This is a genomic window from Fibrobacter sp. UWB13 (assembly GCF_900177805.1).
GTDB lineage: Bacteria > Fibrobacterota > Fibrobacteria > Fibrobacterales > Fibrobacteraceae > Fibrobacter.
In genome coordinates this window covers 576,715-634,385 of record NZ_FXAX01000002.1, presented here as the reverse complement: position 1 = coordinate 634,385, position 57,671 = coordinate 576,715, and the positions used below count along the sequence as shown (strand labels likewise).

Below are 57,671 nucleotides of genomic sequence, written 5' to 3'. Positions count from 1 at the left end.
CCGTCAATGCCTTCGAGACTGAAAAATTTCTTCGCAGTTTTCATAAGAACAAATATGCAAAAATTTTTGGGTGGTCCGCACGCTTTAAAAAGGAGATGCCCGACCAAGTCGGGCATGACAACATAAATAAAAAATCCTCGGCGGGGAAGCCGAGGATTTTTCAATTGCATTTTGTGCGGGAGTGCTCGCGATTCTTAGTCGAATTATTCGACGTCCTTGCCGTGGCACTTCTTGTACTTGAGGCCAGAACCGCACCAGCAGAGGTCATTGCGGCCGAGCTTTGCACCAGCCTGCTGCTGGGCACGTTTCACGGCGGCAGCAAGGGCGGCGTTAGCAGCAGCGGAGCGGTTCGGGCGAGTACCCGGGAGAGCGCTCTGCGGCATCGGCTGAGCATCCTGCTGATCTTCGGAAAGGGCATTCGTTTCAGAAGAAGCGGCCTGACCGGCGAGACCTGCGGCCTTTGCGCCTTCGGCACTCAACTGTTCGGAAGAACCTTCACTGGATCCTTCGCTTTGCTCAGGATGACTTTCTGCATTAGTTTCGCCAGCGTTACCTGCGGCAGCGGCGGCTTCTTCAGCAGCCTTGCGTTCGGCATCGATCTGTTCCTGGCTCTTGAGCTGGAGCTGGTCCGGAGAGACCGTCACACCGTTCGGGAGTGTGATGCGGATGTTCAAAATGCGGAGAGCCGTAAGCGTTGCAATCTTTTCCATGCAGCTTTCGAACATCTTGAAGCCGTCATTCTTGTAGACCATCAGCGGATCCTTCTGGGCGTATCCGTGGAAGCGGATAGCATCCTTCAGCTGGTCCATAGCATACAAGTGTTCCTTCCACACCTGGTCAATCGTCATGAGGAGGAAGCGGCGTTCGATATTGCGGAAGTCGGCATCCGGAATAATCTTCGTGAGCTTGTCGTAACGCACCTTGCAAAGTTCGATGATTTCTTCGAGCACCTGTTCCGGCGTCTTCGATACAGCTTCATCAAGCGTGAGGCTGTATTCCATGCCGAGCGTACGCTGCAAGTCTTCGTGCAAGCCTTCGAGATTCCACTGTTCCGCATAGCTCTTTGCCGGGATGTAGTTAGAAACCTTGATATCGCAAGCATCTTCGATGCGGTTCATGATTTCGTCACGGATATCTTCACCGTTCAAGATGCGGCGACGAAGCCCGTAAATCACCTTGCGCTGTTCGTTCATCACGTTATCGTAGTCGAGCAAGTGCTTACGGATATCGAAGCTCTGGCTTTCGACGCGACGCTGGGCACCACGGATGGAGCGGGAAACGATCGGGTGGGTAATCACTTCGTCTTCGCCCACACCAAAACGGTTCATGAGGTTCTTGACGTTGTCGCCACCGAAGATACGCATCAGGTTATCGTCGAGGGAGAGGAAGTACTGGCTAGAACCCGGGTCACCCTGACGGCCGGAACGACCGCGCAACTGGTTATCGATACGGCGGGATTCATGGCGTTCCGTACCGAGCACATGCAAACCGCCGAGTTCAGTCACTCCCGGTCCAAGAGCAATGTCAGTACCACGACCAGCCATGTTCGTTGCAATCGTCACCTTGTCCTTGTGGCCTGCATACTGGATGATTTCAGCTTCGCGGCCATGGTTCTTGGCGTTCAAGACTTCGTGCGGGATGCCTTCCTTTTCGAGCATGCCGTGGAGGATTTCGGACTTTTCAATGGAAGCCGTACCCACGAGGAGCGGCTGGCCCTTCGCATGGCGTTCCTTGATTTCTGCAACAATGGCACGCCACTTGGCATCTTCGGACTTATAAACGAGGTCCTGCAAGTCCTTGCGGATGCACGGCTTGTTCGTCGGAATGACCCACGTGTTCATGTTGTAAATCTTGATGAATTCCGTTGCTTCGGTTTCAGCCGTACCAGTCATACCGGAGAGCTTCTTGTACATACGGAAGTAGTTCTGGAACGTAATTGTCGCAAGCGTCTGGTTTTCGCGGCGGATCTGCACGCCTTCCTTAGCTTCGATAGCCTGGTGAATACCGTTAGAATAGCGGCGGCCTTCCATCAAACGACCCGTGTTTTCGTCAACGATGATGACTTCGCCATCACGGACGATATAGTCGACATCCTTTTCAAAGAGGTACCAAGCGCGGAGAGCGTTATCGAGGAAGTGAACCCAGTCGGCATGTTCGCCATAGAGGTTCGTAATGTGCATCAAGTCCTGGATGTGGAGCACGCCCTTTTCGGTAAACTGGATGTTCTTGTCCTTTTCATCAACAGAGAAGTCCTTGTTGCGGACGAGCTGCTTCGAAATTTCGTTTGCCTTGGCGTACTTTTCAGTAGCGTCTTCAGCAGGACCACTAATGATGAGCGGCGTACGGGCTTCGTCGATCAAGATGGAGTCGACTTCGTCAACGATACAGAAGTTGAGTTCACGCTGCACGAGCTGGTTCGGTTCTACCGCCATGTTGTCGCGGAGGTAGTCGAAACCGAATTCGTTGTTGGTACCGTAAGTCACGTCGGAGTTGTAGCTTTGACGGCGCTGTTCTGCATCGAGACCGTTCACAATAAGACCGACCGTAAGGCCGAGGAACTTATAAACCATGCCCATCTGCTTAGCGTCACGACCAGCGAGGTAATCGTTCACCGTCACCACATGCACGCCATGACCAGAAAGACCGTTCAAGTAAACCGGGAGAGCAGCGGCAAGCGTCTTACCTTCACCGGTCGCCATTTCAGCAATAGCACCTTCGTGGAGCACGAGACCACCGATCATCTGCACATCGAAAGGCAACATGCGGAACGGCTTCACGGATTCCGGATAGAGTTCACGAACCTTGGCGTAGAGAGCTGCCGGGAGGTAGACTTCCCATTCGTTCTTTCCGCTTTCGAGTTCAGCCTTAGCCTTGTTCACGGCTTCCTGGAGTTCCGGGCCGAGGCGGCTAAAGTCAAAGCCAAATTCCGGCTTGAAGATATTGAAGATACCGAGACGGCGGTCGCAAGCTTCGCGGCAAACGGCAAAGGCATCAACCTTGATATCATCGAGGGTAGCTCCATTATTCAGTTTTTCGCGGAATTCGGCGCTCTTTGCAGCAAGTTCCGCGTCATCGAGCGTTGCGAGAGCCTTGCAGGCTTCGTGAATCTTCGCAATCACCGGGCGGAGCTGTTTCACCTTACGTTCATGAGGTGTACCAAAAATCTTATGGAGTACTGTATCTACAATGCTCATGGTTGTCCTTGATTAAAAATTAAACGTGGTTAAAAGTAGCAAAAGATGTGCCAAATATATTTTCGTTTCAAGTTGAAATAGCGGCTAATCGCCTAAAATTTAGGTTTTATTCTATAAAGTACGTCATGCGGGCGGGGCCCCAGCTCGGAGTTGCGAAGGCCGCACGGGCCCCTCCCTGCACCCTCCCCATCCTTGGCCGACGCTTCCAATCTCACAACGTCAACCTTTCATTTCTTTATAACAACCTAACATTCCACTTAATACTAAATAATTATAGTCTTGATACTCATTTTTATTATTACATGAATAAACCAAAACATCAATAATATTATATTAGCAATATGAAAAAATTGGATTTTGCAAAAGGGATTTTTGTACTTGCTGCGGGATTTTTCCTTGCCGCACCCGTGAACGCACAGACTAGCGATGATGAACTCGCCAAACATCCCGAATTCACTTCAAGTGGCTATTTAGTGTACCCGGAACCCGTAAATATTAAATATACGAAGGCACCAGCCGGCTACAAGCCATTCTATATCAGCCATTACGGGCGCCACGGCAGCCGCTACCACCACAACGACGAAGAATACAAATACCTTTTTGAAACTCTCGCCAAGGCAGATTCCGCCCAGAAACTCACCGAACTCGGCAAACAGACGCTCGCCTATACGAAAGTCCTCGTAGACAAGGCAGCCCCCCGCAAAGGCGACCTCACGCAAGTGGGCGTCAAGCAACATGAAGGGATTGCAAACCGCATGTCCAAAAATTTTGGCGATGTTTTCAAGGACTGGAATATCGGCGGGAAAAAGATTACGCCGTACGTCAGGTCGTATGCGAGCACGAGCGGTCGCTGCATCGTGAGCATGGCAGCCTTCATCGGAGAGCTCCGTTCGCTGAACCCGAAAATCCATTCCGAGCTCATCTCCGGCAAAAGCTACATGAAGTTCATCAGCGCCTTTGACTGGGGCAAACTCGACTATTCCAAAGTCAAGGCCTACACGGACGAAAGCGATAAGCTCTGGAAAAACGTCAATCCGCAACAGTTCCTAGAAAAGCTATTCAACGACTACAATTATGTTGTAAATAACGTAGACACCAACGGGTTCTACAATCACTTCTTTGAAATTGCAACATCGCTCCAGGGGATGGACAAGCCGCTCCTCGACGAAATCGCAGCTAACGCCAAAGTGCCCGCTGACACCTTTGTAAACCTGTTCACCACTGAAGAAAAGATTGCACGCTGGAAAGCGCAAAATGCCTGGTGGTACAGCCTCGAAGGTACAAGCCCGCTCATCAACCGCCCCGATGGTCTTAACTTCGCCAAGCCCACGCTCCAGAACATTCTGGAAGAAGCCGACGAAGCGATTGCCATTGATACATCGATAAATGCGCGCGCAGCACAGGCGCCAATTGCCGCCACACTCCGCTTTGGCCACGACGCCACACTTCTCCCGCTTACGGCACTCATGCAGTTGCCCGTCGCAAACGCCAAGGTTTCGGACCTCTCCAAATTGCACGAACAATGGAACGACTTTAGAATCATCCCGATGGCGGCAAACCTGCAAATGGTATTCTACAAATCAAAAAACAAGCCCATCCTCGTCAAAATTTTGTACAATGAAATTGAACAGACCCTGCCCATCGAATGCAAGGCTCAAGACAATGCGAAAAATGCGCAATGCCCCGCCGCCCCGTACTACCGCTGGGAAGATGTTCGCAATTTCTATAGCGCCCTTCTCAAGAACTAACTTACCATGAAAAAATCCATCGCTCTCATTTTAGCTCTAGCCGTCACACTTTTTGCTGCGCCAAATGCAACCTCTAAGGCATCGTCAAAAGCTTCCAAAGCCGAAGCCGTCAAAAAGCTCGTTGATCAAGGTGTACAATTCCATGAACAAGGGCAGTACGACGAAGCTCTAGCCAAGTACAAGGAAGCCGAGAAAAAAGACCCGAAGAGCGCTCTCGTCAAATACGAGATGGCTTTTACGTACCACGCCAAGCGCGACTTGGACAAAGCGCTCACTTACGCCAGAGCCGCTACAAAGCTAAAGGGCGAGGGACTCGAAGAAAATCTCTACAGCCTGATCGGAACCATCTACGATGACAAGGGCATGCCGGATTCTGCAATCGCCATCTACCGCGAAGCATTCGCCAAAGTACCAAACTCGTTCAACATTCCATACAATGCGACCATCACGTACATGCGCATGAACAATGCCGACAGCGCTTACGCTTGGATCAGACGGAGCATCAACAATTCCCGCACGCATGAAGGCAGCTACTATTACACCGGATTTTTGTCGAGTCAAATGGGCAAGTGGCCGCAATTCTATGCGTACACCATGTACTCCACGTTCATCAGCAAAAAAAGCGAAATCATCCGCGACAACCTTTCGAGACTTTACGGTCGAACAAAATATTTTGTTATAAAGAAAGACAGTACCGTCGAAATGTACAAGCCGACGATCAAGCAAACCGGTAGCGATTCTACAGTCAATAACGAATTTTTGCTTGCTATCCAGACCATGCTCGTCACGGATACGCTCGGCAATCGCAAGCTCTACGATCAAGATTCCACTTCTTCACAGCAAATGGAATTTTTGATCCACATTCTTGAAAAAATAATCAAGCTCGTCGCCTTCACCGATGAAATTGACGATCCGATCCAGAGATTTTACCAAGGACTCATCCGCGAAGGTCTCGTGGAAGCATTTATTTACTCCATTTGCGAACCGATTGACCGCCCGACATTTGCACAGTGGCTCATCAAGAACCGCAATGAACAAGGTCGACTTTACCACTGGTTCAACAAAGAATGGCTGATGCTGTAAGGAGACTCCATGCGATTTTATGTACCTACGGATATTTACGTTGAAAAGGACTGCGTGAAGAACCACGCGAAAGAAATGCTTGCCGTCGGGAAGCGCGCACTCATTGTCACTGGACACAGCTCTGCTAAGGCTAACGGTTCCCTAAACGACGTGACCGAAGTGTTAAACGATGGGGGAGTCGCCTACCAGATTTTTGATGAAGTCGAAGAAAATCCATCAACCGATACCGTGGGGAAGGGTGCACAAATCGCCCGAAATTTTAATGCTGATTTTATCATCGGCATTGGGGGAGGTTCCGCTATCGATGCCGCTAAAGCTATGGCATTGTTAATTGTGAACCCGGGCCTAAACGCAGACGATTTGCACAAAACGCCGAGTCATCCGCTTAACCACGCGCCCGTTGTCGCCGTCCCGACCACTTGCGGAACAGGCTCCGAAGCAACACCGGTCGCCATCATCACAAACCACAAAATCAATTTAAAGAAGAGCATCCCGCACCGAATTTTCCCGATGCTTGCGCTCGTTGACGGAAAATATCTAGCCTCTGCCAAAAAGCAGCTGATCGTGAACACCGCTGTCGATGCGCTCGCGCACATGGTCGAAAGCATCTTGAACGTCCACTCGAACATACTCAACCGCATGTGCCCCGAATACGGTCTCAAGCTCTGGGGAGAGTGTAAAGAAGCGCTCCTTGCCTCGGGAAATGCCGCAAAAAATGCCGCGCCCATCGATGCAAGTATGTACGAAAAACTGATGTACACCTCTACAATTGCAGGCATGTCCATCGCCATGACAAGCACCACCGTACCACATGGCATGAGCTACGATCTCACGCTCAGCAAAGGCACGCCGCACGGCCCTGCCGTCGGATATTTCCTCGCCGCATATGTCGAAATTTGTCACAAAAAAGTTTCGAATGATGTTAAAAAAGTCCTCTCGCTTTTAGGTCTGCAAAGTGTTGAAGAATTTGCTGAAATGCTCCACAAGCTCATCGGCACATGCTCCGTCACTCGCGAATTGCGCGACAAGTTCGTCGCCGCGATGAAAACAAATCACTCCAAACTTGACCTCGTTCCCGGCGGCATCACCCCCGAAGAAGTCGAGTACATCTACGATAAATCGTTAGTCGTAGAATAGTTTTTTATATTAGCCAAAAACCGGAGATCTTATGAAAAAAGCTTTAATCGCCGTTATAGTTGTCGTCGTCATCCTGCTCATCATCGTAGGGAAGGGTATCGGCACCTACAATAACATCATCGCCCTCGAAGAAGGCGTAAAGACCCAATGGGCACAAGTCGAAAATACCTACCAGCGCCGCTTTGACCTCATTCCGAATCTCGTCAGCACTGTCCAGGGCGAAGCCAACTTCGAAAAGAGCACCCTTACCGAAGTCATGGACATGCGCAGCCGCATGGGCGGAACTGTCAAACTCGACGAAAGCCTTATGAACGACGAAGCCGCCCTCAAGCGCTTTCAGGAAATGCAAGGCAGCTTGAGCGGAGCCCTCCAGCGCCTCATGGCAGTCTCCGAAAACTACCCGGATCTCAAGAGCAACAAGAGCTTCCAGGAACTCCGCGTGCAACTCGAAGGCGCCGAAAACCGCATCGCCGTCGAACGCAAGCGCTACAACGAAACCGTTCAGGCATACAACACTACCATTCGCCAGTTCCCGACAAACCTTATCGCAGGTTTCGCAGGCGCCTCCCCGAAAGCCCTCTTCTCTGCTGACGCTGGCGCAAGCGTAGCCCCAAAAGTTCAGTTTGACATAAAGTAAGAAACACTACTTTTCCAACTATGAATAGAACGCAAGTTATCGTGCATCCTTATGATATGGCGCAATCCGACTGGGTTCGCTGCATTTTGCCCTGCACCCAATTCATGGGACCTAACGATTTCCAGATCGTGCCGTCTGTCACCCAAATCGTCTGCACAAACAAAGACGCGCTCAAGCAGACACGGGCTGTGATTTTGCAGAAGCCGACGGCACCGGGACGTGCACAGCTTGCGTTGTTCTATGCAAAGCTCAAAAAGGAATGCGGGTTCAAGCTCGTAACCGACCTAGATGACTTGCAGTGGGATTTGTCACCGGTGATCGCTTCGTACGCAAAACAGATTCCGAATCACGACCAGATGATGCTCACGAGTCTCAAGCAGGTCTTGCCACTGTTCGACGTGGTGGTCTGCTCGACGCGCTACCTCGCGAGCCGCATCAAGTCCGACCTTGGCGTAAACGCGGTCGTGATGCCGAATGGAATTTCCAAATCGCTGTTCGGAATGTCGCAGAGGACGTCCACCTTCACAGGAAAACCGAAGGTGATGTATGCCGGCAGTCTCGGGCATTTCACCGCTGAAATTCCGGGCGACCTCGAAGGTGCATGGATCCCCTGGATCCGTAAGCACATTGAAGACGGGAGCATTGACTTCCAGATTTTTGGCGAGCCGGATTTTCTGAAGGACCTCGACGGAAAATACACAAAGATTCCGTACACATGCTTTTTTCCGTTTGCGCAGACAGTCGCAAGCTACAAACCAGACTTTTTCTTGGCTCCACTCGCCGCCAACAATTTCAACCGTGCAAAGAGCGATTTGAAACTCAAGGAAGCGGCAGCACTCGGTGCAGTCTTCATCGGGAGTGATTTCGCAAGTTCTCCGTACAGCTACATCCCGAAGGAACAACTGGTCAGCTCAAGCGCAACAGTCGACAATCTCGATGCGATTTTCAAGAATCTCTGCGAGCCGGAAAAATTTATGCAGGCGCTCAACTGGCAATACCAGGCGATGGAAGAAAAGCACTGGGCGCACGAAGACCCGGAATTCCAGAAAAAGTACGTCGCGACGTATTTTGGTTAATTAGTCCAATCTAGTTAAGTCACGACTTAAAAAATAATTGGATCCTTCCCCTTACAGGGTCAGGATGACGGTCAGCGATTTCAAAAAAAATTTACTGTTTGTCGCGGAGCTGATCGGCAGCACGTTCTATTTCGCGCTCGCGGATAATTTCATCAACACGCTTGCGGAAAAGTGTTTCTGTGTGGACATTGTAAAGTTCACGTTCTTGCGCAATGTAGAACATGAAGCATTTGATGTACAGCCCAATGCTCACGACGGTTAAAATGTTTTCAGCCAAGCCACGAATTTCTTCACCGGTAGGATTACTGAAACCCATAAACATCAGCGCCAAACATCCAATTGAAGTCAGGAGCCATCCGATCAAAAATTTTCTCGGAAAACGTTCTTTAAAAATTCCACGTTCCTGCATGCAATCCTGCTGACGTTCTACCATGTCATTGAAAATCCAAAAATGCAAAATGAATCCGACAAACGGAATGCAGGTAAGGAGGACTGCGCCCATAGGAGAAAAATCCGTCACAGAAATAATTCGCAGGTTTGCAATCGATCTATGCAGCCACGACAAAAAACTGACCAAAAACGCAATCAAGGAAAAAAGCATTCCCAAACTGACCACAGCTCCGAAGGCAATGCGAATCAAAACTGAAGCAGTCACAGTATTATCATTCGCACCAGGCAACATTGCATTAATAGGCGTGCTCCAAAAGAAATACAGGATGAAAATTCCAAAGATAGCCTTCATCCAAAAAAGAGCTCGTTCGCCACGTTTCGTATTGTCCTGCATATAGCCTCCACAATGAAATATAATATATGTAAACCAAATAAATGAACACTCACGTACTTTTTTCGGTATATATCGGTAAACGCAATTGTTGACATAACGTGATTACTTTTAAAGAATGAAGACTCATTTATCGAACGTTTTTACATATTATCCACAAAAATTGGTTATGTTTCACGTGAAACACTACTAATGTGGTAAAACCTGTTCATTATTTATAAACAGTTATAACAGATTAAAGGGAAATTTTAAAAATCAAATCTCAATAGTTAATAATATTGAGTCGATTTATCAACTATATAATATACGTTGTATTAAAATTTAGGGTCATGACGCATGTCCAGGTGAAACCTTTTTCGGATTTTATAATGTGAGCAACAAAAAGCCGAGCTCACAGGGAACTCGGCGTCTAAAAAATCCCGGAACAGAGTCCGGGATGACAAGGAAACTAGAATTTCACAGTGCGCGGCGGTTCTGTAAAGCTGCAGAACGTGGCGGTCGCATCCTTGAAGTAGAGGACTTCGGTATTCTCATCATCTGGGGAATACATACGCTTGAGTTCGGGGTAGGCCTCAAGCATGTGAACCTTGGGTTCACGGCGGTCATCACGAACGAGTGTTCCGCTCAAACGGAGCCACTTATTGCAGGTCTTGTTCATAGCGCAAAGCTGCACCTTGCCGTTTTTCTGGATCTGCTTCGAAACATTCTTGGACTTACCGGTCTGGATGTAGAGCTTGCCTTCGAAAATCTCGACGGTCCCGAACGGGCGCACTTTCGGTTCGTCACCGTCAACTGTTGCGAGGAAATAGGCGCCACATTCCTTAATAAAGTTTTTGACTTCTTCCATTATATACTCCTTAATGAAATTACAGTAGATAATATATAAAAAGAATAGGGTATTAAAGGGAGGATATTTGGATTTGCCGACGAAGTGTTGTTTTTACCGCACTTTTGACGCACGGTTTTTCACTACTAAATACGCTGCGATACATCTTGGTAGATTTTTTCCATTTGCGCGCTGAAGCAACAGAAGATGACCTTCTTGACATTGCGTGCGGAATATTCGCGAACCGTTTTCATGGCAATTTCGGTTGCCTCTTTCCAGGGGTAGCCATAAACGCCGGTAGAGATTGCGGGGAAGGCGACAGTTTCGCAGTTGTTTTCTTCGGCAAGAGCGAGGCAATTCTTGTAGCAAGATTCCAAAAGCTCAGGTTCACCATGTAAACCGTCCTGATAAACCGGACCCGGAGTATGGATTACGAACTTCGCCGGAAGCTTAAATCCGGGAGTGATTTTAGCCTGCCCCGTCTCACAACCTTTCAGGGGAATACACGCCTGCAAAAGTTTCGGACCCGCCGCACGATGGATTGCCCCATCAACACCGCCACCACCCAACAGAGAGCAGTTTGCCGCATTCACGATGGCATCGACTTTAAGCTTGGTAATATCTCCCTGGATAATCTCAATATCGATCATGAAAACCTCCATTTAAACCCAGATTCCGAGACCCGAAGGCAGGTTAAGAATGATGTTCATATAGGTGCGTTTTGAATTTACCAGATATCCCATTTCAAAATTCAATAAATCCATAAATGCACCTACGCGGGCAGACCCACCATATTCAAATCCGGTTTTTCTTTTATAACCGATTTCCGGCCCGACCGAAACCTTGAACATTGTCAAAGGTCCACCAAAAAACATATACTGTATCGTGGGCTGCAAATAAGCACCAAATGTAGGCGCCCAAAGAGCCTGGGTTCTGAGAGTCCACACCCACGAATGTTTCGGGACCTCATTTACTTGGGAGGTCGAAGCATAAAGAATATTGAAATTGCCAAATATCCAGTCGGCACCTACGGTAAAACTATTCATTCCGCCAATAAACAGATCCCAGGGAATCAGTGCAAGGCCGGATCCGTTCGAGTTAACTACAGCATTTTCTATTTTTTGGGATTCATTGGCAAAGGATGCGCTCGCCATGAAAAAGACTATTAAATAGGGGAGAAAGAATCAATAAAGTTTCATGCGATAAATATACTATATATAATAGGATTCTGCGACTCTCGGCTCATGTGTTGGAACTCTTCGAGTCCAACCTTAATCGGCTCGGAAATAGAAACAAATATATTTGTTTCTGCTTCACTCGCCTCATATTACGTTGGGACTACGATTACATCGTAGTCCTACACTCTTCGGTTTCCAAATAAAATATGCAAGCACATTTTTGCTTGGAAACCTCGGCTATGTTTCACGTGAAACAGTCGATAGCGAGTGTCGCGACGGGGTGCTCGCACACCGGCATGACCGAGTATGAGACTGTAGGACACGAAGTGTCCAAACATGTTCATGGTTTAGAGGGTCTTTTTTATTTGAATTAGGTATATTGTTTATAGAGGTTTTATGAAGATTGAACATATTGCCATTTGGGTCAGGGATATCGATAAGGTTTGTGAGTTCTACCGGAAATACTTCGGTGGGGTAGTCCACCCGATTTACCACAACCCAGCAAAACAATTTACCAGCCGATTTGTCACCTTCGACGACGGTGCCCGCCTAGAAATCATGCATCGTCCTGATATACGTGTTGAACGAAATGTTGGGACTGTCGAGATGTTTCACGTGGAACATCTTGGCTTCACCCATCTTTCCTTTTCCGTTGGTTCAAAAGAAGAGGTAGACCACCTGACCCAACAAATGTCTTCCGAAGGCGTACCTGTTGTAGGTCAACCTCGAACTACCGGCGACGGGTATTACGAAAGCGTCGTCCTCGACCCCGAAGGCAACAGAATAGAGATTACTATATGATCAAAAAGATACTTTTCATATTCCTTATATCCATATCTTTTGCTTTTGCAAACATATCCGCATTGGAAGATCCAGTGCAGGATTCTGCTTTTTCTGTAGAACTCAGCAACATCTACGAAAACAAATACAACCCCTTCAATGTATTATTCTTGGGAGGGATAGGATATACATCCACCAAACGAATTGAAGTGGATGTAATTTGCATGAGCGCACAAAACTTGGGGAGCAAGCTTTTTGGTATTGATAGGCTACTTGCAGACTATACATTTTTACGATTCGACCGCAGGTTCGAAAGGACTGAAGGCGAAAAGAAAATCAACGATTTATCAATCGGAAGCGCTGTATCATTTTTAGGATTTGGCATTCTCGGAATGGCAGCCCCAAATGAAAGCACTTTACAGAAAATAGCAATGGGAGGCATGTGGCTTGCATCCGGAACAACAAAGTACATATTATATGGAAACAATCTCTCTGGAGTTGCAATAGCCGAAAGTCATGCTATAGAATGGTTCCTCAGATCCGAAGAAAAAGAAAACAAATCTCATTATTCAATCAAAGAATTCGGTTTCATCGAAGAAGTGGGGATACAATTTGGAATTTTCTTAGCTCATGTAACAGCAGGTGTATCTTTTGAAATTACCAACAAGCAACACAACATCGGATGGTTCTTAAAGATGATTACGCTTCCGATACCTATGGAAAGATTTCCTCATACAAGAGAACAAACCATATCTCACTAATATATTGTTTGGACTATGATTTCATCATAGTCCTACACTCTGCGGATACCAAATAAGAACATACAAGTATGTTTTTGCTTGGTATCCTTGATTGTGTTTGGACTCTTCGAGTCCTACATGCTCATGCTCGGTCATAAAAATATGCAAGCATATTTTTGCGACACTCACTATCGCATGTTTCACGTGAAACCTTTACACGGCGAATGCAGCGTCCATACTTGTATAGGCGAGCATGTTAGACTGCAATAAAGTTACGGTCCAAACACTTGCATATCCCCTTCTATTTGATTAGATTTACACACAACTTAACTATTTTATTCATTACCACATTTTTCTTGGGGGAGTCATGAAATCTAAAATACTTCTTTTAGCGGCAGCACTTTTCATTGCCTGTAGCGACGATTCTAGCAGTACATCCGCTAATAACATTACTACCAATAATGGTCAAAATATAGCTGATCCATCTTACACCAACTGTATCCGAACAATCCTCGAACTCCAAAGTGCAGAATTTTCTTTCTTCAGCGAAGACGGTTTATTTATAGACAGCGCATATTGGGATAAGGGTACAGCAAATAACAGAGGCAATTCCATCTATATTTATAAAGCCTACTGGACCGATACTCATCTCGACAGCACCTACGAGGCAAATCTCCGAGATGGCGAATGGACATACCAAACCACCATCAACACCACAGAAACCAAATTCATTCGCGAAGGCAACATCAGTACACTCATTTCAACGAAAGACGGAATCAGCGACACCACCATTATCTACTTTGATGGAGATTCCCTAGCCAGCACATACACCGATGAAGGGAGAAAATACACCAGCATTTACGTTTTGAAAAATGATACTATATTTAGACCTAATCAAAACCAGATTATAGTCATGGATGAGAACGACAGCAATACCTGTTACCAGAAAGATATTTACTACGATGGAGAATGGGTTGCCTGGAATCGTTACGAAGTAGGGATTAAGAATGGAATGCTCACGATGACCAGAACATATATCGAAGACGGGCTAGATCATAAGACCGTGACTTTCTTCATGCACCGTCGCAAACAATAATACTTCAGACTTTTATAGATTCACCTCCTCCCTAAATAGGGAGGATTTTTTTATGTTTGGACTATAGCAAAGCCACAGTCCAACACCCATCGGTCAGCAAATAAAAAAATGCAAGCATTTTTTCGCTTTCTGACCTCGGCTGTGTTTCACGTGAAACCTCTACAGGGCGAATGTAGCGCCCATACTTGTATGGGCATTACTGAGCCCCAAGAGGTAGGACAAAGTGTCCAAACAATCGCAAACCGAGGAAGCGGCGGGAAACTTGTTTACCGACATTTCCGAGGTGCAGCAAGTTGGCTCCGAAGGAGCAAACTCGATAGCGGGAGTCGTGACGGGGTGCTTGCACACCGGCATGACCGAGCATGAGATTGTAAGACTATAACGAAGTTATAGTTTCAACAAAAGGGAAATTCCCGCTCGATGGCGGGAATGACAATAAGAAAAATTTCAGTTTTTGCGCAAGCGCGAACTCAGCGGCTCGGTCATGAAAACAAGCAAGCTTTTTTCGCGACGCTCGCTTTAACAGTTTTTCAACATTTATCAAAATGTTATCAACATATATTTTATGATTTTTATAGGGCAGGGGAGTTTGTGAATTGTTTTCTAAAAAAGTTATACTAAATTTCAATTCGGAACAGAAATGTTTGGACACTTCGTGTCCTACCTTAATCGCCTCGGTCATAGAACATACAAGTATGTTCTGCGACTCTCGGCTCATAAGGTTTCACGTGGAACATTTTTGTTTCACTACGCAAAAGTTCTAGCAAAACTTAACTGGATCCTTCCCCTTGCGGGTCAGGATAACGTCAAAAAAATTTGAATTACAAAACTAACAAAGCGCAGCAAGATCTTTTGAACCAGTTCCTTTCGGGACATGGTGTGCAGCTGTCCGAAGAGACTCTCGACAAGCTTTACCAGTTTGCAGACTTGGTAGTGGACACCAAGGAATATGGTAACTTGATTTCGGCAAAGGATTCTGAAAAGTTTTTAAGCAGGCACATTGCCGACTCTCTCGTTCCCTTTGTGTTTTTAGGAAAGGAAATTTCCACTCAAGGTGACAAACTCCGTTGGGCCGATATGGGTGCTGGTGCAGGTTGCCCAGTTTTCCCGCTTGCGATTGCCATGCCGAACGTTCAGTTCTATGCTGTCGAACCACGCCACATGCGCGTAAACTTTATGCAGATGGTCAAGGAAAAACTCCACTTGGATAACTTGACCATCGTCGGCAAGCGCTTTGAAACTTCCGGCCTGACCGACCTTGACTTTATCAGTTGCCGCGCCCTCTCGACTTTTGAAAACGACTGGGAACGAGCCCAGGCAGGTCTCAAGCACGGCGGAACTTTTGTCACGCTGAAGAGCTTCAACAATATTGCCCATTTGGAAAACGATCCGAAAGTGCATATCCAGAAGTATGAACTTCCAGAAGAAGAACAGGTGTACGCTTTAGTCACCCGAGGTAATAATGAGTAAAATTATCGCCATATGCAACCAAAAAGGTGGCGTCGGTAAAACTACAACGGCTGTGAACTTGGCCGCTAGTTTTGCAGCCCTTGAAAAGAAGACCCTTCTTTTAGACATGGACCCTCAGGGTAATGCCTCTCAAGGTCTTGGTTTCATGGAATCCCAGGATATGGATATCCACGAAATTCTGGACATGGCTGGTAATCCGGACAATCTCACGCTCGAAAATATCAAGCCAGCCATTTTGGACACGTCGCTTGAATACCTCAAGGTCATCACTTCTGGACCTGACCTTGCCGTCATGGAAATTGAACTTGTCAACGTCATGAGTCGCGAACGCAGACTCGAACGCGTGATGAACGTTCTCAAGCAGGAGTTCGATTTCATTATCATCGACGCTCCTCCGAGCCTGAACTTGCTCACAATTAATACACTGACAGCCGCAACGAGCGTGCTCATTCCGGTGCAGTGTGAATATTATGCATTACAGGGTATGACTGAACTTTTCAAGACAATTCGTGAAGTCCAAAAGAATCTGAACTCCAACTTGAAAATCGAAGGTGCCCTCCTCACGATGTACGATTCCCGTCTAAGCCTTTCGAAGCAGGTCGCTGAAGAAGTTCGTGAAAACTTAAGCGATACCGTTTTCCAGACGATGATTCCGCGCAACGTGAAACTCTCCGAAGCTCCGTCCCACGGCAAGCCGGTCATCCTTTACGATGTGCAGAGCACAGGTTCGCAGTCGTACATGAAGCTCGCCGAAGAAATACTGAATAAGGAAAAGTAGACCCTGTCAATAGTCATTGGTCTTTAGTCATTAGTTTTAACAGCTACATAGATGCATAACTTTTAACTAACAACCATTGACTAGTAACTAACAACTACTAACTTTTAACTAATAACCATTGACTAACAACTAGAAACTATTATGGGTAAACAAGCACTTGGTCGCGGTCTCTCTGCAATTTTTAAGGCACACGATGTTCTCGGCAACTCTGTCGATAACGCTATCAACAATACCGCTACAAACGAAAACGTAAATCCGGACAATCAGAAAATCGTCGAAATCAATATCGACTTGATTGACCCGAACCCGTTCCAGCCGCGTAAGTTCTTCGACGACGATGAACTTGTCGAACTTGCTGAAACTATCGAAAAGCACGGCCTTATCCAGCCGATTGCTGTCCGCAAGGTGGGCGACCGCTACCAGATCATCAGCGGTGAACGCCGTACCCGTGCATCGAAACTTGCCAACTGCAGAACCATCAAGGCTCAGGTTTACGACAATCTCGACGACAAGACCATGAGCGAATGGGCACTCATCGAGAACATCCAGCGCGTGGACTTGAACCCGATCGAAGTAGCACAGTCCTACCAGCAGTTGATTGACAACCACAATTACACGCACGACGATTTGGCAAAGACGGTCGGCAAGTCCCGTTCCGCCATCACGAACGCACTCCGTCTTTTGAAGCTCCCGAACCAAGTGCAGGCCTGGATTCAGGAAGGCAAACTCGCAGGCGGTGCCGCCCGTGCTCTCTGCAGTGAAAAAATTGCAGACCCGGAAGCTCTCGCAAAGCGCGTCATCGAAGAAGGCTTGAACGTCCGTCAGATCGAAGCTATTGCTCGCGGCGAAGATCCGTTCGCCCAGGCAAAAGACGAAGTAGAGGCAAGAGAAGGCGAACCTGAAAATGGCGCAGCCGCTCCCGAAGAAGATGAAATGCCGGAAGTCCACGGTAGCGAACCGAGACCGAAGCCGGAACTCAGCGCTGATCTCAAGAATTTCGAAAACAGGCTCGAAACATTTTTCGGTACAAAGGTTGCACTCAACCCGAACGCCAAGGACCAGACCAAAGGCACCATCGTCATCAACTATTATTCCATGGATGACCTGACAAGAATTCAGGAAATAATGGACAACCGCTAACGGTAAAGAATCGTGAGTCGTAAGTATTACACTATCCAGATTATTCCGGAAAACACGACCGGTGCAAGGAAGTACCGCATATCGAGCAAGCAGTTTTGGTTGTTCCATATCGGGCTTGTCCTAGTCGCTATCATTCTTATTTTGTTCATTGTCCATATCGCAAAAATCAACAAGACTCTTGCGAACTATGAAAAGATGCGCGTGCATAACGCCCAGCTGATCAAGCAAAACGCAAACTATGAAGAGCTCTTCTCGAGACTTGATTCGCTATGGATCATGGAAAATAGAATCCAGAATATCTTCGAGACGTTCCTCGAAAACGACTCCAACAAAATCAACAGCATCATTGAGCGCAACCGCTTTGCGCATGTGCCTTCTGCGAAAAACCAAATCGATTTTGAAGGTATCCACAACTGGCTTACGACTGACGAAAAAATCCGCCTGGAACGAATTCCGAACGTAATCCCGGCAGTTGGCATCATCAGCAAGAAGTTCTCGTACGAAAACAAGCACCTGGGAATTGACATTTCTGCACGCAAGGGGAACCCGGTCTTTGCATCGGGAAGCGGCAAGGTCACATTTGCAGGTAATAGTGGCGACCTTGGAAACACAGTTGTCATTGATCACCAAAACGGATACAAGTCATCCTACTCGCACCTCAAGAGTATCAGAACCCGAAGAGGAGCGAACGTCACAAAAGGCGATGTCATTGGCTACGTAGGCGATACCGGCAATACGAGTGGTCCACACTTGCATTACTCTGTAACCAAGAACAACTTACCGCAAGATCCAGAAACAATATTTACATACTAGAGGCAAATTATGGGGAGCAAAAACGAACAGGAATTTACTCAAGTTGGAAGAAATGTCCAAGTTAATGGCGACATTATCGGAAAGACAGATATACGAATTGCGGGTAAGGTCAAGGGAAAGGTTTTAGTCGAAGGAGAACTAATTCTCGAAAAACTTGCAAGTATTGAAGGCGACGTTAAATGTAACGCCGCTATTCTTGCTGGTAATATAAAAGGAAATGTTGACTGCAAGAGCAAGCTCATCCTTGAAGACAATGCAAAAATTATTGGAAACGTAAAAGCAGAACAGCTCGTCATCAACGAAGGTGCCATCTTACAAGGCAATTGCGACATGAACGAAACGCCTGCAAGCAAGAAGGAAAAGTAATCAACCACCTATATTAAATAATACTAGATATATTTATATATAGTAATTAGTATTTAATATAGTGAATAGTGGATAGAAATTTCAAATCAAAACTCTAAGTCTATGATAATCAACGAGTTACGAGAATAAAGAAAATGTGGATTAATGTTGAAAATTTAAAATCTATTCACTTTTTTCAATGTTGATAGATGTTGAACCTGAATTTTCAATGTTAATTCACTAAATGGTCACGAAAGTATGTTGAAGATTGTGTGACAAAGTTCACAAAACTATGGACTTTATTACAAAAAGCACAAAAAAACATGTAAAGTTTTCATTTTCTAGTCTCAAAAGCTATATTCTACGTAGTTGTATGGAAAAACAAGTTCTTAAGATAGGTCAGATATCTGATACTCACATTGGTGATGGTGCGAGCCTTGTTCAAGATATTGATGTCTGCAAGAACTTCCTTACGGCATATAATTCACCAACCATGAAAGATTTGGATCTTTTGGTGATTTCCGGAGATTTAGCCGATAACGCAACGCCGGGTGCCTATTCTTATATTGCTGATATTATAAAAGACTGCAAAGTTCCAGTTTGCATCATTCCGGGAAACCATGATAATCTTGAAATCATGGGGAAGTATTTTGACTTGAACGGAAAAATTCACAACGGCAAGTGCTATTACCGTTATGATATCGATGGCCGTTCCATTTTCTTCTTGGACAGTGCGGACGGTACAGTTTCGAGTGAACAGCTTTCGTGGCTTGAGCAGGAAACGTCAAAGATTGATGACGAGGTTTTGCTGTTCCTCCATCATCCGCCTTGCCTTTGTGGACACAAGTTCATGGATTTAAGATATTCCATGAAGAATATCGTGGAAGTCCAGGCGACGCTTTCGAAGATTAAGAATCTCAAGCATATTTTTGTGGGACATTACCACAGCGAAATGACGGTCCAGCTTGAAGACAAGACTGTGTATGTAACTCCGTCGACGCAGATGCAGATTAACCCGAATATTTCGGTATTTAGTTTGAGTTCTGCCGCACCGGCATGGCGCGTGATTGAATGGGGCGAAAATTTTATGGAAACTAGGGTTTATTTTTCAAATACCCCTTGAAATTCTAAAAGTGATTTACTAAATTTGCAATCAATGGCGGTTTAGCTCAGCGGTAGAGCACTGGAATCATAATCCATTGGTCCGGGGTTCAAATCCCTGAACCGCTATTACAAAAAAAAGAGGCGAGCATGTCAAAAAAAATTCTAGTAATTTCCCTTTTGGCTATCGCCTCTTTTTTTGTTTCTTGCTCTGACAAGAAGCCAGAAGCAAAAGCTTCAAGCCAGGTCGTGTTGCCGCAGTCGCAGCCGATTGTTCCTGTGCTTCCGTTCACGGCTCCTGCAAAATCCCTTATCACTGTTGAAAAGGCAACTGTCTACGCAAAGGCAAGCAATGGTCTTGTGGAACTTGGCGTGATGTGGTCTGCGAAAATTGACAATGCCAAGGATTTTGAAAAGATCCAGATTCTTAATGCTTACAATGTGGCTCGTGATCAGCTTTGTGCACGTGCCGGTTTGCAGGGTGGCATTGCTGAATTCGACTGGATTACGAATGTAGCCATGAAGAATCCAGACAACAGGCTCGCTTTCGAGAAAGCTGGATTTAAGGTTCAGTAATTATTAAGCTTTAGGTGTTAAATGCACCACAATGAATGCCGCGAAAACTCGCGGTTTTTTTTGTTTATTGCTGAAGACGTTTATAGACTTCCATCTGGCGTTCGATGATGCCGTCCCAGGTGAAGCATTCGTCGATGCGTTTGCGGGCGCCGGCGAGAAGTTTTTGAATCAATGTAGGGTCTACTTCGAGACGCTTGAAGGCGTCGGCAAGAGCGACAGGGTCTTTTTCAGGAACGAGAATTCCGGATTCTCCGTCGACAACGACATCTGGGATGCCACCGACATTGCTTGCGACAATCGGCAGTCCAAGTTCCATAGCTTCGATGAGCACGACTCCGAGTCCTTCGGTGTCGCCTTTGTGATCGACGATAGCCGGGAGCGTGAAGACGTTTGCAGTCCTGTATTCGTTTGCGAGATCTTCAGGCGAGAGCTTGCCTGTGAAAATTATATCTGCTGGTTGATTTCCTTGACTGGATCCTTCGACTCCGCCCCGATGGGCTTCGCTCAGGATGACACCTCTCTCGTCTAATAAAGTCGCTTGTTGCTTAAGCTGTTCGGTCAAGTCACCGACACCGACGATGCGGATTTCAAACTTGTCTCTGGGCAAGTATTTTGCAGCTTCGATGAGGTAGCAGATTCCCTTGCGTTCGATGTGTCGCCCGACAAAGAGAATTTTGAACTTGCCGTTCACAGCATGAGGAATAATCGTGACTGGATCCTTCGACTCCACTACGTTTCGCTCAGGATGACACGAAGCGTTATTTTCGTTTCTAGTCTGTAAGGCTTCGTCCGTTCTCGTCTCAAGTGTGGTTCCGTACGGACTCCATTCGACATCCACGTTGCGGAGCGCCTTGATTTTACCGGCGGTGAAACTCGAGTTTGCAAAGATTGCCTGTGCCTGTCCGATGGCAAATTTCAAGAGAGGCTTGACCCACTTCTTTTTGCGGATGAGCAGAAGTTCTGCACCGTGAAAGTTCAGCACGAGCGGAATTTTAAAAAGCTTGGCGGCGCCGAGCGCAATGTAAGCATGCGGGAACGGCCAGTGTGCGTGGATTACGTCAGGGTGCCACTTGCGGCAAATCCTGATGCACTGGAAAAATCCGTTGATGATGTAGGGAATGGCAAGCAGCTGCAACCACGGCTTGGATGCCATCTTGCTTGGGGCGCCTTCCTCATGCGTGAGGATTTCCCAATTTGCAAATGCGTAGCGGAAACGGTTTACGTGCGTTCCGTCGATGTCATGGCTCTTGAGTCCTTTGTAGGCAGGGGCGAGCACCTGGATTTCGGCACCCGCTTTTTTCAGGTGCGCGATAGAAGTGCGCAGCCAAGGGACTTCGGCGTCTTCTTGAAATCTTGGATAGACGGAGCCTATGACGAGAACTTTCATTGTTCCTGCTTTGCGGCTTGCTGTGCCTGAATATCCTGAATGCAACTCGGATAGACGATTGGCTTTACGTTGTTCTCAAGCACGAGGTTCATGATCTCGAAATTGTGCTTGCTTGCGGTACGAATAAAGCGACCTGCAAGGCGCATCCAGCCATCAATTTTAGAATCGAGGAGCAGAAGCCCTATTCCGCTTTCGTGTTCGAGGAATCCGAGAACGTCGTTTCCGCGTTTGTTCTTGGAAAGCGCTTCTAGGAAGATGTTCCAGAATTGCTGGGAGTTGGTCTCATTCCCGAGAACACTGTCTATGGTTTCGAAGTCGAATTCGACATACACGAAGGAACTGTTGTCCTCGTCGCTGCGGATAATTTCTTCCTGACAACGTCTCTCAAAAATATCTTCCGTATAGATGGAGATATTATATTGATGTTTTTTTATTAGGTTGAAGAGGTAGTCCTTCATCATCGCCCCTAATTTAGTCTATTTTTTAGCCATGCAGCGATTGTTGAAATTGAAAAAAGCGCTGAAGAGCAGTGTTTTGGCTACTTCGGTCGAGAATTTTAAGGTAATTAGGTCCGCAACTGGCAAGTACCGTCCGATGACGGCATTTGAAATCCAGATTTTGGAAAAAAACGGGAACAGTTGTGATGACTGGTCGAAGGTGCTGGTCGAGCCCGACTTCGACCCGAACCGCATTTTCCGCTCGAGTTTCATGGGCGATGTGCGCCTCCCAAAGTTTTTTGGCACACTCCTCTTGCCGGGCGATGTTTCGGTCGCTACAGGTATTTATGATTGCATGGTGCATAACTGCATTATCGAGAATGCCTTGATTTACAAGGTCTCGACGTTGAGCAACGTGCTTGTGCGCAGTAGCGCGGTTGTGCAGAATGTGGGCACGCTCGTCAGCAGTGGCAAGATCAATTACATGGTCGGTTCGTCGATTAACGTGGGTAACGAGATGGGCGGCCGTGAGGTGCTGGTGTTCCCGGAACTCACGACGGAGCTTGTCGACTTGCAGCTTTTCCACAAGGCTGAACAGAGCGTCCAGGATTCTTTTGCTGAAATGCTCAGCACGTACAGGTCTGAACTTGCACTCCCGTTTGGAATTGTGGGGAAGGGCGCAGTTGTTTCGAATACGAACATTATCCGCAATAGCTGGATTGGTGCGCATGCCCGCATCGAAGGTGCTGCAAAGATTCGCAATTCCATCATCATGAGTTCGCTTGAAGAATCGAGCCATGTCTACGATTCCGTGATTCTCGAAAATACGAATGTGCAGATGGGCGTTAAGGTGCATACGGGCGCCGAGGTCCAGAGTTCCGTGCTGATGAGCCGTTGCAAGGTGGGGAGCAAGGCTATTGTGAAGTCATCTATCATTGCGCCGTGCTGCCATATCGAAGAAGGTGAAGTCAATAGTTCTTACATGGGACCGATGACGCAGATGCACCACCACTCGCTTTTGATTGCGGCGCTTTGGCCGGAAGGCTGTGGCAACTTGGGCTATGGTGCAAACGTCGGTAGTAACCACACAGGTCGTATGCCGGACCAGGAAGTGATGCCGGGTCAGGGCATGTTCTTTGGTCTTGGCGTGAACATCAAGTTCCCGTCGAATTTCCGCGAGTCTCCGTTTACTTTGATTGCAAGCGGCCTCACGACTTTGCCACAACGACTCAAGTTCCCGTTCTCGCTGATCCATGCGGGCGACCCGCAGCTGGTGGGTGTGGCTCCACGCCTTAACGAAATTGTGCCGGGCTGGAACTATTCGAAGAATACGTATGCGCTCGACCGCAATGCGTACAAGTATGCTATCCGCGGCAAGGGCATTGTGCCTTCTACGTTCTACTCGATTTACAATCCTGAAACAGCTCGATTGGTGTTTGATGCTTACAACCGCTTGCAGGTGGTGAAGGTCAAGGACGTTTATACGAAATCTGATATTGACGGTCTTGGTGAAAACTTCTTGCGCGAACGCGTACGACAAAATGCCATCAAGACGTATGGTGAATATCTGGAACGTTACGTGCTCGATTTGATGCTTACGCTTGTGGAAGGCGACGAATCGCTCTCGAAGCAGTCTCCACGCGAATTGCGTAAATTGCTTGGCGAAACGAACAAGGAACTTGCACGAGTCGTGACGCTCCCAGAGACAATGGACGAATTGGTCAAGCGTTACAGACAGCTCGACAAGGAATGGTTTGATAGCGTAAGTCATGGCTTGGATCGCGACAACGAACGCGGTCGAAAGATTTTTGACGATTACGATAGCGCCCATCCGGTGGACAAGGGATTCGTGGAGTGGGAAAAGACCCGCTTTGAAGAATCGATCAAGCGCTTGAATGCTATTGTGAAAATTATCGCTTAGGCATTGATTGAACTGCGCAAATATTTCTGTTATGTTGTTATATATTTTACTTTGTCTTGAAATTGCGTTGCGTGTTGCGATTGAAGTTCGAGAACGCAGGTTGACGCAGTTGCGTGGTGGCGTTTTTGCCGTATTGCGATTGATTCCGCTAATAAACGATATTGTGCCGCTTCCGGAAAACCGCAGGGAACCGCAGAAAAGCCAGTTCGTGGAAAAGCACGAAGAAGGTCATCGCGTTTTGCGCCATTCGATTTTGCGTAATCTGATGAAGGTGGCGTTCTTGATGGTTGCCGTGTGGTTCTTGGCGGCAATGGTCACCCGTTGGAACGTGAGCTTTTTTGAATCGATTTTGTGGCTGCATTTAGTAGCGATTCCGTTCCGTTATCTTTTCAATTGGTATTGCTGGACTCAGGAATTCGAAGCGGATGCGTATGCGTTTAAGGAATTGGGTAAGCAGAAAGCAAAAGCTGCCATGCAGGAACTTGCCGAATGCGAAATTCCGTACACGAAGCTTTTTGCATCGATTTACAGGGAACACCCGACCGTCGCATTGCGCAGCCAAAGAATGCTGAAGAAAGTGATAAATAGTAGGCAGTAGAAAGTAGGCGGTAGGAAGGAGTGCCGCAATCTAGAGCGGTGTGCGGTTTGTTTACGATTTGAATTTTTTGTATATTCCCTTTTGAGGTTTAAGATGTCTCGTTTTACTTCATTGAAAAGTTTCAAATTCCTTTTTTCGCTTGCGTTACTTTTAGTTGTTTCTGCTAATGCTTTTGACTTGACGGTCAAGGCGAATGTCGATAACGCACAGGTCTTTATCGGCGATAAGTTCAATTACGAAATCCAGGTCACGGCGCCTGAAAATGCGATTGTCGATTTACCGAGCTTTGTCGGTAACCTTGGCAGCTTTGAAGTCAAGGAAATGAAGAATGAAAAAATTACCGAAGGCATGCCCAAAGGCACGGCGAAGTTCACATGGCTTGCAACGCTCAATACATTTGTGAGCGGTGACTTTTTGATTGCTCCGCAAGAAGTGAATGCTGTTGTCGGGACCGATACGGTCAAGACGCATACGGACCCGGTCGCGGTCAAGGTTTCTAACCGTACGACTGGCGAAGAAGCAGATATCCTCGAAGTGGAAAATCCGCTGAGCGACCCGAGACTCCCGCAGTGGCTTTATGTAATGCTCGCTGTGCTTGGCGTTGCATTGCTCGTATTCCTTGGCTGGTTCTTGCACAAGAAATTTGCAAAGCGCGGTGAAGCTCCGCAGCTCCCGCCGTACGAAGAGGCTGTGCTTGCTCTCAAGAATTTGCGCAACAAGAATTACCTTGCCGAAGGCAATCAAGGCGATTACTTCATGTCGCTTGGGTTTATTACACGTCGTTACATTGAGCGCCGTTTTGAAGTCGATATTCTTGATGCGACTGTCGCGGAACTCAAGAAGCGCATGGCACATGTCGCAGGGCTCCCGCAGGCATACAAGGAATCCGTGGTAACGCTTGCCGTTGAAACGGAACCGGTGAAGTTTGCGAAGATGAAGCTCGAAGGCGAACGCTGCAAGTTCTGGGACGAATGGGCTGATCGACTGCTCGAAGATACGAAACCTGATCCTGAAGCCGTTCGCGCCCAAAGTAAATAGAAAGTGTAAGAGGCACTCACTCTCGCGACCATGCTTCATTAATATGAAGCACTTGTCGCTCACGGCCGGAAGAAGAAAAAAAGTAGAACTTAGTTGTTACTTTGTTCTTCTGGGATAGATTCCAAAAGATCATCAAGCATGTTCATGTATTTGTCAATTTCTTGAGCCGTCTTTTCGATATCTTCAGCAGCTGCTTCTAGTTCTTTTATTTCTGTTTCGAGTTCGTTCAAGGCGATATCGAGTTCGGTGTCGTTGGTTTTTGTTGTGGTAGCCATAGTGGTCTCCATTTTGATGTTTTTATCTCTTTTGCCATTAATTTAACTGATTTTTCTATGTGCTCAAATAGGCAATATTTTTGCGTTCTGAAAGTTGGAACTTTTGGAAAGTGCAATATTGCGGAAATTGGTTGAAAATGCGCAAAATCTTTGGTGCAAGCCAAAAAAAATGGAACTTTTAAATTTTGAACGTGAACGTACAAAAGTAACGCTATTAAAATTATCTTTAAGGTATGATTAGCGTTTCTCAAAAAATTAAGGTGGCTTCGTCGCATTTGTTGCGTAGCCAGATGGAGCTCGATGTCGAAGATTATGGGCTCAAGGGAATTGGCGACTTGTGTAATCGCATTCTTGCACGCTATGCGGAATTCCCCGTGCCGGATGCCACCCAGCTAGCGATAGATGATATTTTGTACAAAAATATTCCGCCGCTCCAGTTTTCGCTTTCCAAGACTGGCGAAAGTTTTGCAAATTATGCGAATAATTTGGGGACTGCCCGTAATGTCAAGGTGGCGGCTCTTTGCCGATACTATTTTGAAAGTTATGTCAATCTCCCGCGAGGGAAACGCGAGTGTTTTATCTTTCATGATGATTTGAATAAACTATTAAATGCCATTGAAAAGCGCGTCAATGTGACGCTGAATTATCGTGGGGAAGTGAAAAACGTTTCGCCCTGCTTTTTGGCATTTTCGCCATCGCAAGTCCGCGCGTATGTTGTTGTATGCGGTGGTGATACTAATAAGCCTATACCAAATCGTTTCTATTCGCTTCGACTTTGCCACATCAGGGGAGTCGCTGCCGACTTAGAAAGCAGTGCGTATCATTGCGAAAATTTTGATCTCTCGCATCAGGCAGACCTTTACCGCGAGCATTTTGACCCGTTCCTCTGTTACGGACAAAATGTCAAAGTGCGTTTTACGGAGAAAGGTGCCGAACGCTACAACAAGCTCGTCACAAATCGCCCTAAAGTTATTGCGATGGATAATGCGTGCGACAAGACACCCGCGAAAATGGATTGTGCAGAAGTCCGTGGTGCTGGTGATTACACTTTCGAATGCTCCGAGAAACTCGCAAAAATCTATTTCCCGCAGTTCCTTGCTGAAGCAGAAATCCTTGAACCGCGAGAACTGCGTCTCTGGTTCAAGGAAGAGTTTGAAAAAGCAGGGAAGGTGTATTGTGGGTAAAGTAAAAAACTCCTCCACAGGGGAAGAGTGATGAATATGGTTTTGCTGTTAAGATTAATCTCTAGGATTCTTGAGGAATACTTTTAAGAATTTTTTCAGATTCCTTAGTGAGAGCACCGTTTTCCATTAGAATTGGTGTGTCCAGGATGCTCTTGACTGTTTTGGCTAGGGAGCATGCGGCGGTGATGGACTTCTTTTCTGCATCGCAGAAGTTGTTGAAGTCTGCGCTGCCATATTTTTCTGTATAGCGTTTGACGATGTCATTTACAGTGCGCACAGCTCCATCGAGTTGTTTCATGAGTTTGTTCAGAGCGCTATTGAATAGTTCACACCTATCCTTGATGGCGTCGCATAATGTTGAGGCAGTGTCGCATTGCTCGATAACTTTTTCGGCTTCAGCGATGTTTGCTCTTGCTTTTTCTAGGTTCTCTTGTGCTTTGGCGTTCATGACGAACCCTATGACGGCAAGGGCGGGACCGATAGCTACGCTACCTAAGACAGCCATTCCACCGACCATTCCAAAGCCACCTGCGGCAAGGGAGCCTCCACCGAGAAATGCCAATGTTGCATTTGTAGCAGCTACTCCAGAAAGCGTTCCAATCGCGGTTCCAGTACCGGCGACGACTCCAAATGTAGTAGCGGCCCCATAAGCACCGATAGCTACTAGCGCACCGGCTGCAACACCGCCAATAGCTCCATTTTTGATGCCTTCGGCAAGGGTTCCCATTTTTTCCATTTCGGCAAGTTCTTGCTTGGTAATATGGAATTTGGAGAGTTCTTCTAGACCTGAGCTGTTGCGCAAATCGACATTGTGGATTTTTTTGAAGGAATGAACGAACGGTAAAATGCCATTGTTTAAAACATTGAGCTTGGTGGAACCAAGGGTTTCTAGCGACTTTTGGCATTCGCTTCTCTTGGCTTCGAGGCCTGTTTTTGCTTTGTTGATGTAGTATTCAGCGCGTCGGTTCAGGCTAGAGGCACGTGTATTTGTCTTGCTGGCATCGTGAGCTTTTTTGGTGCCCAAAAGACCTGCACCTGCTGCTGCAATTCCAAGAAGTATAGGTATTGGCATATTGGATTCCTCTTCTTAAAGGACGAAGGCTTCATCTGAATTCATCAGACGGTTGAACTGTTCGCAGTTTTCGAATTGTGTTTTGGCACCCATGGCGTGGGTAATTTGATTGGCGCCAGAAATGTAAGCATCGACATCGCCGATTTGCAGTGCAGTGTCCATTGTATTGAACGCAGTGACAAATGTGTCTGTTGTTTTCTTGAGCCAGGTCTTTGCTTGTTGTTCGTATTCTTCGCGGAACTGTTTTAGCGCTTTAATTTGTTCTGCACATTCCTGTTCGATTTGGATGCGGCGTTCTCTTGCAATTCGTGGGGCGTTTATGGCTTCTTTGATTACAGAGACACTTATCGAGACGAGTGTGTAGACGGTTCGTGCTATAAAGACGGCTTGACCTATAGGCGTCAAGTTTATTAATACTTGCGATGCATTACAGGCAATTTGCTTCATGCAATCGACACCGGAAATGCTGCCATTGTAGTAGTTATAGAATGCCGCTGCAGAATCCATGACGAACCCTGCAATTTCTGTGGGTGCTTTGGCGTTTTTCAGGAGCTTGGGTAATTCGTTTTTGTAATGTTTTAAACCCGCATCAATGACAGTGGCTCCGCTAGCGACAGCATAAGAACGTGCGGCAGATTTTGCCGATTGTATAGCGACATCCTTTATCGCTTCGTCGATGGGTTTGCCTTTTAAGACAGCACCTATATTGCAGGCGATAGCAATGCCTCCGCCGTAAGCAGCCCCGTATTTGGCACCTTCCAGACCGGCTTGGTTTGCGGTGGAAAGTACGGCTTTGGCGGTATAGAGCTTTGGACTTGTGCGGGCGAGAAAAGCGTCGTTGCTAGTTGTTTCGCTGCTGTATGTGTTTTTGCGGATGGATTCGTATTTTTTGAGGCGCTCTTGTTTTTTGGCGATAACAGAAGGATCGCCGCCGTTTGCTTTTAGTGTTTTGATTTGCTGCTTGACTTGATCTATTTTGGCGTCTGCCTGAGTGCAGAAATCAGCGTAAAAATCCTTGGGTATTTTAACAGGCGTACCGCTTTCGTAATACTTGTCGTGTTTTGAATTGCATAGCTTATCAAAAGTTTCGCTGCCGTTTTTCCCGAGAAATTTCATCTGATAGCCTGTCCCGGAAATTTCTTTCCAGGTGCCATCTGACATTTGTTCAGCATCGACAACATCGATGAGCTGGTCGTTTGTATTGCCAAGATCGTCGTAACGGAAACTGCGCGTGTTTTTGCCATCGATGATTCGCTGTTTATTGATTGTGGTTGTTTCGATGACTTCTGCTGAGAAGCCCGCTTGTTGGTGTATATTGCGGCTTGCTTCTTCTGCGGTTTTGCCGAGCCTACTTTCTGCGATACTTTTTAGACTTCTTGTGGCTTGTTCTGTCAAGCTTGATTTGCCATCGTATGCGGATAAGTCAAGAGAAGCCGCCTCCCCATAACGGGAGACGAGTTCTTGCAGGGAGCGTTTTGCAGCAGCATTCGACAGTTTATCGTTAATCGACATGACTAGCTTAGAGAAGGGAACGAATCTGTTCGATCAGTTCGTCTTCTTTTTTGAAATCGCCTTTGGCTTCGGCGAGCTTGGCTTTATTGAGTAGCGATTCTGCCTGTTTGACACTGCGGAGCATAGCGCGACCATCGGAGCCTGCATCTTTGGCGAGACCCTTGACCATCTTGATTTCGTCTTCGAGATCTTTTAAATCGACAATCATTTTTTACTCCTTGATAAGACGGACGTAGTTAAAATTGCCGTTGTAACTGGAGCTACCTGATATAGCTTTTCCCAATGTTATAATACAGCAAAAGCAATTGTCAGATGATTTAGAGCTTGAAAACGCCCATGAACTTGCTGACCATGAACTTGATTGAGAATCCTTTTCATTCCAAAAAGTGACATAGTCTTTGTCTTTATAGGGTTTTGCATCGAAACCGAGATTGTCTGTTGGTGTGACGTTGAATTTTTCCCACCCTGCATTTTGTGACATCAGAACGCTTGAAGGGTCTCCATAACCAGATTTTCCTGCATATTCGATTAGTTTTACAAAATCTTCTCTTGTTGGAAGTCTCCAGCCTTTTACTGCAACGTATCTGAGAGCTTCCAAAGAGTAGGAGTTGGTTTGAGGATCAAATCCTAGGCATTTGTATTTCAGTTCTTCCTTCATCCAGACTTGGTCACCGATTTTTACGGTTTTGTAGGTTTGACCATCGCGAGGGTCTTTGAAAATGCCGTTTGAGAAATTCGGGGAGAGCGAAAATTTTTTTTGCCAAATGCGTTCTTGCAATAGATTCAGCATATTTGCGGTTACGCTGAACCGCAAACCTAAATCTAAAAAGAGTCGCTTGGAGCAAGCTTCAAGAGCTTCCTGTTTTTCGTTATCGGAAAAATCCTTGACTTTGTACATGCTCGAGGCAATGTGCTTTGTCACAAGCAACGACAGCCTGTCTCTGGCATTTTCGAATTCCGGAGAATTGATTTTTTCCAGTTCGCTTTTTAAAAGATCGTCGTAAAGGTAGATTTTTTCGCCTGCATTATTGACCAAAATGTCAAGCAGTTCGGAGATGCCTTTTTGTTCCGCTTTAGGTGGGGTCTTGATGAGTAGCCCACCGCATAGCGGGCAATTTTGAAATTTTTCAATCAAGGCGCCGAATTGTTGAAGGTCTTGATGGCAGTTGTTACAGAACATTTAAAGCTCCAATTTCAAATTGTGATTTAAAGGTTATCTTTTGCAGGCAGCGGCTTTTTTTGCGGCTGGTTTCTTTACTGTTTTGGACTTTGATGTTTCTTCAACATTGTTGTCCTTGATCAGGCGCACATAAGCCTCAAATGCAGTTGCTATTCCGAGACTGCCTATCGAAATCTGGAAAACGTTGCCGTCTTTTAGCCAATAACGGACGTAATTACATCCTTTGAAGGGTTGCGCTCCAAATCCGAATTTATCTATAGGGGTTACACTGAATTTTTCCCAGCCTTTAAGTGACATCAAGGTGCTTGACGTGTCTCCGTAACCTGTTTGTTTTGCCATTGCCATCAACTTTGTGACATCGTCTTTTGTTGGGAGGCGCCAACCGGGCACGTTTAGGTACCGGAGTGATTTTTTAGAGTACATCAAGCCGTCTTCGTTTTGGAATGGACACTTATATTTCAGTTCTTCCTTCATCCAGACCTGATCACCAATTTTTACGGTCTTGTAGACACGCCCATCGCGAGGATCCTTGAAAATGCCTTCGCCAGAATTTTGGGAAAGCGGTAACTTCTTTTGCCAAATGCGTTCCTGCAAAATATTTAGCATTTCCGCACTCGGTTCAAATTGCAATCCCAAATCCTGCATCAGTCGGGTGGAACAGGTTTCTAGAACTTCCTGCTTTTCGCCAATGGAGAAATCCTTGACTTTGTACATGCTTGAAGGGATATGCTTGATTGTAAGTAGGAGCAATTTGTCACGGGCATTTTCAAATTCTGGAGAGTCGATTTTCTCCAGTTCGCTTTTTAAAAGGTCATCGTACAGGTAGATTTTTTCACCTGCATTATTGACCAAAATGTTGAGCAGTTCGGATATGCCTTTTTGTGCCACTTTAGGCGGGGTCTTGATTAACGGTCCTCCGCAAAGAGGGCAATTTTGGATTTTGTCGATCAATTCTCCAAAATCCTTCAGGTCCTGGTGGCAGTTATTACAGAACATTTAAAGCTCCATTCACAATCGGTTCAATCATTTCTTATTCAAAGATAATATTTCAAAAGTCTTTTTAATAAGTTCCTTTAAATCGGTAGTGGATTTAAACCAGTCCAATTCGTTGCTATTATCTAGAATCCACGATAGAACTGTCGGGACAATGTCATCGTCGATTTTTTTGGATGTCCAGTAGTTGGCTAGCAGCAAATAGGGTGCGGTGAGCTTTTTTGGTTCTATTTTCTGAATCAGGTCGCAAAGGACGGTAACCGTAGCCTTGTCGTCGGCTTTTTCGGAATAGATATGTTCTTCAAGCCATACGCATAGTGCCATGGTGTCAAAATCACTGATGGCGTCCTTGAGTTCCAATTTTGCCTGTTCCCTGAATGAGTTTTCTTGTTCTCTGAAATCGACATCGTCGGAATTTTTTGCAAGAACTGCCATCTTGTTTAACAGGAAATAGCGAGTGCAGTTCGGCTTTTCTGTGGAGCTGCGGAAAAGTTTTTCGGTAAGTCGGTTTGTCTGGATGTATTGCTTCAAGGAGTTCAAGCCATTGATTTTCTTTTCCGTGAACTTGCCATAAGAATCGGTACTGATGGGCAGCGGATTCCTGGAGGCTCCCGGTATTTTTTCGTCAATCTTTTGCTGGATCAGTTCTACATAATGGCTTTTAACAGCGCTACGCAGGACAGGCTCAAAATCAGAATAATCAAAAGCAACGCTAATTTCATTTTTGCCGGTGCAAAGAAAGGAGGCCAGGGCGGCCATGAATTCTCCTTTCTCCAAATAGTATTTGGAAATGCAAATGTAGTACTTTTGAGAATTTTTAAAATGGGCACAGCGACCATTTACAAACAACATGCCCAAGGCGATGTCGCGTTGTTCATCCTTTCGTTCAGCATTAAACCATCTTTCAATGACATTGTCCGAAATGGCGCCTTGTACGTTCTTGTCTTCGATTTCAGCGAGGAGCCAGTTTTCTGCCCAATCAAAACCATCATCGGCAAAGATACTGTATTCTCTGCAACCTGTTTTAAAATCTTTATCGGTGATTTTCTCTGCCCATAGTTTTTTAGAGCGGGAGAACAGGTTCTTTTCATTGGCTTTCCAAAGACTGACAAAGCATTGGTTTTTGATGGCAACAAGGTCGGTCTGCTTTTCGAGCTGGTTATTGAACCATTCGATAAATTCATCTTCGTAGTTTTCAGTAAAGAAGGTCGAATCTTCGACGGCGTTCTTGTAGCCTAGCGGAATGCATAAGCGATAGTAGATATCGGCGCGCTCTGCGAGGGATTTTTCCTTCAAGAGATTTGCCATTTTGTAGAAATATTCGCCTGCGCTTTCCGTATTTTCGACAATGTCAGTCAATAGTTTTTCGTATTCGTCGGCAGTGTCTTTTTGCGCAGAATCGGTCAAATAAAGTTCAAGCCAGTCGAAAATGAATTTCGGGTTGGTCTTGAATACATCTTCGTCAAGGACGTTCTTGTTGTTGAGCTTGACGGCATTTTCGAAAAAGCTTTCGGATGGAATATCCAGTTTTTCGGAACTGTGCCCTAGCTGGTAATACAGGAGACCCTTTGCAACATCATTTGTCAAGATGTTTACTAGAGGCTCGTAGCAGTCCTTGAAAAGTTTCTTTTTCTCTGAAGTTTCTAGGTTGCAAATGATAACGTCAAAAAGGTTTTTATAGGCTTGAACTTCGGAGATTTCATCGCCACATTCAGCTGCTGTATTGATGGCATTCTTGACGGCACTTATCGCCTTTTCGCGGTAGTAGTATGCGGCGTCATCAAACTGATAAAAGACAACAGGACGTTCGCGTTCTCCCAGATATTCCTTGACGCAGATCTCTGCATTTTCTAGAGATGTTTTCGCTCTATCTTGATTCAAAGTCACTTCATTTTCACTCATGGCGTCATCTCCTTAATTCTGCGTAGAAATCCAGCGGGTGTATTGTTCTTTTTGGGTGTTGCAAAGCTTTATATCGCGCTGTATGCTTTCGATATCATCTTTGGCCAGCTTGACTTTACGTTCGTACTGGTTGATTTCGTTTTGCTGTTCGTTGTATTTTTGCGTTTCTTTACGGACGGAATCCTTTGCTTTTTCCAGTTCAGGTTCTTTGTCAGATTTTTGCTTTTTTAGTATTGCTAACAAGTTTTTCTTTTCATTCAATTTGAGTTCGATGGTTTTCAGTTGATTGGACAACTTTTCGGCCTTTTCGTTGTCTTCTTCTAATGTTGACTGCAGCTGGAAGGTGTCTCTTTCGACTTTATTGAATTTATTCTTTAATTCGTCTGGGGTATAGTTTTTGTTAGGATCGCTCAATCCTAAGAAATCTATTACCTTTTCTTTGGCTTTTTTTAGTTTTTCGAAGAAGGATTCATCTTTTTTATCAGCATTTTTCAATTCTTCATTATACTTTGCAATTGCTCTGTTGCATTCATCAATGTTTTTTTGCTTTTCTTTAAGAATCTTTTCACTATCGTTGATCTTTTCCAATAATGCTTTACGGTTGTTGACGGTTGCTTTTTGTTCTGCTTCTAGACTTTCAATATCTGCTTTTGCTCTTTCTGTTCCGATTATAATATTATTGAGTTCTTTTTCTAAAGTTGCCATTTGTGAATTGGCTTTTTCGACAGCTTTTTTCTGTTCATCACAAAGGGGCTTTTTGGTGTTGAGTCTTTCTTCGTTATCTTTTTTATCCTCTTCGCATTCCTCTAAGTCTTCCTGTAGGCGCTCTAAGTGACTTTCTACATACGCAAGAGATTCTTTGCCTAAATACTGGTGGACTTTGTTGCTGAAGTTCTTCACTTCTTCGGCAGAAAATTCTAGAGTATAGACTTTAGGCAATGGCGTTCCATCAATGTAATGGGCTACAGACGGGCACGATACTTCGCGCTTCAAAAAGCCGGATATTCGCTTTTCTCCGTCGTCCATCAAGGTCATGGTGGTCATGGTGAGGACATTCTGGACGCGTTCAAAATCACGGCAGTTTTCGTTGCCTTTGAACGAGGATTTAGCCCATTCGTGCCTACAGAGGTCGCAGTGGTCGTGACCGCGCAACAATGCAGAGATTTGTGCGCCGTAAGCGGATTCTACGGCATGGCTGAAGTTGATAATTTCGACCCAGCTGAATTCGGGGGCGAGCTTGCTCCCGGATGAGACTTCGCCCATAAAGCGGTTTCGCTGGAATTCCAAGCGCTTGTCTGCAATAAGTTTCTTGATTTCTTGTGGCTTCAATCCTTCCCAAATGTTTTTTACGCTGCGGTCGGGGCGCGAGGGGACACCACCGTGAGTTGCTAAAAGTCCGTTCGGCAATACGAGTCCCAGCGGGAGGATTTTTAGTACCTTTATAAATTCTGCCATCAAGGAACTGATGAGGTCGTCATCAATGGCGTTCAGGTAATCTGTGTACTGTTGCGGCGTAATGACAGAAGAGAACTTTCTCCCGTTTTCGTCCCACGAAAGGCCGTCATCGTGGTTCCCTGCAATCATGAATACGGAATCGGGGCTGTTTTTTAAGAGGCGCAATACTGCCAAGACAACGTTCAAGCTGAAGTCATTTCGGTCGAAGATGTCGCCAAGCAGGACGTATATCGGTTTACTTTTGGAATTAGAATTGATGAACGCTATGGCGGACTGGAATGCTAAAAGGTCACCGTGAATGTCGCCGATGAACCAGATTTCCCTGCCAGCAAAGCTGGAGCTTTCACGAACGACATGGAGCGGGTCACTTTTGCCGACTTCGTAATCGAATGCCATCTTGATTTTGCCTTGCTTCAAGAAGCTTAGGTATTCCTGAATTTCTTCGCGCTTGCATTCCATAGGACCAAGCAACGACATGGCGGATTCCCCGCGGAAAGAAAGCGATTCCATCCAGTCTTCGATAGAAATCTTTTTCAAGGTTTCGCTTGGGAAATCTTTCTTTTGGGCATCAAAGACAACTTTTTCTAGGGAAAAGCCTTCTGGCTCATGCCCGACAAAGTTTTGGCAATAGGCGTCCCATTTGGCATTCAATTCTGTTCTGTTCATATCAACCGACCTTTAATTCCTTAAATTATATAATTGTCAAACAGCGTCCTTTAAGATAAACGAAACTGTCAGCGGTGCAACTTGTCTCGATGAATCACTTCGTGATGCAATTGAAATCGAATCACCGTTGTTTAGCAGGTATTCCCTGGCAGGGTCGCAGAGGTTCCCGTTAAGGGTGACGGCGACGGGGCTTTTTCCGTTGGCTTGCAAGAACCAGTTGTTTTCGGCATCCTTGATGACGGAAAACGGGTGCTCGCCTTCGTTGCGTGGGATATACTGGTGTTCTGTATCGGGGTACAGGCGTTTGTATGTTCTGCGGGTAATCTCGGCGCTGATTAATGTACGCCATTTATTCCCGACACCCGATGTCAGGATCAATCGTGTTTCTTGGTGGTAGCCGCATGCCATGCACTGGAATGCGCCATCTTCTACCATAAAGTTGCATTTTGGACAGTGCCAACCCATGATACCTCCTAAATCGGGATTTCCCTAAAGTCACTGGAAGAACGGCTCACGCCTTTGACGATGTCATCGATTAGGCGTTCGATTTGTGAATCGCTCATCATTTTGACGAGACCTTCGTCTTCGTCATCGCTTTGCATGATGAGAACGTTGCTAAGGTCGCTTAGCTCATCGTAATCGCTGATGTTCGGAGCGAAGACGTAAACTTTGAAGAATCCCGATTCGATGGCGTGTTGGAGTTCGTCCAAGCCTGCACCTCTCAAGTCAAGCGGGTAAAGGGCGCCTTCTTCAAATAGCGTCTTTTCGGCGCAGTAGCTCATGGTGGGGTGGTAGCCAGCGTCGGTAAAGACGATGACAATGCGACCGACACCGTTTGTGCGCCATGCCCTGCCACCATCGGCTTCGCCTGCGTCTTGTTGCCCTGTGGGGAGAAACCCTGATTTGAGCACGAGCATTAAGGCGTCGAGAAGAGATTCCTGCGGGGCTTTGCCGCCACCGAAGGATTTGAGCTTGTCGAGTTGGCTATGCAGTTCATTTTCGTCACGGGTAAACGGGTTTGAAATGAGCCAGCCGCCGCCACCAAATTTGCGGTACAGCTTTGCATTTTTCTCGCTCTTATTGCAGTCTTCAAAATTTCTAAAACCGACTATGCGTGCACGCCAGTCTTCGACGGGTGAAATATTCCGTTCATCATCACCATGGACAAGTGCTTCGATAAACGAATGGATATGCTGTTTTAATGCTGTAATGCAAGGGGTCATGCTACCTGTTGAATCTAACAGGAACACGACATCGGCAGCGCCTTTTAACGCCTGGACATCAACTGGAGACTGGTTGGTCACCACCGAAACAGATGCAACAGGTGCTGAATAGGCTGGTTGAGCGACTCTTGTATGATCTTGAGCTGCCTTTGGCGTCTGAGGGCGGATGCTTCCGCCCGCTCTAAAAAAAACTTGATAGACCTCATTTGCTGTTGGGCGGTCGTCAGGATTTGGCTCCAACATGCGGTGCAAAGTTTCTTCAATGAGTCTGTCACTTTCTTCGTTGCCAAACGTGCCGAGCAGATGTGGCATGGGGGCTGCATTTTCGTTATAGTCTGCCGATACTGTAGCGTAGTTGAAGGGATGACCTTCCTTTGCTAGTAATTCGTAAAGAATCAAGCCGCAGGTAAACACGTCTGACTTGTCGGTGGGGCGTTGGCGTTTTTTGTGTTCAGGAGAGAAGTATCCTTCTGAACCGATGTAACCTTCAGAACTCCAAGGCACTTCGCTTTCATCCAAGAGAATGGGACGGTCAAAGTCAATGAGCTTGACGCTGTAAGTTCCACCATTCAGCGGAATCAAAAGCAAGTTTGCGGGTTTGAGGTCTCCGTGAACGAGGCGCAGTTCTTCGTGCAAGACCTTCATTGCAAACATGAATACCTTAGCAAACATCATGCGCTGTTCCCAAGTAGTGTCGTCAGACTCTAGGTACTTCTTCATGTCTTTGCTATTTTCAACATATTCAATAGTCTGCCAGAAACGGCGACGATTATCCTGAAAATAACGGTGGATGCCTGCAATCAATTGCTTGGCGTTGCTGGACTGTTCAATCTTGTTTTGGATTTTTTTCTGGTAATCTACGAACGCGTTGAACCAGAGTGAGCGTGGAGCGGGATCCACATACTTTTTTAAGAAGACCTTTTCGTTATTATGGAGAAGGTCAATTCCTGGACCGTAAATAGAACCCGAGCCTTCAACGCCATCTTTGAGGGCTTGGAACTTGTAAGGTTCGCCATTGTCCGTGCCTTCGATAATTTCATCTTTAGAAAAAATTGTACCTGCCATTTTTTCCTCGTTAAAAACTTTTTATTGCTATTGGCTTAGGCTCTTTTTGAAAGCCATTCTGAATCATCTACATTAGGTTCATTTGCAACAACCTGGTTGATGGGCAATACTCGCGGCTTTTGTGGGTTACTGTTGTCAATCATTGCGATAACGCACCAGTCAAGTCGTTTTCTTGATTCCATTTTGCATTGGATTGTTTTTTGTCTCGGATTGCTTGTAGTTACGTTAACGACGCCTTTGTAATCGGAAAAACAACCATGCTCTTGGTAAATTTTAGTTGCAATAAGCATGCGTTCAATATTGTTGAATGAGCTGCATTTAATATTTTCCTGGTTGCCTTCAGGGCTATCGAGCTTGTCTCCCACACCGGCATCGTGATCCAGTTCCATTCCGTAAGCCCTTTTATTGTTATAAAAGATATGTCCATGGTATCCACTTTTTAATCTGTAGAAAGCATGGATATCCAGGTCGATAGGGGTTTTCCACAGCATTTGGGCATTTACCCATTCTAGTGGTTCAGAGACATCCAGTACGGCGCCTTCCTTCACATCAGTAATATCGATAACTCCACCGACTTCGTCCTTGCCCCAGGCTTCCAGGTCCCACTTGTCTTGACCGTAAACAGCTTTGTCAAAATTACCTTCGTCTACAACTTCCAATACCGAGTGCGAAATACTTTTACCCATGCTTTCTAGGATTTTTTCGAAGTCGATATTTGACCAGATGTCTTCACCTTCGGCGCGTTCCTTGTATTCTTTGACGTTAGTTACGATAACTCGGGGATAATCTTCCATTACTTCAACGCCTTCGCACTGTGGACCGAAATAATAGAGAGATGCATGGCGCTGGTTGGTAATCTTGTTCATTACCTTTTCGATTTCCGAGCAGTTATTGCCAAGGGCTTCTTGTTTCAAAACGCCATCTTCAAGCTTTTCGTCGGTAAATACGATGATGATTCTTCTGGTTGTGCAAATCGGTTCGAACGGGAAGTCGCTTGCGCAGTCGAGAGCGAGCGGTGTATTTTCATCAGCGCAGCATTTGATGGAATCGAGGCGGTTGCAGAATGTTTCCACATCGACAAAACCGTCGCCAGAGCGTGTGAACAGTGATTCCTGCGCATCTTCATCGTTACCGTAAAGGATGTTCATGTTTTCGGGAGCATCGCCGTTGATGAACGTGTTGCGGTAAACCCATTTGCCGTTGCTTGGACCTGCATTGTATGCCAAGAGTCCTAGACGGAGCGATGTAAAACCTTCTTCTCTAAACGGTTCCACAAATTTCTTGATGCTGTTGCGCAACTGGTCGAAGCAGGGTTTCATACTGTCGCTTGCGTCCACAACGAATACTACGTCGGCTCTTTTTTCTTCACTCATGATTTATCCTTTTTTGTAATAATAACTTAATTCCAGGAATCCTCAGACCAGGTATCCTGATGGTAGATGGCACGTTCTGTCTCGGGTTCTTCCGTTGCGGACAGGGCTGATCTCGAAATGCTCTTGCCAAGGCTTTCCAAAACACGTCCGATGTTCAGACTGTCCCAAGTTTCTGTGGGGCTATGCCTGTCTTGATAAGCGATGACATCTTGGTAAACAACGCGCGGGTAATCTTCGAGAACCTCGGTAGCGGGGCTCGATGGACCGTAGAAGTAAAGGGAGATATGCTTCTTGCTAATTTTGTCCATAATTTTGTCAAGCGTGCTATAGTTCTCGCCGATCGATTTCATTTTAGATACGCCATCGTCAATTCTTTCATCTGTAAAGAGGATAATGACTCTTCGGGTCGTGTTGATGGGTTCGAATGGGAAATCAGCGGCACAGTCCATGGCAAATGGAGTGTCTTCGTCGCCAAGGCATTTGATTTCGTCCAGCCTGCGGACGAACTTGTCTACATTCCCTTCGATGCTCGAAGTGTTGGTAAAGAACATTTTGCTTGCGGTTTCATGGTCGCCATAGAGGGTTGCCATATTGCTAGCACGGTTTGGACAGAGGAACATGTTGCGGTACACAATTCTGTTGTGTGTTCTGTCCTTGTTGGCGCTGTATGCCAAAAGCCCAAGGCGTAGAGATGTGAAACCTGCTGTCTTGAACGGTTCTACAAAGCGCTTGATATGTGTCCTGAGTTGGTCAAAGCATGGGCGCATGCTGCCACTTGCATCTAGAACGAACAGTACATCGGCGCGGTTGCCTTCAGATTCCGTAAATGCTGCGGAAGCGGGGGAGTCGTGTTCCTCTGTTGGTGCTTCTGTAGTTTCAGGTGCATCAGCTGTAGCGGTTTCAGTTGGTTCGGTGGCTGTGTTTTCGACAGGAGTTTCTGAAGTTAGGCTATCGACAAATTCCTGGACACTTTCCTGAACAGGTTCTTCAATATTGGAATCTGCAAAAGCATTATCGCTAGCAGTATTTTCGCTGTTGGATTCTGCCTTCAGTTCTTCTATGATTTGTGCTGCGATTTCGTCATCTTTTTTCTTGGCACAAGTACGTACGAACGTGAAGAGTGGGAGGTCTTCCTTGATTTGGCGTCTTTTATCGAATTCCCCTTTCGCAGTCAGGAGACGGTTTAAGAAAGCTATTATGTCACCGTATTCCTTAATGAGTTGGTCGCGATCCTTGATGGCTTTATCCATGAGTTCTAGGAATTCGAGAGTTTCTTCTGTTGATAGATTTTCACTCCAGGAGCATTCCAACTCAGGAGTTTCATCAACAGGGATTTCCCTTTTTAGATCGATTTCTTTAGAAAGTTCCATCAAAAACGCATCATTGTTCTCTAAGTAATATCGTTCGGAAGGACTGCTTTGTAAAATACCATCAAGAATTTCAATGACGAACGTGTAGATGATGTTGTCGACATCCCCTCCCTTTTCTTTAAGTTGAAGGGCGCTTGAATAAGTTTCGTACAGGTCTTCGCCTTTTGCTTTCAATTTATTGTCCGATGTTGTAGCCGCTTTCTCGATTTCACTGACGCGTTTTAAAATTCTATTGTCCGTGTTTGCGTTTTTGATAGACGTAATGTTGTCTTGAAGTTTATCGAGGGCTTTGATTTTAAAGCAGGTATTTTCCATAATTAATCCTCATTCTTTTTTGCGATTGGGGCAGCGGCGGGAATGTCTTCTGGGATAATTTGTGTAAACTGTTCCCTTGTTGGCTTTGTTTTTGCCAAAGACAACATTTCAGAGTCTGAAAAAACTCTGTTCATGACGTTAGTCTCGACAAGTCCGAAGGTTGCCTTCACGTCGCGGGCGTTTCCGAAATTGGACTGATTTTTGTCGATTTCGGCTTGGAAGTAAGCTTCCAGCTTTTCTTGACATCCGTCCAAAACTTCGTACTGATGCTTTTGGGCTTCGGCGACAAAAATTTTGTAGCAGTCGTTGGCGGAGTAGTTTTGGAATTCAATTTCATCGGGGATGCGGCTTGCAAGACCAGGGTTTGCTTCCATGAACTTGTCGACTCGATCTTTGTAGCCTGCGACAATGACGACCGTACTCTGATATTCTTCGGCAGTCAAGCAGCGAACGAGCGTATCAATCACTTCGCGCGAGAACGAATCGTCCTGATGGGCGTCGGGGTTGTAGAGGCTATAGATTTCATCGATGAAAATGACCTTGCCTCGATTTTCGTGGAACAGGTTGTTGACCGCTTTTTGCGCATGTCCGACATAGGCGCCCTTGAGCGAGGTTGCACCACATTCCTGGAATCCATCAGTTTCAGTAATGCCCATGGCGTGGAAGAATCGGCCCATGTAGCGTGCAATTGATGTCTTGCCGGTACCCGGAGGACCTGTAAAGCGGATGCGGTAGGCATAATTAGAGGGCTTTGTTATTCCCAAAATCTTGTTACGTTGGACATTCCATTGGATACGTTTAAAGTATTGCTTGAGGCGGTCCTTCAGATCTTCCATTCCGATGAATTCTCGATTGATATCCTGTATGACCTTATCGGCTTCATCCGGATGGATTTCGTGGGGATCATAGATGTGATTTTCAGTAATTTCTTCGGCATTCCCAGCTTTTTGCAAGGTGTAATCGAATACATTTCTGACTCCACGTCCATTTCCTTCACAGGAATCGAGTACGCGGAGCAATTTCTGCTCGGCTTCGGGAGAAAGATGATACTTGGTCTCTTTTTCTTCATTGTTCTTTTTTAGGAACAATTTGAAAATTCTGAGTTTTTCTTCCTTTGAATAATCCTTGAAATGTAGTTTAATTCGAATACGGTTGTCGATACCGGGGTTCACATCCTTTAGTGCCTGCAAGCGTTCCTCGTACCCAGCAAGAATTACCGTCAAGTTATTGCGGTTGTTTTCCATTTCGGTCAAGAGAACTTGGAAAGCCTTACGTCCCCAGTCGCTTTCGGCGAATAGGTATGCTTCGTCAATGAAAAGGACACCACCCATGGCTTCTTGGACTTTGTCCTTCATTTTTTGGATGGTTTCGCCTTCGTTGTATTGGCTTATGATATCTTGAATAGCGACGTTTACGACCTTTTTGCTTGTGCGCAATTCCATAGCCCAGAAAAGCCTTGCGACAATGTCTGCGACGACTGTCTTGCCTGTACCGGGATTGCCCAGAAAGAACATGTGGTAAGATGCTTCTGCTGCGGTGTCGTGATTTTTTTCAGCGTTTTCCTTGATGGTCTTGATTTCTTTTTTCACGTCATCAAGCCCAATCATTTCGTCGAGGCGCTCTATAAGCCCATCGACGGATTCGACTGCATCTTGATTTTCATGCGCAATCAGGTCACTCCAATTGCACAAATTTGGATTTGTCCAGAAGAATCCTTGAACCCAACTGATGAAGTTCTGCAAGCTTCCGCCATTGGCTCGACCCGTGAGGACTACTCGGTCTCTATCGTTCTTTGTTCCTTGAATGTTGTTTTCTTTACGGTATTTTTTTAGCCATGTCTTCATTTCATCGACTGGCGGATTCGAAATGGTTATTTCCTTGCAGTTGTGGTCATAGCAAGATAAGGTGTGTTCCACCATTCGGAATTCTTTTAACCGGTGGGGATTGATAATCAGTACCGTCCTTGTTTCCGGATTGGCTTCTTGGATAATGTCGCGCCATTTCTTAACGATGACTTCGATTTTTTGCATGGTCGGGGCATCGACATTCCCGCCGACAATCATCTTTTCGGGATTGGGGTAAATTACAAGTGTCTTGGTGTTTGTATTTTGCAGAACTCGTGTAATTCTGTTCAAGCGGTTGAGACCGTCGTTGCCTTGCGCTTGTTCTTCAACTTGGCGTTTTGAGTTTTGGGCGTTGGGATTAGTTGCATTTTCATTAGTCTGGCTTTGAGATGCGCTAGACTGTTCTTCTCTTTTTTTGCGTGGGGTGAACGCCTTTGCTTTTTTCCCTTCTTCCACGAGTTTTTCGCTAGACCCGCTCGCAAGCCTGTTGAATAATTCTTCTTGCTGACTGTTGCCAAAAGAAAGATTCTGGTCTTCTTTTACGGTAATGACAATGTCGTACTTTTCTTTCTTGCCATATTCCGCAAAGGCATCTTCAATCCTGCAAAGTTTGCGATTGATTCCCAGTTCAGAAGAATCCATCAAAAACAGGTCGTCGATATCGCCAGTAAAAATATACTGGTTGTAACCTTTGTAGGTCTCCTTGAACGGACCTTCAATTCGCTTGTTGAAAAAGATGCTATTCATAATTTATCCCTGGCGTTGACGGGTAATCTGGGTTTCCTGTGTTCTCTGCTTTACGTCCAGGTGGACCTTGTTCTGGTTTTCTGCGCGACCCCAGTCGGTCACGTTAAAGTTGATTTCGTCTTCGGCGAGCTTTTCCTGCATTTTCCGGACGGACTCGATGCAGAGCTTTTCATGGCCTTCGGGGATGTTTGCCACTTCAAAGGAAACGTTGCCGTCCAGGGCGATACGCAACTTCATGTCGCCAACTCCGCCAGGGGCTGCTGCGACGACGCATAGGTCCGAAAGCTCATTGCCTTCTTCTTTCTGGTAGTAGCTCGGTGTGTCATAGTCACAATCGTAGAGCGCCTGCATAATCGACTGGGCGATTTCTTCACGCTGTTCTGCGAGCCTCTTGTTTTCCACGGTCTTTTCGACAGCTGAACGGAGATTGCTCAAGACATCTGCAATTTGTGATGTCGCTGCATCGAATGATTCGGATGCAATCAGGCGGGAAGCCTTGTCAATGTTCGAATAAAACTTATCTACGGAGGATTTGTCTAGACCGGAATAGAGCTCCACATCATTTCTGTTCGTAAGAGCCATTTCTGCTTTAGCATCGGTAAGAGCTTTTTCGGCTGCGTTCTTGGCGGCAGTCCACGCTTGTTCGTTCGCATCAATCTCGGCTGAGATGATGATCAGTTCTTCCTTAATCTTTTGAGAGCGCGGAATGGCTTCGGCGTATGCGCCACCCACGACTAGGTCTTTCAGCGAATCGAGTTCGCGTTTGAGGGATTCCGAATAGCGGCTGTTCGAGAACTTCTTGTAGTTTTTAGACTCGATTTCCTTGCGGAGAGACTTCAGGTCGGCATCGAGCATTTTTGCATTGCGTTCGTTTTCTTCGGCGATGCGTTTCTTTTCCTGTCGGTCGCGGGCGAGGTTCACCAAACGGTCGTATTCGCGCTGGGCTGCTTGTGCCAGAGATTCTGATTCCGAGAGTTTATTGAATGCCTGACGCCTTGAATCTTGGGCTTTTCTGCTCAGTTCTACATCGGGCTGCAATTCTGCCAAAATTTGCCTTGCCTGGCGACCCAGTTCCAAAGCTTGGTAATTTTCGCTATTAAGATAGCCGCTTCTACCGCTAATTTGATTTTTAATGTTATTTACGTTGCTTTTTATCGACGATAGTTCACGCCTTGCAATATCGTAATGCTGTTGGAACGTCGCGTCATACTGATTAGCCTGATTTGCAGATGTTCCAGCTTTGTCGTAGCTCTCGTCGTGGCGGTGCAAAAGGGATTTCCACTGGGCAGTTTCGTTACGAAGGAACTGTGCCAGTTCTTCAGGCAATTTGCGAATGACGTTGTTGTGTACCGTCTGGGCGTTCCTCTTTTTATTCTCGAATTCGCTTTGACCGATTTTTCCAGTCGAGTTCGCCATGGATGCGCACTGTGCGAGTGCCTCCTCAACGGTTTTCAAAGTCCTATTCAGGTTCTGTGTTACTGTCGCTTTTTTTACACCGCTCATATTGTTCCTTCTTTATTACCAGTTAATAATTAAACCCTTTTCTGCCATTCTTCTCGAAAGAGATTTCCTGAACCCGCGAGGCGGAACTCCCGTCAGGGAAAAATCGGAGGCATTTATAAACTTACATTCTATGGGGCGCCCCTTCTTCTGCGCGAAACCATCTTGGGCTTCGGAGTACCGCGAAGAGAGAAAATAAACCCTCTGGTTTTCGGAGCCTCTCCATAGTTGTCCATGGTCCAGTTCCTCGACGTAGGGGCCATCGACTAGGATGTCCACAAAGTCAAGCAGTCGCTTCTTGTTTTCGTCTTCGTTGACCTCTTGCAACAGGTACCCCGTATAGAGCATTACGCTCAAGGATGTCTTTTGCCTGACCAACATCAGGAACTCGTACAGTTCGTCTAGGTTTTGCATCAAGGGTTCGCCGCCAGAGATGGTGATTCCCTCTATGCCTTCAACCGATGCAACCTTCTGGAACAGCTCGTCTACCGTGTATTCGGTAAAATCCTGAGACTTGTTCATCCCTGCGGCAATGCAGCCAGGGCAATGGCGAAAACAGCCGTGAAACCAGATCACGGCTCGTATGCCAGGTCCAAGAACGCCTGTTTTTTCTTGTATTCGGTCGACTTTTAGCAATGAAAACCCAAACACGGAAAAGTAAAGTTTACAAACATGATGGTAATATAAAACATTTTTTTGCCAAAAAGGGACATTTTTTGTTCTTTTTGTCTTTTTGTGCAGTCAGAGCTGGTGTTTTGGAACACTGTACATGTTATAAAAGTTCCATTTTCTGGAACCTGAATATTTTGAGTATTTAAGATTTTATATGTGTTGCCTATATTTTTTTAAAATTAATAGGAGACACAAATGCCCAGATTTAAAAGAGCTATAGTGAGATGCGAAAAATGTAATTCCGAATTTGCGGTTTCAGAATCGTTTGCCAAAAGCATGAGATACTGCCCTGCATGCAGTAGTGCTTTGACGCCGCCCATTGAGGAAGTTCAAAAGGACCTCAAATTTTTAGTTGCTTCGTACATTGATAAATACGGCATGGACTTCGTGCTAGATGCCATCAAGAGCATCAAAATGAAAGAAGGAGTTACTGCTTTGCAAGCACTTGCGGATGAGTACTATTTGTTGAGATAAAGGACTGCTTTTAAAGCAGTCCTTTGTTCGAATGATGTTTTTAGCTTTTCATAATTTTTTTAATCCATGCGCGAAGCCCTTTGGGATTTGATTCGCTTGAACAAGAGTCGTTGAAGGTCTCGTTTTTCAGAAAAGCCTTAATTTTATCTTTTGCTTCACTACAAAATGTATTGTTATTTTCGAGTTCTTTTAGAGCCGTGCGGGCGCCATCGATTTGTTTTTCTATTTCATAAATCTGCGGTGCAAAAGAATCGAAGAAGACCCCATCTTCATTAAACTGTTTATAAATGTCTTTGAATGCTGTATGGATATTTTCTATCAATGTATTTTGAGCATTTGCAAATTTTTCCTGCTGTTCCTTGGTTTGAAATATAGTGAAAATGTCGAGAACCAAGGAAATAGCAGCACCTGCTATAGGAACGCCCTTATTAATCATGCCGGCAACTTTTACAGCACCCCATGGTTTGAACTTAATGGCAATGCCGACTTTTCCTAAGATATCCCTGCCAGCAAAAACAGTTGCTTTACCGATGCCGCTAAAACTCTTCATTCCGTCGGCACCTGCTTTTACAAAGTGCTTTAAGGAAGAATCGATGTTTTCACTGCCTAAATCGAAATCGGATTTGATTTTTTGACAGGAGGTGTTGACAATGTTTTCAAAATGATCTCGCAGAATATCCTGAATATGTGCTTCAAGTTTATGCGCACTGTCTTTGTCACCGATTTCATCTTCAACGACCTCTTGCAATGTTGCCACAGATGCGCTTCTGATTTTTGTAGTAATTCTTTTTTCTAGGGATTCAAGCTCTTCACGGCATGGGCGAATTTCGCGCTTTAAGTCCTTTTTTGTGTTATTAAGATCTCTTTCTAGAATTTCTACAGTATTTTTTGTTTCTGGAATGACTGCTTCGCCTAATTTGCTTTGTTCATCATCTAATGCCTTGAAGTTTTTTTCCACTTCGGCAATGATTGCGGTGAGAGCGGTATCTTGGATTAGCTTTTGGGGTAAGGTTTGCTTGACAACTTCATTGACTGTATCCCTCAAGTTTTGCATGCGGGAATACTTTTCGTATTTTTCCCTCTTTTCGGGAGTCAACCAATAATTCTGCTTTCCGTTGGAATCTTGCAAACCTTTGCCTTCTGGGTCCGAGGAAATGCAGACGATGTTCAAGTTCTTTATTTTAGCATCATCTTTATTAAGACCGCAGAACCGGGTAATGTTTTCAATGAGAAATTCTTTCTTTTGTTTCTCTTTTTCTGCGAAATCTTCAGGATCAGTGTAATCGCATACATCATCCATTCTGTTAATGACAAAAATGGTGTTATCGAATTTATTTAATTTATTCATCAGCCATGCAACTGTTTCTTTATGGCTATCTTTTAGTGGGTTAGTTGCAGCGACAATGTACAAGATGATATGGGCTTCAGATACAAATTTTTCCGTTTTTTCTGAGTATTTTTGTCCAAAAAGCCCTGGAGTATCAACAAATAAACAAGGTGGAAGATTCTCATCAATATTTTCTGGTTTGTATTCAATAACCTCGTCAGAAGATTCCTCTTCAGCAATTTTCATGTTGCTATCGGCATGTCCCAAAAAACCAGCGACAGTACTCGTCTTTCCGTCGGAAAAAGCTCCGACAAGGGCAATTCTCAGTTTGCCATCCTGAAGGCTGTTTTTGAGGGATGCTACTTTTTCTATAGAAGATTCAAAAGATTTCTCCAATTCTTCAGAAAAAGTCCTTTTCTTTGCTTCTGTAAGGAGATTTGAAAACTTGTCCAGTTTTTCGACAAATTTTAAGATTTCTGTTTTAAAGGAATTTTGTTCCATGGTTATACCCTCATCAGTTCAATTTCTGCATCAAGATGTTTTACTTGTTTTTTGATTTTTGATTCCAAATCTGAGATCAAGTTGTAAGACTGATTTGCTGATTCGACTTGCCTGTAAGCAAGTGTTATGACTTCATCCGTTTTCGAAGCGAGTTTGTTGGCGATGTCTCTTATTTTGCCAGACATCTTATTCCAAGTTTCATAGGCACACTCTTCGATTTTATCGCGGGCGTTACTTTTCGCTTTTCTAATTTTGGTTTCTTTTGAAGTGAACCACCCTGCGACCCAAACAACCAAACCTACAAATGCACCGACTATTGTGCCAACTAGAGTTCCTATACCTGGAAATACGTTTCCGATTGCAAAGCCAGAGATTGCATAACTGCCGATTGTCATAGCCGCACTTCCTAGCTGCTTGAAATCAAAAGATTCCGCATTGAATTCTGGCAACTCCAAAGAGATATTTTGGAAATCTAGCATCATGCCGCGTTGGTAGTCGGACACGTAGTTTTGAATTCGTTCCGCAAAATCTTTTGAAGATGATGTTATCGCATTTTGTATATCATCAGACATCTTTTTGTTCAGTCTAGATTGCTCAGATTTGAGTTCCCTGTTCAAGATATCTTCATCAATTTTTACATGGCGTTCAATATGGGGATAAATAATTTTCTCCAAAATATCCTGATAGAAGAAATCATATACTGTATTTTTTACAGAATGCTCCATGTTCCTTTTTAGCTGATCACGGGCGTTTCCTATATTATCTCTTAGCGAATTTGTTCTTTTTTGGATTTTATTACGAAATTCTCCAATTGCAGTTTTTTGTTTGGTAATGTCGGCTAGATAGTCATCTTGAAGAAGCTTGGATAGACGGATTAACGAAGCCTTTTTAATCCTTTCAGGTGCATTGTTACAGCTGTCAATAATAACATTTCTGAGTTTGTTCAAATGGCTCACTTTTAACAGGTCAACATCCGATGCACGACTTAAAAAGGTCCTTTGTTCACGGCGTAAAGATTTCAGCGATTCTGCTACAGCAGTGTTGTTAGGAAATTTTTCTGGAGCAGCGAATGAGGTTTTGCCATTGTGAATAGCCAAAGCGCATATTCCAGGCAATGCAGAAATTCCTACGGTGTCCTTATACATATCTTCGGGAACAACGCTTTGAAGCTTTTCCCCGATATTGCTGTTTTTCTTATTGGCTTCGTTGAATTTTTTTGTAATGTCTTCTACGTAATCGTCTCCGTCATATTCCTTTTGCGGTTGTAATGGAATATTGTGAATGCCTACCATTTCGGTAACATTCTTTTGCATGTAATCCTTGATTTTTTGCAAGGTGGTTTCTTCGATACCTTTTGCTTCTTTTGCAACGTAACAAACAAGGTGCGCTTTTTTCAGGGCATTCTTTATTATGTCTATAAATTTTTCTTCATTGCCTTCAATGCCAGGGATATCGATTAGCTGTGCTTTTTCTCCATTAATGTTTAATCCATAGCTTGTGTGGGATTTTGTAAAATCCTGGCTACCATTACCGATAATACAGCCGTCCACTTGAAAATAGCTGCTATTTTCAAGATTCTGTTTTGCCTTAATGTGCCTTATTAAGGCATTTATGAGTTTAACTTGCCTAGGCTTAAAAAGGTTCATTATATTAAGCCTCCAATTCCAATACCGATTGCAATTCCGATTAGGAGTGCAACAATGGGGATAATTATACTAGATGCTGGAGTTTTATATTTTGATTTTAGATTTTCTAGCTGATGGATAAGTTCAGAATATTGTTTGTTGTAATCGGTCAATGCGGTAATATTACCTTTTTGATTTTCAGCTGCTTTTGTTTTTCGGGATTCTTCATCAAAAAGGATGCGTAAGGCTTCAATAATCGTACTTTTGCCAGCATTGGTCTGCCCTAAAAATGCAATGGTGAATTTATCGAATTCACTATCTTTTTCAAGATCTTCGACAAGCTTTTTAAACTTATTGTTGTTGCTCTCGATATTTGCAATGAGGGCGCCAACTTTTTTTTGTAATTCTTCGTCGTTTCGGTTGTTGGTTTCTTTTAAATCAGTAAGGATTTTTTCAACAGTTGACGTTGTATTCGAATAATACTGTCGCATTTCTTCACGTGTGCTAGAATTTTGCATGGTATACCTTTTTTATTTAAATATGTTACCAATATAATTCTATTTCTGTAAGGAAAGAGAAACGTTCTACGGATTTTGCGCATATTATGTACGTGATAGGAATGAGTTGAAACTTTCACATTACTGCAAAAGTTCTAGTTTTTAGAACTTCGAAATTCATTGTAAACTCACTCAAAATTCCTCCGCAACGCGACCCCTTGACGCGCAATATCCGGCTAGTATATATTATTCCCCGTAGATTGCTTTAATCCTGCCGACACCGAGAAATTGACGCCGTTGGCGTCCGTATCATAGTCTCGGTCATAGTTTTCAAGCTTGAAACTGCGACTCTCGACTCAGTACTATTCAGGGCAGGAAGTTCCACTATCTGCTTGACGCCGACCTCCCTTTGTTCCGCTCGACAGGCGTGAAAATTCGAGGCAGCATACACCCTATGGGGAAACTGGCCCCCTGGCGATCAACGTAGAGCACCGTCTGTCGTTAATGGCGGACGTTAAACGCATGTCATTGAAAAATTTGCAAGCGGATTGCCCGATGGCGACCGTGGTTTATGGCTGTTGTCTTTGCGGCTTTCGCATGCGGGCTTTAACAAACTTATACGGAAATTCAAATGAATCGTGCTCAACATTATTCCTTGCTCAGGGCAATGGAAATCGACAAGAAAAACCTTCTCAAGTACCAGGAAATCTACAACTACGCCTACATCCTCAGCGACGGCATCTTCAAGATCGTCTTCGCCGAAGAAAAGGACCACACGCTCCTCATTTCGCTTGTGAACGCGATGCTCGACTTGCATGGCGGCGAGGCTATCAAGGAAATCACGCTTGAAATGCAGGAGTTCCCCGGCGCGTTCACCAAGAAGGACTGCATCGTGGATATTATCGGAACGACCAACGCGGGCGAACGCGTGCTGGTCGAGGTGCAGCAGCAGGGTGACGAATTTTACCGCGACCGTGTGGAATATTACATGTCCCGCGTCATCGAGAATCAGGTGCATACAAGCGAAAAATACGAACTGCCCCGCATTTACTTCCTCGGGCTCTTGGACTTTACGCTTTTCCCGGAAGAACCGCAGAAGTACATCCATCACGTCGACGAGATGTGCAACGGGAGGAAGTTCTTCCCGAAAATCCAGAAGATTTTTGTGGAAATAGAGAAGTTTTTCAGGCTCGAAGAAAAGGGGATTACCACGAACGACAGCTCCGAAGCCGCGCAGTGGCTCCGCGCCATCAAGGTGACTATCAATGAGGAACCCGTTCCCGAAAAGATTATGCAGAACGAAACGTTCAGGAGGTTGCTTGATTCTGTGAAATTGATTAATTTTGCAGAAGAGCTATTCAACTGCGAGGTAAAGAACGTGACGGACTTGATGGCAGAACATGAAATCGGATTTGCCGAAGGCAAGAAAGAGGGCCACGAAGCGGGTCTCGTCGAAGGTCGCGCGGAAGGCTTCGCCCAAGGAAAAACCGAAGGACATGCTGAGGGCTTTGCAGAAGGCAAGTCCGAAGGTCGCAAAGACGGACTCGCCGAAGGCAAACTGAAGAAGGCTTGCGAAATGGCTGCCAAGATGCTTGCCAAGAATAAGCCTATAGAAGAGATTATGGAATTCACGGAGCTTTCTGAATCTGAGATTCTTGCTATCAAGTCAAGGGTTGCGCCCTAGCAGAGTGCGTTTGTGCATAGGCGAGGTGTTGTACTCGTTTGTAGTCCATGGATATCTTCCGTGGGCTTTCTTTTTCTTCTTGTTTTTATGTATATTATTTCCACAAGAAGAAAGGAGATTTTATGACCGTAGTTATCGTAGTCGCAGTCATTTTCATCGTCATCGCTGTGTTCATTTCCATGTACAACGGGCTTGTGAAGCTCCGCAACAATCGCGAGAATGCGTTTGCGAATATCGATGTGCAGCTCAAGCAGCGTTATGACCTTGTTCCGCAGCTCGTTTCGACGGTCAAGGGCTATGCCACGCACGAAAAGGACGTGCTCGAGAAGGTAACTGCCGCACGCTCTGCCGCTATGAGTGCGACGACTATCGACGAGAAGGTCGCTGCCGACAAGGCTTTGTCCGGTGCACTCGCTGGGCTCCGCGTTTCGCTCGAAGCTTACCCGGAACTCAAGGCGAATCAGAACTTCTTGCAGTTGCAGACGGAACTTGCGGACATTGAAAACAAGCTTGCCGCCGCACGCCGTTTCTTCAACTCCTCGACGCGCGAATACAACAACGCTTGCGAAGTCTTCCCGAGCAACATCATTGCTGGCATGTTCCACTTTACCCGTGCTGCCATGTACGAGGCGGTCGAGAATAGGGCTACGCTCGAAAAGGCCCCTGAAGTGAAGTTTTAATTTCCTTCAATGAAATACGTCGGTCTCCAAACCCAGATTTGGCGGAATAACCGCAATACGGTGATTCTGCTTTTCATGTTCCCGGTAATATTACTGGGGATGGTGTTTCTGGTTATTCTGGGGCTTGATTTCTTCGGTGTTCTTTGCGATATTGTCGAGGGAGGCTGCCCTCTTGACCATGCATCACGTACAAGGTACGGGACTATGCATTGGCCCGAAATATGGCATTGCTTCAAGGTCGTGATTCCTTACACCTTGCAGATTGTAGGGGTGTGGTTCATTGTTGCCTATTGTGCGAATACTGCCATCATACGTCATGCAACTCATGCAAAGCCTCTCGAGCGCAAAGAGAACTTGCGTGTTTATAACATTGTCGAAAACCTTTGCATTGCCGGCGGTATCGAGATGCCGCAAATCAACATTGTAGAAGATTCAGGAATGAACGCCTTTGCAAGCGGCATCGATATTCCTTCGTTTACGATTACGCTCACGACGGGGCTTATCGAAAAGCTGGACGATAGGGAGCTTTCGGCGGTTGTGGGTCACGAGCTTACGCATATCAAGAATCGCGATACGCGCCTCATGGTGGTGTGCATTGTTTTCGTGGGGATTTTTGCGACGATTCAGACGGTATCGCTGAAACTGATGAGTGCCATGATCCATACTCCGCGTCGTTCGTCCAGGCGTGACCGCAATAGTGGGCGAGCCGATGTGTACCTTATCTTTATTTTACTGCTAGTGTTTCTTTGGAGTTCTATCGGCTATGTTTTTACTTGGCTTACGCGACTTGCGATTTCGCGCAAGCGTGAATACGTTGCCGATGCCGGCGGTGCCGAACTTTGTGGAGATCCCTTGGCGCTAGCTTCTGCGCTGCGAAAGATTTCCAAGGATCCGGGGCTTATGAGCGTAAAGCGCGACGATATCGCACAGCTTTACGTGATCCACCCCGATGAAGAATTCGATAACAATATGGGATTAAAGGGCTGGGTCGCGAAGGCGAACATCATGTTCTGCACGCACCCGGATACACCTGAGCGCATTCAGCTGCTTGAGCAATTTTAAAAATGCCTATAATTATGGCTTAGGCGGTTTTTTCGGATTGTTTTTGTCCAGAATAGCTTTATTGATATAGTTTATGCCCTTAGCCTTGTCGGCTGCGGCAGGCGTCTGGAGCTGGATTTGCTCCAACATTAAAGCTTCGAGCTTGGACATCAGTTCGGTGGCTGTACAGCCGAAAGCATCGGCAAGGTCGCAAAATGATTTGACGGAGAGGTTGCGTTTGCCTTTTGCGACGAGACCGAGGTGCTGACGGCTAATCCCGCTATCGAGAGCGAGTTTTTTCTTCGTAATCGAAGTAGCCCCTTGCATCTGTGCTAAAAGTTCTATTTCAGCTTTTCGGATGACATCAATGTCATATCGCATTCTCCAATGTTATGAATTACCCCAAAATATCGTGCAAACAATTGTTTCCATAATTTCGAGAAATTTTTGGATTTTAGCGATGTAATCATAGTCAAAAAAGCACCCTTTGGCAGGGTGCTTTTATAAGTTTTAACTATAGCTAATGGCGCTTCTGGCTGTTTTTGATTAGAATTGAGCCTTCAAAGCAGCCGGACATTCAACTTCTTTATAAGTGTGGTTCGGGTTGCCTGCTGCTTCCATCCATGTAGCGAGGAAGAGACAGCCTTCCTTGGCCTGGGTGTCGCTAGCAAAAGCGCTGTTGCACTTCTTGGTGAGGCATTCCTTGCGTTTGGTCAAAAGGTCGCCATTGTATCCGACTTCCTTTTCGCAGTCGGAGAGGAGGCCGCCGTACGTTGTGGTGTTTTGCGGGATGTTCCAGCCCATCTGGCTGCAACCATTGAAAGCACCGAATCCGCCACCCGGGATCATGATGTCGAACTGGCCGCCAGCCACGTCGTAACCGATGTTCGATGCCATCACGACGAGAGTCTTGCCCTTGAGAGCCTGGTGGTTTGCCTTGGTTTCGTACTTGCCGGTACCGGTGAAGGTGAGGGCGAAGCACTTGCCGCATGTGGCGTCGTTACCCGGAGTTGCTGCGAATGCGTAGGCGAGCTTGTCGCTCACGATTATAGGAATCTGGCTTGTGCAAGTGGTGCCTTGACCGCCGGAGCAGATACTGCCGTTAGTGTTGCTAATCGGGGTCTTGCCCTTGGCATCGCAAGTCTTGGCGGCGCCACCGTGTTCCGGCCAGGAGCAGTGAGGCATGCAGCAGTCCCAGTAACGGGTGGCAAAGCCCTGCTGTCCACCGGCGCCTGCATTGAGGTACTTGGCTTCTTCAGCGGATGCGTTGGGATTGTTTTGCTGTTGCTGCTGGCTAGACGAAGATTTCGGCTGGCTGCTGGAGGACTTCGGCTGTTGCTGCTGCTGAGACGAAGAAGATTTTGCCTGCTGCTGTTGCTGTGAAGAAGAAGACTTCACGCTGGAGCTGGACTTCGGCTGCTGAGAAGGTGTTGAGCCGGTCATATTCTGGCAATTCTTATTTTCAGGATCGTAGTAGCAGTTTACCTTGCAATCATTGTCGTAGGCGTACTTTTCGCCCTTGGAACCAGTCATCTGGTCGTAATAGGCAACGCACTTGCCCGAAGCGCTGTCGTAGCACTGACCGTTGCACTGTTTGTCGGAGGTGCCGGAGTTGTTCTGCTGCTTCGAAGAGGAGCTTGCTACAGGCTGCTGAGCCTTCTGCGAAGAGGAGGAAGCGACCGGGGTAGCCTTGGCGGAGCTGGAATTCACGACCGGATTTGTGCTCGGGTTGTAGACGGAAGAGCTGCTTACAACAACGGTGCCTGGGGCTGTTGCCGAGGAGCTGTTCACTACTACACCGCTAGAAATCGGTTCACCTGTGAGAGTCGTCTTGGAGCCATCGGGGTAGGTGATGGTCTTGTCCGGATTGACAATCGGGAGCGAAGAAAGATCGACGTTGACAACCGTCGTGTTTCCGGCTGCGTCTGAAATGGACTTTGTTGTCGTATTGAACGTGCCGACTGGATTGCTGAATGCATCCGTGACAGCGTACGTTCCAGTACCATTAGGTACAATCAAGAAAACTTGGCTTCCGGTATTGAGCAACCAGCTTTGCTGATCCACTTCAAGCATTTGCTTTGTCTGGATTGCCGGTAATTCGGCAGAGGTTGCTCCCGAAGGAGATGCAGGGTCATTGGAGCAGTTCCAAGCGATAAAGGAAAGTCCGAAAATTGTGAGGGTTTTAAACAGTTTATTCTTCATGATATAATAAGCCCTTGTAAATATATCACACCCTGTATTCCAATCATCCGAGCTAAAAGATAAAATCTTCTCCTCTAAAATGCTCGTAATTAAGAGTAAAAAGAACTATACAATAGGATTATGTGAAATTAAGCACAACTTATTTATTATCAAAGACTTACAAAAAGAAAAACGCCCCGTTACGGGGCGTTTAGTTCCGATTTAGACCTTTTGATTAATACTTGGACTTGAGAACTTCGGGGCATTCCACTTCGACGTAGTTGTGCATGGGGTTGCCTGCGCCGTGCATGAATTCGGCGAGGAACAAGCAGCCTTGCTTTGCCTTGGAATCACCGCTGAACACGCTGTTGCACTTTTCCTTGAGGCAGGTCAAAGTTGCAGCCGGCTTGTAGTTCTTTTCGGTTTCGCAGTTGGAGAGGAGGCCGCCGTATTGAGCGCCCTGGTTGCCCCAACCCATGGAAGAGCATCCGTTGAACATGCCAACGCCGCCGCCCGGGATCATGATGTCGAACTGGCCCTGCTGAACGTCACCACCGATGTTGGTCGTCATGATGATGAGTTTCTTGTTCTTGATTGCCTGGTGGTTTGCGTCGGTCGAGTACTTGCCCTTACCGGTAAAGGTCAGCTGGTAGCACTTGCCGCAGTCGCCGCCATCGCTTGCAGGCACAGCTGCGAATGCAAAGCCCATTTCGGTACAGCCATCAATTGTAAACGGAATCTGGCTTGTGCAGGTCATGAGACCGCCACCGCTACAAACGCTTCCGCCGCTCCAGTCGGAGCTTTCGTTCTGTCCCTTGTTGGTGCACTGCTTGGAATAGTTGCCGTGTGCGTGTTCTGGCCAGGAGCAGTGGGGCTTGCAGCAGTCCCAATAACGGGTTGCCCAGCCGGAGCCTGTCTTGCCGCCGCTCTTAGTCTTGATTGTCGGGCACTTGTTCGTGACTACGGCAGAGCTGCTGCTCGGAGGAGGTGCAGAACTGCTGCTCTTTGGCTTGGAGGAGCTGCTCTTCGGGGTGGCGCTACTGCTATTCGGGGTAGGCGGGACGTATGTCGAGGAGCTGCTGTTTACAGGAGGTACGTATGCGCTTGAAGAAGAAACGACAGGAGCGTCATAGTCCACGCACTTGGAATTCAACTGCAGGATGGACTTGGGCTGCATCAGCACTGCGATGTCAACCACGGTAAGCGGCGCAGTCCTTTCGAGATTGAAGATGATGCCTGTGGAGAAATCGATAACACCGACTGCTTTTCCTGACGGATCGGTGACAACCGTGCTATTATAGATGACGTAATTGCCTTTCTCGTCTTTCCAGTGGTAGGCGGGTTCCGTAATCTTATAGCGGATACCATCGCCAGGGATAATTTGCTGGTACAGGTTGAGATCGATGTTATTCATGATCGGTGTACCGGACAAA

Annotated in this window: 52 protein-coding genes and 1 tRNA gene (2 of these 53 only partly in view); 24 read left to right on the top strand and 29 right to left on the bottom strand. The window is 45.9% G+C overall.

Features of this window, described 5'->3' with window-relative positions:
* A protein-coding gene (gene tmk, locus B9Y77_RS12480) for a dTMP kinase (RefSeq protein ID WP_085491853.1) crosses the window boundary here: on the bottom strand, positions 1-44 show its 5' end (the start). The gene continues 589 nt to the left of window position 1, outside the view; the window shows 44 of its 633 coding nt (coding positions 1-44); the start codon lies at positions 42-44; its stop codon lies beyond the left edge, outside the window.
* Between the two features lie 159 nt (positions 45-203).
* A complete protein-coding gene (gene secA / locus B9Y77_RS12475; protein ID WP_085491852.1) occupies positions 204-3,194 on the bottom strand; it encodes a preprotein translocase subunit SecA in 2,991 nt (996 codons plus the stop codon).
* 341 nt (positions 3,195-3,535) lie between these two features.
* Between secA and B9Y77_RS12470 the strand changes: the two genes are divergently transcribed.
* From B9Y77_RS12470 to B9Y77_RS12450, 5 genes are read left to right on the top strand one after another with little or no spacing between them, the layout of a single operon-like run.
* Positions 3,536-4,942, top strand: a complete 1,407-nt coding sequence (locus B9Y77_RS12470; protein WP_085491851.1) for a histidine-type phosphatase — start codon at positions 3,536-3,538, stop codon at positions 4,940-4,942.
* Positions 4,943-4,948: 6 nt separating this feature from the next.
* On the top strand, positions 4,949-6,025 hold the full coding sequence (locus B9Y77_RS12465; RefSeq protein WP_085491850.1) for a tetratricopeptide repeat protein: 1,077 nt from the start codon (positions 4,949-4,951) through the stop codon (positions 6,023-6,025).
* 9 nt (positions 6,026-6,034) lie between these two features.
* Complete coding sequence (locus B9Y77_RS12460; protein WP_085491849.1) at positions 6,035-7,162, top strand: iron-containing alcohol dehydrogenase family protein; 1,128 nt, start codon at positions 6,035-6,037, stop codon at positions 7,160-7,162.
* 31 nt (positions 7,163-7,193) lie between these two features.
* Positions 7,194-7,799, top strand: a complete 606-nt coding sequence (locus B9Y77_RS12455; protein ID WP_073443227.1) for a LemA family protein — start codon at positions 7,194-7,196, stop codon at positions 7,797-7,799.
* A 20-nt stretch (positions 7,800-7,819) separates the two neighbouring features.
* The gene (locus B9Y77_RS12450) at positions 7,820-8,875 is read left to right on the top strand and encodes a glycosyltransferase family protein (RefSeq protein ID WP_085491848.1); all 1,056 of its coding nucleotides are present in this window, start codon (positions 7,820-7,822) and stop codon (positions 8,873-8,875) included.
* Between the two features lie 91 nt (positions 8,876-8,966).
* Here the strand turns inward: B9Y77_RS12450 and B9Y77_RS12445 are convergent, their stop codons facing one another.
* The 4 genes from B9Y77_RS12445 to B9Y77_RS12430 all read right to left on the bottom strand — a co-directional run bounded on the left by B9Y77_RS12445 (position 8,967) and on the right by B9Y77_RS12430 (position 11,636).
* Positions 8,967-9,659, bottom strand: coding sequence for a hypothetical protein (locus B9Y77_RS12445; RefSeq protein WP_073443231.1), 693 nt, complete (start codon positions 9,657-9,659; stop codon positions 8,967-8,969).
* Between the two features lie 445 nt (positions 9,660-10,104).
* Positions 10,105-10,503 (bottom strand): pyridoxamine 5'-phosphate oxidase family protein, encoded by a 399-nt coding sequence (locus B9Y77_RS12440; protein ID WP_085491847.1) that lies wholly within the window; start codon positions 10,501-10,503, stop codon positions 10,105-10,107.
* A gap of 125 nt (positions 10,504-10,628) precedes the next feature.
* Positions 10,629-11,132, bottom strand: coding sequence for an O-acetyl-ADP-ribose deacetylase (locus B9Y77_RS12435; RefSeq protein ID WP_085491846.1), 504 nt, complete (start codon positions 11,130-11,132; stop codon positions 10,629-10,631).
* A 12-nt stretch (positions 11,133-11,144) separates the two neighbouring features.
* Entirely contained in the window at positions 11,145-11,636 is a 492-nt protein-coding gene (locus tag B9Y77_RS12430; protein WP_085491845.1) for a hypothetical protein, read from the bottom strand.
* 420 nt (positions 11,637-12,056) lie between these two features.
* Between B9Y77_RS12430 and B9Y77_RS12425 the strand changes: the two genes are divergently transcribed.
* The 11 genes from B9Y77_RS12425 (at position 12,057) to B9Y77_RS12370 (ending at position 20,499) form a co-directional block, all read left to right on the top strand.
* Positions 12,057-12,461, top strand: a complete 405-nt coding sequence (locus tag B9Y77_RS12425) for a VOC family protein (RefSeq protein WP_085491844.1) — start codon at positions 12,057-12,059, stop codon at positions 12,459-12,461.
* Positions 12,458-13,201, top strand: a complete 744-nt coding sequence (locus tag B9Y77_RS12420; RefSeq protein WP_085491843.1) for a hypothetical protein — start codon at positions 12,458-12,460, stop codon at positions 13,199-13,201. The genes B9Y77_RS12425 and B9Y77_RS12420 overlap by 4 nt, the downstream gene beginning before the upstream one ends.
* 346 nt (positions 13,202-13,547) lie before the next feature.
* Positions 13,548-14,276, top strand: coding sequence for a hypothetical protein (locus tag B9Y77_RS12415; protein WP_085491842.1), 729 nt, complete (start codon positions 13,548-13,550; stop codon positions 14,274-14,276).
* Between the two features lie 816 nt (positions 14,277-15,092).
* Complete coding sequence (locus B9Y77_RS12405) at positions 15,093-15,746, top strand: 16S rRNA (guanine(527)-N(7))-methyltransferase RsmG (protein WP_085491840.1); 654 nt, start codon at positions 15,093-15,095, stop codon at positions 15,744-15,746.
* Positions 15,739-16,524, top strand: coding sequence for a ParA family protein (locus tag B9Y77_RS12400; protein WP_073443249.1), 786 nt, complete (start codon positions 15,739-15,741; stop codon positions 16,522-16,524). The genes B9Y77_RS12405 and B9Y77_RS12400 overlap by 8 nt, the downstream gene beginning before the upstream one ends.
* 141 nt (positions 16,525-16,665) lie before the next feature.
* Positions 16,666-17,664 carry a ParB/RepB/Spo0J family partition protein gene (locus B9Y77_RS12395; protein ID WP_085491839.1) on the top strand — a complete coding sequence of 333 codons (999 nt, stop codon included), beginning with the start codon at positions 16,666-16,668 and terminating at the stop codon, positions 17,662-17,664.
* 12 nt (positions 17,665-17,676) lie between these two features.
* On the top strand, positions 17,677-18,477 hold the full coding sequence (locus tag B9Y77_RS12390) for a M23 family metallopeptidase (RefSeq protein ID WP_073443252.1): 801 nt from the start codon (positions 17,677-17,679) through the stop codon (positions 18,475-18,477).
* Positions 18,478-18,486: 9 nt separating this feature from the next.
* Positions 18,487-18,843 (top strand): bactofilin family protein, encoded by a 357-nt coding sequence (locus B9Y77_RS12385; protein ID WP_073443254.1) that lies wholly within the window; start codon positions 18,487-18,489, stop codon positions 18,841-18,843.
* Between the two features lie 352 nt (positions 18,844-19,195).
* Positions 19,196-19,945, top strand: a complete 750-nt coding sequence (locus B9Y77_RS12380) for a metallophosphoesterase family protein (protein ID WP_085491838.1) — start codon at positions 19,196-19,198, stop codon at positions 19,943-19,945.
* A 35-nt stretch (positions 19,946-19,980) separates the two neighbouring features.
* A tRNA-Met gene (locus B9Y77_RS12375) sits at positions 19,981-20,052 on the top strand.
* A gap of 21 nt (positions 20,053-20,073) precedes the next feature.
* On the top strand, positions 20,074-20,499 hold the full coding sequence (locus B9Y77_RS12370; RefSeq protein WP_073443259.1) for a hypothetical protein: 426 nt from the start codon (positions 20,074-20,076) through the stop codon (positions 20,497-20,499).
* A gap of 64 nt (positions 20,500-20,563) precedes the next feature.
* Here the strand turns inward: B9Y77_RS12370 and B9Y77_RS16260 are convergent, their stop codons facing one another.
* Positions 20,564-21,886 (bottom strand): glycosyltransferase, encoded by a 1,323-nt coding sequence (locus B9Y77_RS16260; protein ID WP_254900024.1) that lies wholly within the window; start codon positions 21,884-21,886, stop codon positions 20,564-20,566.
* Complete coding sequence (locus B9Y77_RS12355; protein WP_073443261.1) at positions 21,883-22,347, bottom strand: hypothetical protein; 465 nt, start codon at positions 22,345-22,347, stop codon at positions 21,883-21,885. The genes B9Y77_RS16260 and B9Y77_RS12355 overlap by 4 nt, the downstream gene beginning before the upstream one ends.
* A gap of 28 nt (positions 22,348-22,375) precedes the next feature.
* On the opposite strand from B9Y77_RS12355, the gene B9Y77_RS12350 reads away from it, so the two are divergent.
* The 3 genes from B9Y77_RS12350 (at position 22,376) to B9Y77_RS12340 (ending at position 25,880) form a co-directional block, all read left to right on the top strand.
* Positions 22,376-24,244: a DUF4954 family protein gene (locus B9Y77_RS12350; RefSeq protein ID WP_085491837.1), complete on the top strand. Its 1,869-nt coding sequence runs from the start codon at positions 22,376-22,378 to the stop codon at positions 24,242-24,244.
* A gap of 31 nt (positions 24,245-24,275) precedes the next feature.
* Positions 24,276-24,842, top strand: a complete 567-nt coding sequence (locus B9Y77_RS12345; RefSeq protein ID WP_139829318.1) for a M48 family metalloprotease — start codon at positions 24,276-24,278, stop codon at positions 24,840-24,842.
* Positions 24,843-24,935: 93 nt separating this feature from the next.
* Positions 24,936-25,880: a hypothetical protein gene (locus B9Y77_RS12340; RefSeq protein ID WP_085491835.1), complete on the top strand. Its 945-nt coding sequence runs from the start codon at positions 24,936-24,938 to the stop codon at positions 25,878-25,880.
* A gap of 89 nt (positions 25,881-25,969) precedes the next feature.
* Here the strand turns inward: B9Y77_RS12340 and B9Y77_RS12335 are convergent, their stop codons facing one another.
* A complete protein-coding gene (locus B9Y77_RS12335; protein ID WP_073443269.1) occupies positions 25,970-26,155 on the bottom strand; it encodes a hypothetical protein in 186 nt (61 codons plus the stop codon).
* Positions 26,156-26,388: 233 nt separating this feature from the next.
* On the opposite strand from B9Y77_RS12335, the gene B9Y77_RS12330 reads away from it, so the two are divergent.
* Positions 26,389-27,339, top strand: a complete 951-nt coding sequence (locus B9Y77_RS12330) for a WYL domain-containing protein (protein WP_085491834.1) — start codon at positions 26,389-26,391, stop codon at positions 27,337-27,339.
* A 61-nt stretch (positions 27,340-27,400) separates the two neighbouring features.
* Here B9Y77_RS12330 and B9Y77_RS12325 read toward each other — a convergent pair whose 3' ends face one another.
* The 14 genes from B9Y77_RS12325 to B9Y77_RS12260 are packed head-to-tail and all read right to left on the bottom strand — an operon-like array spanning position 27,401 to position 46,207.
* On the bottom strand, positions 27,401-28,411 hold the full coding sequence (locus B9Y77_RS12325) for a hypothetical protein (protein ID WP_139829317.1): 1,011 nt from the start codon (positions 28,409-28,411) through the stop codon (positions 27,401-27,403).
* A gap of 15 nt (positions 28,412-28,426) precedes the next feature.
* Positions 28,427-29,923: a hypothetical protein gene (locus tag B9Y77_RS12320; protein WP_085491832.1), complete on the bottom strand. Its 1,497-nt coding sequence runs from the start codon at positions 29,921-29,923 to the stop codon at positions 28,427-28,429.
* 7 nt (positions 29,924-29,930) lie between these two features.
* Positions 29,931-30,131 carry a hypothetical protein gene (locus tag B9Y77_RS12315; RefSeq protein ID WP_085491831.1) on the bottom strand — a complete coding sequence of 67 codons (201 nt, stop codon included), beginning with the start codon at positions 30,129-30,131 and terminating at the stop codon, positions 29,931-29,933.
* Positions 30,132-30,134: 3 nt separating this feature from the next.
* A complete protein-coding gene (locus B9Y77_RS12310; RefSeq protein WP_085491830.1) occupies positions 30,135-31,103 on the bottom strand; it encodes an FISUMP domain-containing protein in 969 nt (322 codons plus the stop codon).
* A gap of 33 nt (positions 31,104-31,136) precedes the next feature.
* Positions 31,137-32,099, bottom strand: coding sequence for an FISUMP domain-containing protein (locus tag B9Y77_RS12305; RefSeq protein WP_085491829.1), 963 nt, complete (start codon positions 32,097-32,099; stop codon positions 31,137-31,139).
* A 27-nt stretch (positions 32,100-32,126) separates the two neighbouring features.
* Complete coding sequence (locus B9Y77_RS12300; RefSeq protein ID WP_085491828.1) at positions 32,127-33,998, bottom strand: hypothetical protein; 1,872 nt, start codon at positions 33,996-33,998, stop codon at positions 32,127-32,129.
* A gap of 12 nt (positions 33,999-34,010) precedes the next feature.
* Positions 34,011-36,119 (bottom strand): metallophosphoesterase, encoded by a 2,109-nt coding sequence (locus B9Y77_RS12295; protein ID WP_085491827.1) that lies wholly within the window; start codon positions 36,117-36,119, stop codon positions 34,011-34,013.
* A gap of 36 nt (positions 36,120-36,155) precedes the next feature.
* A complete protein-coding gene (locus tag B9Y77_RS12290; protein WP_085491826.1) occupies positions 36,156-36,584 on the bottom strand; it encodes an FHA domain-containing protein in 429 nt (142 codons plus the stop codon).
* Between the two features lie 8 nt (positions 36,585-36,592).
* Positions 36,593-38,407 carry a protein kinase domain-containing protein gene (locus B9Y77_RS12285; RefSeq protein ID WP_085491825.1) on the bottom strand — a complete coding sequence of 605 codons (1,815 nt, stop codon included), beginning with the start codon at positions 38,405-38,407 and terminating at the stop codon, positions 36,593-36,595.
* 35 nt (positions 38,408-38,442) lie between these two features.
* A complete protein-coding gene (locus B9Y77_RS12280) occupies positions 38,443-39,780 on the bottom strand; it encodes a VWA domain-containing protein (protein ID WP_085491824.1) in 1,338 nt (445 codons plus the stop codon).
* A 26-nt stretch (positions 39,781-39,806) separates the two neighbouring features.
* Positions 39,807-41,465 carry a vWA domain-containing protein gene (locus tag B9Y77_RS12275; protein WP_085491823.1) on the bottom strand — a complete coding sequence of 553 codons (1,659 nt, stop codon included), beginning with the start codon at positions 41,463-41,465 and terminating at the stop codon, positions 39,807-39,809.
* 2 nt (positions 41,466-41,467) lie between these two features.
* Positions 41,468-44,056, bottom strand: coding sequence for an AAA family ATPase (locus tag B9Y77_RS12270; RefSeq protein ID WP_085491822.1), 2,589 nt, complete (start codon positions 44,054-44,056; stop codon positions 41,468-41,470).
* A 3-nt stretch (positions 44,057-44,059) separates the two neighbouring features.
* Complete coding sequence (locus B9Y77_RS12265) at positions 44,060-45,559, bottom strand: hypothetical protein (protein WP_139829316.1); 1,500 nt, start codon at positions 45,557-45,559, stop codon at positions 44,060-44,062.
* 15 nt (positions 45,560-45,574) lie between these two features.
* Complete coding sequence (locus B9Y77_RS12260; RefSeq protein WP_254900023.1) at positions 45,575-46,207, bottom strand: 4Fe-4S single cluster domain-containing protein; 633 nt, start codon at positions 46,205-46,207, stop codon at positions 45,575-45,577.
* Between the two features lie 216 nt (positions 46,208-46,423).
* Between B9Y77_RS12260 and B9Y77_RS12255 the strand changes: the two genes are divergently transcribed.
* Positions 46,424-46,702 (top strand): hypothetical protein, encoded by a 279-nt coding sequence (locus tag B9Y77_RS12255; protein WP_085491819.1) that lies wholly within the window; start codon positions 46,424-46,426, stop codon positions 46,700-46,702.
* Between the two features lie 40 nt (positions 46,703-46,742).
* On the opposite strand, the gene B9Y77_RS12250 is transcribed toward B9Y77_RS12255, so the two are convergent.
* From B9Y77_RS12250 to B9Y77_RS12240, 3 genes are read right to left on the bottom strand one after another with little or no spacing between them, the layout of a single operon-like run.
* The gene (locus B9Y77_RS12250; protein WP_085491818.1) at positions 46,743-48,530 is read right to left on the bottom strand and encodes a GTPase domain-containing protein; all 1,788 of its coding nucleotides are present in this window, start codon (positions 48,528-48,530) and stop codon (positions 46,743-46,745) included.
* A 2-nt stretch (positions 48,531-48,532) separates the two neighbouring features.
* Positions 48,533-50,176 carry a YtxH domain-containing protein gene (locus tag B9Y77_RS12245; RefSeq protein ID WP_085491817.1) on the bottom strand — a complete coding sequence of 548 codons (1,644 nt, stop codon included), beginning with the start codon at positions 50,174-50,176 and terminating at the stop codon, positions 48,533-48,535.
* Positions 50,176-50,673, bottom strand: a complete 498-nt coding sequence (locus B9Y77_RS12240) for a hypothetical protein (protein ID WP_073443307.1) — start codon at positions 50,671-50,673, stop codon at positions 50,176-50,178. Before B9Y77_RS12240 ends, B9Y77_RS12245 begins: the two co-directional genes overlap by 1 nt.
* Before the next feature lie 610 nt (positions 50,674-51,283).
* Between B9Y77_RS12240 and B9Y77_RS12235 the strand changes: the two genes are divergently transcribed.
* From B9Y77_RS12235 to B9Y77_RS12225, 3 genes are all read left to right on the top strand, one after another.
* Positions 51,284-52,336 (top strand): Rpn family recombination-promoting nuclease/putative transposase, encoded by a 1,053-nt coding sequence (locus tag B9Y77_RS12235; RefSeq protein WP_085491816.1) that lies wholly within the window; start codon positions 51,284-51,286, stop codon positions 52,334-52,336.
* A gap of 122 nt (positions 52,337-52,458) precedes the next feature.
* A complete protein-coding gene (locus tag B9Y77_RS12230) occupies positions 52,459-53,016 on the top strand; it encodes a LemA family protein (protein ID WP_085491879.1) in 558 nt (185 codons plus the stop codon).
* Between the two features lie 9 nt (positions 53,017-53,025).
* On the top strand, positions 53,026-54,078 hold the full coding sequence (locus B9Y77_RS12225; protein ID WP_085491815.1) for a M48 family metallopeptidase: 1,053 nt from the start codon (positions 53,026-53,028) through the stop codon (positions 54,076-54,078).
* Positions 54,079-54,090: 12 nt separating this feature from the next.
* Here B9Y77_RS12225 and B9Y77_RS12220 read toward each other — a convergent pair whose 3' ends face one another.
* The 3 genes from B9Y77_RS12220 to B9Y77_RS12210 form a co-directional block, all read right to left on the bottom strand.
* On the bottom strand, positions 54,091-54,438 hold the full coding sequence (locus tag B9Y77_RS12220; protein ID WP_073443311.1) for a helix-turn-helix domain-containing protein: 348 nt from the start codon (positions 54,436-54,438) through the stop codon (positions 54,091-54,093).
* Between the two features lie 165 nt (positions 54,439-54,603).
* Positions 54,604-56,259: a glycosyl hydrolase family 5 gene (locus B9Y77_RS12215; protein WP_085491814.1), complete on the bottom strand. Its 1,656-nt coding sequence runs from the start codon at positions 56,257-56,259 to the stop codon at positions 54,604-54,606.
* Positions 56,260-56,473: 214 nt separating this feature from the next.
* Positions 56,474-57,671, bottom strand: the 3' portion of a protein-coding gene (locus tag B9Y77_RS12210; protein WP_085491813.1) for a glycosyl hydrolase family 5. 497 nt of this gene lie beyond the right edge of the window; 1,198 of the gene's 1,695 nt are visible here — the last part of the coding sequence; the start codon falls outside the window, past its right edge; it ends in the stop codon at positions 56,474-56,476.

Bases quoted from the DNA above. Each gene is read 5' to 3' on its own strand.
- B9Y77_RS12225 (WP_085491815.1), top strand. From the start codon at position 53,026: ATGAAATACGTCGGTCTCCAAACCCAGATTTGGCGGAATAACCGCAAT.
- B9Y77_RS12240 (WP_073443307.1), bottom strand. From the start codon at position 50,673: ATGCAAAATTCTAGCACACGTGAAGAAATGCGACAGTATTATTCGAAT.
- B9Y77_RS12445 (WP_073443231.1), bottom strand. From the start codon at position 9,659: ATGCAGGACAATACGAAACGTGGCGAACGAGCTCTTTTTTGGATGAAG.
- B9Y77_RS12465 (WP_085491850.1), top strand. From the start codon at position 4,949: ATGAAAAAATCCATCGCTCTCATTTTAGCTCTAGCCGTCACACTTTTT.
- B9Y77_RS12440 (WP_085491847.1), bottom strand. From the start codon at position 10,503: ATGGAAGAAGTCAAAAACTTTATTAAGGAATGTGGCGCCTATTTCCTC.
- B9Y77_RS12315 (WP_085491831.1), bottom strand. From the start codon at position 30,131: ATGATTGTCGATTTAAAAGATCTCGAAGACGAAATCAAGATGGTCAAG.
- B9Y77_RS12420 (WP_085491843.1), top strand. From the start codon at position 12,458: ATGATCAAAAAGATACTTTTCATATTCCTTATATCCATATCTTTTGCT.
- B9Y77_RS12340 (WP_085491835.1), top strand. From the start codon at position 24,936: ATGTCTCGTTTTACTTCATTGAAAAGTTTCAAATTCCTTTTTTCGCTT.
- B9Y77_RS12305 (WP_085491829.1), bottom strand. From the start codon at position 32,099: ATGTTCTGTAATAACTGCCACCAGGACCTGAAGGATTTTGGAGAATTG.
- B9Y77_RS12335 (WP_073443269.1), bottom strand. From the start codon at position 26,155: ATGGCTACCACAACAAAAACCAACGACACCGAACTCGATATCGCCTTG.
- B9Y77_RS12270 (WP_085491822.1), bottom strand. From the start codon at position 44,056: ATGAATAGCATCTTTTTCAACAAGCGAATTGAAGGTCCGTTCAAGGAG.
- B9Y77_RS12430 (WP_085491845.1), bottom strand. From the start codon at position 11,636: ATGGCGAGCGCATCCTTTGCCAATGAATCCCAAAAAATAGAAAATGCT.
- B9Y77_RS12400 (WP_073443249.1), top strand. From the start codon at position 15,739: ATGAGTAAAATTATCGCCATATGCAACCAAAAAGGTGGCGTCGGTAAA.
- B9Y77_RS12345 (WP_139829318.1), top strand. From the start codon at position 24,276: ATGTTGTTATATATTTTACTTTGTCTTGAAATTGCGTTGCGTGTTGCG.
- B9Y77_RS12330 (WP_085491834.1), top strand. From the start codon at position 26,389: ATGATTAGCGTTTCTCAAAAAATTAAGGTGGCTTCGTCGCATTTGTTG.
- B9Y77_RS12470 (WP_085491851.1), top strand. From the start codon at position 3,536: ATGAAAAAATTGGATTTTGCAAAAGGGATTTTTGTACTTGCTGCGGGA.
- B9Y77_RS12355 (WP_073443261.1), bottom strand. From the start codon at position 22,347: ATGATGAAGGACTACCTCTTCAACCTAATAAAAAAACATCAATATAAT.
- B9Y77_RS12280 (WP_085491824.1), bottom strand. From the start codon at position 39,780: ATGAGTGAAGAAAAAAGAGCCGACGTAGTATTCGTTGTGGACGCAAGC.
- B9Y77_RS12325 (WP_139829317.1), bottom strand. From the start codon at position 28,411: ATGCCAATACCTATACTTCTTGGAATTGCAGCAGCAGGTGCAGGTCTT.
- B9Y77_RS16260 (WP_254900024.1), bottom strand. From the start codon at position 21,886: ATGAAAGTTCTCGTCATAGGCTCCGTCTATCCAAGATTTCAAGAAGAC.
- B9Y77_RS12455 (WP_073443227.1), top strand. From the start codon at position 7,194: ATGAAAAAAGCTTTAATCGCCGTTATAGTTGTCGTCGTCATCCTGCTC.
- B9Y77_RS12385 (WP_073443254.1), top strand. From the start codon at position 18,487: ATGGGGAGCAAAAACGAACAGGAATTTACTCAAGTTGGAAGAAATGTC.
- B9Y77_RS12275 (WP_085491823.1), bottom strand. From the start codon at position 41,465: ATGGAAAATACCTGCTTTAAAATCAAAGCCCTCGATAAACTTCAAGAC.
- B9Y77_RS12250 (WP_085491818.1), bottom strand. From the start codon at position 48,530: ATGGAACAAAATTCCTTTAAAACAGAAATCTTAAAATTTGTCGAAAAA.
- B9Y77_RS12435 (WP_085491846.1), bottom strand. From the start codon at position 11,132: ATGATCGATATTGAGATTATCCAGGGAGATATTACCAAGCTTAAAGTC.
- B9Y77_RS12295 (WP_085491827.1), bottom strand. From the start codon at position 36,119: ATGAACAGAACAGAATTGAATGCCAAATGGGACGCCTATTGCCAAAAC.
- B9Y77_RS12255 (WP_085491819.1), top strand. From the start codon at position 46,424: ATGCCCAGATTTAAAAGAGCTATAGTGAGATGCGAAAAATGTAATTCC.
- B9Y77_RS12220 (WP_073443311.1), bottom strand. From the start codon at position 54,438: ATGCGATATGACATTGATGTCATCCGAAAAGCTGAAATAGAACTTTTA.
- B9Y77_RS12370 (WP_073443259.1), top strand. From the start codon at position 20,074: ATGTCAAAAAAAATTCTAGTAATTTCCCTTTTGGCTATCGCCTCTTTT.
- B9Y77_RS12460 (WP_085491849.1), top strand. From the start codon at position 6,035: ATGCGATTTTATGTACCTACGGATATTTACGTTGAAAAGGACTGCGTG.
- B9Y77_RS12350 (WP_085491837.1), top strand. From the start codon at position 22,376: ATGCAGCGATTGTTGAAATTGAAAAAAGCGCTGAAGAGCAGTGTTTTG.
- B9Y77_RS12320 (WP_085491832.1), bottom strand. From the start codon at position 29,923: ATGTCGATTAACGATAAACTGTCGAATGCTGCTGCAAAACGCTCCCTG.
- B9Y77_RS12415 (WP_085491842.1), top strand. From the start codon at position 13,548: ATGAAATCTAAAATACTTCTTTTAGCGGCAGCACTTTTCATTGCCTGT.
- B9Y77_RS12245 (WP_085491817.1), bottom strand. From the start codon at position 50,176: ATGAACCTTTTTAAGCCTAGGCAAGTTAAACTCATAAATGCCTTAATA.
- B9Y77_RS12285 (WP_085491825.1), bottom strand. From the start codon at position 38,407: ATGGCAGGTACAATTTTTTCTAAAGATGAAATTATCGAAGGCACGGAC.
- B9Y77_RS12300 (WP_085491828.1), bottom strand. From the start codon at position 33,998: ATGAGTGAAAATGAAGTGACTTTGAATCAAGATAGAGCGAAAACATCT.
- B9Y77_RS12380 (WP_085491838.1), top strand. From the start codon at position 19,196: ATGGAAAAACAAGTTCTTAAGATAGGTCAGATATCTGATACTCACATT.
- B9Y77_RS12450 (WP_085491848.1), top strand. From the start codon at position 7,820: ATGAATAGAACGCAAGTTATCGTGCATCCTTATGATATGGCGCAATCC.
- secA (WP_085491852.1), bottom strand. From the start codon at position 3,194: ATGAGCATTGTAGATACAGTACTCCATAAGATTTTTGGTACACCTCAT.
- B9Y77_RS12425 (WP_085491844.1), top strand. From the start codon at position 12,057: ATGAAGATTGAACATATTGCCATTTGGGTCAGGGATATCGATAAGGTT.
- B9Y77_RS12310 (WP_085491830.1), bottom strand. From the start codon at position 31,103: ATGTTCTGTAACAACTGCCATCAAGACCTTCAACAATTCGGCGCCTTG.
- B9Y77_RS12265 (WP_139829316.1), bottom strand. From the start codon at position 45,559: ATGAGCGGTGTAAAAAAAGCGACAGTAACACAGAACCTGAATAGGACT.
- B9Y77_RS12290 (WP_085491826.1), bottom strand. From the start codon at position 36,584: ATGGGTTGGCACTGTCCAAAATGCAACTTTATGGTAGAAGATGGCGCA.
- B9Y77_RS12395 (WP_085491839.1), top strand. From the start codon at position 16,666: ATGGGTAAACAAGCACTTGGTCGCGGTCTCTCTGCAATTTTTAAGGCA.
- B9Y77_RS12230 (WP_085491879.1), top strand. From the start codon at position 52,459: ATGACCGTAGTTATCGTAGTCGCAGTCATTTTCATCGTCATCGCTGTG.
- B9Y77_RS12215 (WP_085491814.1), bottom strand. From the start codon at position 56,259: ATGAAGAATAAACTGTTTAAAACCCTCACAATTTTCGGACTTTCCTTT.
- B9Y77_RS12235 (WP_085491816.1), top strand. From the start codon at position 51,284: ATGAATCGTGCTCAACATTATTCCTTGCTCAGGGCAATGGAAATCGAC.